Origin of the sequence: Sphingomonas trueperi (assembly GCF_040545965.1) — a bacterium.
Taxonomy (GTDB): domain Bacteria; phylum Pseudomonadota; class Alphaproteobacteria; order Sphingomonadales; family Sphingomonadaceae; genus Sphingomonas; species Sphingomonas trueperi_C.
In genome coordinates this window covers 607659-661973 of sequence record NZ_JBEPMV010000003.1, presented here as the reverse complement: position 1 = coordinate 661973, position 54315 = coordinate 607659, and the positions used below count along the sequence as shown (strand labels likewise).

The window sequence follows — 54315 nt, the reverse complement described above, 5'->3', positions numbered from 1 at the left end:
GCGCGCTCGCGCTCGGCAAAGTCCATCAGCAGCGAATCGAAGCTGACCACCTCGATCGTGCCGGGCAGCCCCTCCACCTCGCGGCGGACCATCGCCATGCGCTCCTCCACGGTGAACATCGGCGACTTGGACGGGTTGGTGGTCACGCCGATCACCAGCCGGTCGACCAGCTTCGCGCCGCGCCGGATGATGTCCATATGCCCGCGGGTGATCGGATCGAAGGTGCCGGGATAGACCCCGATACGGCTGTGCATGCGGTGTCTCCCCCAGGTCCGTTCAGCGGTCGCGTTCGAGTGTGAAGCGCGCCACGTCGCGCAGCAGATCGGCCTCGGGGCCGAAGGCGTGGAGATGGGCGATCGCCTGGTCGACCAGCATCCGCGCCTGTTCGCGCGCGCGATCGATGCCCAGTAGCGACAGGAAGGTTTCCTTGCCCGCCGCGCTGTCCTTGCCGACCTTCTTGCCGACCAGCGCTTCGTCACCCTCGGCGTCCAGAATGTCGTCGACGATCTGGAAGGCCAGGCCGATGTCGCGAGCATAGCCGCGCAGCCCGGTGCGGCCCTCGGGCGAGACGCGGCCGAGGATGGCGGCGCTTTCGACCGCGCAGGAGATCAGCGCGCCGGTCTTCATCGCCTGCAGCCGGGTAACGGTGGCGAGATCGAAGCTGGCCTTCTCCGCCTCCAGGTCCATCATCTGGCCGCCCGCCATGCCCGAGGGCCCCGATGCACGGGCGAGTTCGGCGATCAGCTCGACGCGGACATAGGGGTCCGGGTGGGTCGCCTCATGGCCGAGAATCTCGAAGGCGAGCGCATGGAGGCAGTCGCCCGCCAGGATTGCCGTCGCTTCGTCGAACGCCTTGTGCACGGTGGGCTTGCCGCGGCGCAGGTCGTCATTGTCCATCGCGGGCAGATCGTCATGGATCAGCGAATAGACATGGATGCATTCGAGCGCAGTCGCGACACGCGCGGCGCAGGTCTTGTCGACCGCGAACAGCTGCGCGGTGGCGAACACCAGCAGCGGCCGCAGCCGCTTGCCGCCGCCGATCGCGGCATGGCGCATCGCGCGATACAGGTCGGCGCGGGGATCGTCCGGGACTTCCAGCAACCGGTCGAACTGGGCGTCGATCTCGGCCGCGACCTGGCGCAGCGCCGATTCGAGCGCGAGCGATGCGTGCGTCACGCTCGCCACGCCTCAGCCGGCCGCGAAGGGCGTGGTGCCGGCGGCGCGGCCGTCGGCATCGGTGCGGATCGCTTCGATCCGGGCCTGTGCCGCGTCGAGCCGGGCGGCGCATTGCCGGCGCAACTGGTCGCCGCGCTCATAGAGGTCGATCGCCTCCTGCAGGGCCGCTTCGCCGCTCTCCAGCCGGCTCACGATCTTCTCCAGTTCCTTCAGCGCCTCTTCGAAGGAGAGCGCCGTGATGTCTGCTTGGGTAGCCATGCGCTCGCTATGCGGCAGGGCGGGGCCCGATGGCAACCGGGCCCCGCCATGTATTTACTGGCCAGCCGGCTTCGCACCGGTGCGGTAGCGATCGAACCAGGCGAGGATCGCCGCCGCCTTGGCCGCCGACTGGCTGGGCCGCGCGGCGATGCCGCCATGGCTGGCGCCGGGCACCTTCACCAAGGCGGTGGGCACGCCGCGGATCTGGAGCGCGGCGTAATATTGCTCCGATTCGCTCACCGGGGTGCGATAATCCTCGCTGCCGACGACGACGAGCGTCGGTGTCTTGACGTTGCCGACCAGGCTCAGCGGCGAGCGGTTCCAATAGCTCATCGGATCCTCCCAGGGCTGCTTGGCGAACCAGTAGCGCGAGGTGAAGCCGGTCGCGTCCATGGTCAGCGCCTCGCTGATCCAGTTGATCACCGGCTTCTGCGTGGCGGCGGCCTTGAACCGATCATTCTTGCCGACAATCCAGGCGGTGAGCACGCCGCCGCCCGAACCGCCGGTGACGAAGAGATTGTCGGGATCGGCTACGCCCGAGGCGATCGCTGCATCCACCGCGGCCATCAGGTCCCCGTAATCGTCGCCGGGATATTTCTTGTCGATCAGGTCGGCGAATTCCTCACCGTACGAGGTGCTGCCGCGCGGGTTGGCATAGACCACCGCATAGCCGTGCGCGGCGTAGAGCTGGTAATCGGTCGAGAAGCCGGGGCCATAAGCGGTGTGCGGGCCGCCATGGATCTCGAGGATCGTCGGCACGCGGGTGCCGGGCTTCACGCCCGGCGGGGTGACCAGCCAGGCATCGATCTTGCGGCCGTCCGGCGCGGTCACCGCCAGCGGGGTTACCGGGGCGAGCGTCTTGGCGGCCAGCACGGTATCGTTGAGATGGGTGAGACGCTTGCCGTTCACATAGATGTCGGCCGGATGCAGCGCGTCGCCGCCGGTATAGGCGATGGTGCCGCCCGCCGAGACGGTGAAGTCGCCGCCGGTATAGGGGCGGTCCAGCCCGCCGCCGGTGAGCCCGTTCGCCACGGTGCTCACCTTGCCGTCGAGCCCGATGCGGGCGACGAGCTTGCGGCCATGATCGTCATAGGAGACGAACAGGCTGCGCCCGTCCTTCGCCCAGATCGCCCCGTCGATGCTCTTGTCGAGCCCGGCGGTGAGCGACCGGCTGCCGCTGCCGTCGCGGTTCATCACATAAAGCTGGGTGTTCTGGAAGCTGCGATGCGTATCGTCGAAGCCGAGATAGGCGATGCGCGTCCCGTCGGGGGATAGTACCGGCGCGGCATCGGGGCCGTAGCGCTTGGTGACCTGGGTCAGGGTACCGGATGTCATGTCGACCGCGTAGATCTCGCTGTCGTTGGGCTCCCGCTCCCAATCCTTGCGGCGGTTGCTGCCGAAGAAGATGGTGCGGCCATCGTTCGACCAGGCGAGCGGGCCGGCATCGTCGAACTTGCCAAACGTCACCTGGCGCGGCGCGCCGCCGTCCGCCGACACGACGAAGATATGGTCCGAGCCGGGCTTGAGATAGCCGCCGCCATCGGCGCGGTAGGTGACGCGGTCGATCACCTCCAGCGGCTCGGCCCATTTGGCGCCTTCGGGCTTGGGCGGCTGGCTGCCGAGGGACATGCCCTCGCCCGGCACCGTCATGGTATAGGCGATCTGCTTGCCGTCGGGCGACCAGGCGATGCCCTGCGGGCTGTCTGGCAGGCCGGTGATCCGTGCGGTGGCGCCGGTGGCGATCCAGCGGACGAACAGCTGCGGCGCGCCGCCCTCGCCGGAGGAGACATAGGCGAGGCGGGTGCCGTCGGGCGACCAGCGCGGCTGGCTGTGCGATCCGGTGCTGGCGACCAGCGGCGTCTGCTGGCCGCTTTTCACGTCGACCAGCCAGATGCTCGCACGGCCGCGATCGGTCATGATGTCGGCCGACTGGCGGACATAGGCGACCTTGCTCCCGTCAGGACTGATCTGCGGATCGCTCGCCTGTTCGAGCGCGAACAGGTCGCTGCCGGTGAACAGGCGATTGGGCCCGTCCTGCGCGAGCGCGGCCGCGGGGATCGCGGTGCTGAGGAGAAGGGCGAGGGAGGCGAGGCGCATGAAGGTCTCCGGCAGGACAGATGCGGCATCGTGTTCGGGCGCCGCGCGCTTGGCAAGCCGTTCCGCACGCAATGGACGGCAGTATGATTGCCGCCCTTGGCACCCTGCGCCTAGGTCCGCGTTGGGAAGCGCGAAGGAGACTTGCAGATGTTCGAAATCATCAACCCGGCGACCGGCGAGACCGTCGATCGCATCGCCGAGCTCGACGATGCCGGGATCGAGGCGGCGCTGTCCCGCGCGGCGGCCGGGTACAAGCAGTGGCGCGAGACCTCGATCGAGACGCGCACCGCGCTGCTGTCCAAGATCGCCGATGCATGGGAAGCCAACAAGCAGCACCTCGCCGAGCTGGCGGTGCGCGAGATGGGCAAGACGATCACCGCCGGCCTGGCCGAAGTGGAGAAGTGCATCGCCGGCTTCCGCCATTATGCGGAGCATGGCCCCGCCTATCTGGAGCCCACGACCGTCAAGACGCCGACCGGCCATGCCGTCGCGCGCTGGCTGCCGCTGGGGCCCGTGCTGGCGGTGATGCCATGGAACTTCCCCTATTGGCAGGCGGTGCGCTTCCTCGCGCCGACGATCCTCGCGGGCAATGTGGCGCTTCTCAAGCATGCGTCCTCCGTGCAGGGCTGCGCGGCGGCGATGGAAGAGATGGCTCGCAAGGCGGGGGCGCCCGAGGGGCTGTTCCAGAACCTCGCGATCAAGTCCGGCAAGGTCGATGCGATCATCGCCGACAAGCGGGTGGTGGCGGTGACGCTCACCGGCTCGGAGGGCGCGGGCGCCAAGGTGGCCGAGGCCGCGGGCCGCGCGCTCAAGAAGGTGGTGCTGGAACTGGGCGGCTCCGATCCGTTCATCGTCATGCCCTCGGCCGATCTCGATGCGGCGGTGAAGACAGCCGTGACCGCGCGCGTGCAGAATGCCGGGCAGAGCTGCATCTGCTCGAAGCGGATGATCGTCCATGCCGAGGTATACGATGCCTTCCTGGAGAAGTTCGTCGCCGGCATGGAAGCGGTGAAGATCGGCGATCCGATGGACAAGGAGACAGTGATGGGGCCGCTCTCCAGCGTTCAGCAGCGCGACACCGTGCTGGAGCAGGTCGAGAAGGCAAAGGCGGCAGGCGCCAAGCTGCTGACCGGCGGCACCAAGATCGAGCGGGACGGCGCGTGGATGACGCCGGGGGTGCTGGTCGACCTCGATCCCGAGAGCGAGGTGGCGAAGGAGGAAATCTTCGGCCCGGTCGCTGCCGTCTACAAGGTGGCGAATATTGAGGAAGCAATCGCGCTGGCGAACGACGTGCCGTACGGGCTTGGCTCGTCGGTGTGGACGCAGGACGACGCGGAAGTGGAGCGGTTCGCGCGCGACATCGAAGCGGGGATGACGGCGGTGAACTCGCTGCTTGCCTCGGTGCCGGGTGCGCCGTTCGGCGGCATCAAGCTGTCCGGCCATGGCCGCGAGCTCGGGCCCTGGGGACTGCACGAGTTCATGAACCTGAAGGCTGTTATGTTTGGTGGGGGCAAGGCGGGGGACTGAGCTTTCGGTGGTCAAAGCCCCTCCCCTTCAGGGGAGGGGTTAGGGTGGGGCAGTGTCTCACCGAGACCAACAAGCGTTCTGGAATCCCTCCACCCCAACCCCTCCTCCAAGGAGGAGGGGCTTAAGCGTTGGAAATCACCGCCCCGCCTTCACCTCCGCCAGCAGATCCTTGCGGCTGAGCTTGCCGATCATCGTCTTCGGCAAAGCGTCGCGGATCACCACTTCGGCCACCCGCTCATGCTTGCCGAGCTGGGCGTTGAGCCAGCCGCACATTTCCTTGGCGTCCGCCGTCATGCCCTCGTTGAGCGCGACATAGGCGTGCGGCAGCTCGCCATGGTACGGATCGGGCAGCCCGAGCACGAGCGTCTCCTTCACCGCCGGATGGGTGTAGAGCACCGCCTCGATCTGGCTGGGGAACACCTTGAACCCGCCGACCGCGATCATGTCCTTTAGCCGGTCGACGATGTGGATATAGCCGTCCTCGTCAATGATGCCGACATCGCCGGTGCGCAGCCAGTGATCGTCGACGAAGGTGCCGACATCGGTCTCGGGCCGGTTCCAGTATCCCTGCATGATCTGCGGGCCCTTGACGACGATCTCGCCCGGCTCGCCCTCGGGGGCGGGCTTGCGCGGATCCTCCTTGTCGACCAGCCGCACCCTTGTACCGGCGATCGGCTGGCCGATCGTGCCGCTCTTGTTGAGCCCGACATAGGGGTTGGCCGAGACCACGCCCGAGCTCTCGGACAGGCCATAGCCTTCGATGATGTGCGCGCCGGTGACCGATTCCCAGTTGAGTTTGAGCTGCTCGGGGAGCGGCGCGCCGCCCGAGATGCAGAAGCGCAGCGAGGCGAAGTCGGATGGCTTCATCCCCGGCGCGTCGAGCAGCGCCTGATACATGGTCGGCACGCCGGGCAGCGAGCGCGGCTTGGTCCGGCGCAATTCGGTCAGCACCTGCTGCGCGTTGAAGCGCGGCAGCATCACGATCTTGCCGCCGGTGATCACGGTGCGGTTCAGCACGCAGGTATTGGCGAAGACGTGGAAGAAGGGGAGGACACCCAGCACCGAATCCTCGACCTTGCCGAGATCGGGATCGAGCTCCGCCACCTGGCGCGCATTGGCGGAGAGATTCTGGTGGGTGAGCACCGCGCCCTTGGGCGTGCCGGTTGTGCCGCCGGTATACTGGATCAGCGCGACATCGCGTTCGGGATCGATATCGGGACGCGCGCAGTCGCCCTTGTTGGCGATCAGCTTGGAGAAGGCGAGGATGCGCGGGTCATGCGGGCGGGCGGTCACCTCGCTGCCGCGGAACAGCTGATAGAAGAGCGATTTTGCGGTGGGCAGCGCGCCGGCGACCGATCCGACGACCAGACGCTCCAGATCGCTCTTCTCCAGAACCTTGAGCGCGGTGGGCAGCAGCGCGGTGGCGGAGAGGGTGAAGAGCAGCCTGGTGCCCGAGTCGGCGACCTGCGCCGCCAGTTCCTCGACCGAGTAGAGCGGCGAAAAGTTCACCACCGTCGCGCCCAGCTTGAGGATGCCGTAATAGGCGGCGACGTAATGCGGCACATTGGGCAGGAACAGCCCGATCCGGTCGCCCGGGCCATAGCCCAGCGCGCGCAGCCCGCAAGCGACGCGATTGGCGCCGTCCAGCACCTCGCCATAGCTGTAGATGCGACCCATGAAATCGAGGAGCGGGGCGTGCGGATGGGCCGCTGCGCTCTCCTCGAACAGGTCTACCATGGACCGCAACGCGTAGCTGCGATCCCACTCTCCTGGATGCCGATAGGCGGTCTTCCAGACCATTTCGGGCTTTGTCATTGACATCAGTGTAAGCAACCCGATTTTGCCATGCAAGCGCGGTTTTCACGCGCACGGAGACGTGTCGCGCCGCGTGCGCGTCGGGTCTCTACGGCAAGTTCCGACGTTGGTTCCCGCGCGTCAGCGGGCGAGACGGCCGCTCCAGGTGACCAGCACCGAAACCGCGAGCACGCCCAGATCGACCGCGGCATGGACCTGCTGGGGCGCGGTATCGCCGACGCGGTGCATCAGCAGCTCGAAATCGGCATGCGGGGGCGAGGGTCGCGTGATCGCAACGAGCAGCGCGACGGCTCCGGCTACCAACAACAGGCGCTTATGACGCTGCATTTTCCCCATTCTCCCTACCGTCAATCTACACGCGACGGGGGGAACAGGCAAGCTCAGGCCGCGTCGAGTCGCAGCGCCCGGGCGCGGTCACGGCCGGCCGCCTTGGCCTCGAACAAGGCCGAGTCGGCGCAGCGGTACAGCGCCTTCCAGTCGAGATCGGTGGCGAGGCTGCCGCTGCAGCTGCCGATGCTCGACGTGATCGTCATGTCGAACGGCATGCGGACCCGGCGCAGGCTGGCGAGCAGCGCCTCGGGCTCGATCCGCTGGGTGGCGGGGGTGAGCAGCGCGAACTCCTCGCCGCCCATTCGCGCGATCAGCACCGGATCGGGGGCGGTTTGGCGCAGCGCGGCGGCGAACAGGCGCAGCACCTCGTCGCCGCCGTCGTGGCCGAGCGTCTCGTTGACGCGCTTGAAATGGTCGATGTCGACGAGCAGCAGCTGCTGGTCCTCGACGCGGCCGATCGCGCGGTGGAGGAAGGCGCGGCGGTTGAGCAGGCCGGTGAGCGGATCGATGTCGGCCAGCTTGCGCGCGACCACCTCGCGGGTGATCGCCGCGTCGCGTTCGTCGCGGAGGAACTTGATCCGGTAGGCCACCGCCAGCGACGAGACCAGCGCCTCCAGCCCCATGGACAATATGGTCGAATTGTCGATCCAGAAGTTCCAGGGGACGAAGTGGAGCGCGGCGCCGATCCGTATCGCTGCCAGCAGGATCGGCGCGCTCCACGCAATCGCAAACAGCCAGAGGAAGTTGGAGCGCTGCCGCCACGCCCCCCATAGCGTCGGAATCACGATCGCGAGCAGCCCGGCAAAGGCGAGCGTATAGAGCAGGTCGGCGAGGCGTAGCTCGATCGCGCCAAGTGCTGCCACTGCCATCGCCGAAAGCGGCACGGCCATCGCCGCGATCCTGCTGGCGCGATCGAGCCAAGGCGGCAGAGGTTGATCCTCGAAGAAGCTGCGGGTGAACAGGGCCGCAGCGCCACCGGCCAGCCCGATGAACAGATAGTTGAGCCGCAACCGATCGTTGTTCGCCAGCATCGGCGCCACCCAGGCGAGCGCGCCCGAGGAAGTGAAGGTGTAGCCGAGCAATGCGCCAAGCAGCAGGCAGTAATGGAGCTGGAAGCGGTGCCCCATCGCGCACCATAGCGCGAGATTGTAGACGATCAGCGCCGCCGCCATCCCGGCAAAGGCGGCGTAGAGACCGGCGAGCACGAGATTGGCGCGTTCGCCCTCGTGATGGGTGGCGATGCGCAGCCCGGTGGCGACGCCGCGGAGATTGGCGGCGCCCTCGACATGGAACAGCACGCGGACCAGCGCGGGATCGCGCACCGGCACGGGCAGCTCCGCCACCGCGCCCAGCTGGATCAATGGGGTGATGCCGCGACCGTCGCTCTGCCAGCTGCGCACGGCGCCGTCGGCATAGAGGAAGTGGACGGCCAGCCGCGCCTGCCACAGGCTGGCGAAGCGCAGGGCAAGCGGCGTCACGAAGGTCGAGCGCCGGTCGATCGTCGTTGATATCGCCCAGAAATCGCCGGAACCGAATCGGTGCTGCGGCGTCGTACAGTCGAACCGTTCCGGGTGCCGGATCAGTTCGTCTTCCCGCTGCCCCTTGTCCGCCAGCAGGCACACGCCAAGTGGTTGACCGGCAACGCCCGCTTGGGCATGTGCCGGGGGCACGATGCACGCGAGCACCGCGACGAGCGCGATGCAGAGCAGCCGGCGGGATAGGGCGCTAACCATGATGGCGTGGCTACGCCTGTCGGACAAAGAAGACGTAAATGAGGCCGATGCCGGGCGCTGCTGACACTGCCGAAACGCATCGCAACCATTCCGCAGAACCAAGATCGGGCGGCCCGGGCGCCGCGCCTGCCAACAGACTGGACGTCGTCGACGTGCTACGCGGATTCGCGCTGATGGCGCTGTTCCTCGTCCATGTCATCGAAAGTTACGAGCTGTTCTGGGCAGTAGAGAAACCTGGCCGGATTACCGACATCGTCTTCGCGCTGTTCATGGGCAAGAGCTTCTCGCTGCTCGCATTGTGCTTCGGGTTCAGCTTCTTCATCCTGATGGATCGCGCCGCGCAGCGGGGGCAGGACTTCACTGCCCGTTTCGCCTGGCGCCTGCTCCTTCTCGAAGGCATCGGCTTCCTGCACTCGCTGATCTATCGCGGCGACATCATGCAGACGCTGGCGGCGATCGGCTTCCTGCTGCTGTTCTTCAACCGGATCCGCAGCAATGCGGTGCTGCTGGGCGGGGCGGTGTTCTGCCTGATCGGCCCCAGCCTGATCGTGCAGATGGTCGCCGGCGCGCTAGGGGCGGGCTGGGCCAATGCGCCGGCGCAATCCTCGGTCGATCCGGGCATGCCGGTCTATCTGGGCGGCGACCTGTGGCAGGTGCTGCGGGTGAACCTGTGGGCCGGGCAGCAATCCAAATACTGGTTCTTCCTCGAATATGGCCGGATGGTGCAGATCCTCGGCCTCTATCTGCTCGGGCTGGTGCTGGGGCGGACCGACTTCTTCGGCGATCTCGCCAAGAGCCGTGGCTGGCGACGACCCGCCTTGCTCGGCGCCTTGGTGGCCGCGGTGGTGCTCTTCCTCGCCCGCGAGCCGCTGCGTGCGTGGTTCTCAGGCCTGCACTTCGGGCTCGGCGCCGACCGCGCCTTCTGGGCGCTGCTCAACATGTGGCTCGACCTGGCCGGTACCGCCTTCTGGGCGCTGCTGGTGATCGCGCTGTACGACGGTCCCGCGCGCCGGCTGGTGCAGCCGCTCGCCGCGCCGGGGCGGCTGACGCTGACCTACTACATCCTGCAATCGGCGGTCTTCGTGCCGATCTTCTACCATTACGGCCTGGGCAAGTATGACGACTGGGATGCCGCGACGCGGCTATGGGTCGCGCTGGGTGCGATCGCGGTCCAGATCGTCGTCGCGCAGTGGTGGCTGGCGCGCTTCCAATATGGCCCGATCGAATGGGTGTGGCGCGCGCTTACCTATCTGCGGCGCGACGTACCCTTCCGCCGCGAGGCCCCGGCGCGCGGCTGACGCGCCGGAAAGCTCTGCTCAGATGTCCTGCACCAGCCGGCCGTACAGTTCCGGGCGGCGGTCGCGGAAGAAGCCGAACGCGGCGCGGTGGCGCTTCACCCGATCGAGATCGAGCGTCGCGGTGATCACGCCTTCTTCCGCGCGGTCCAGCTCGGCAAGAATGTCGCCGCGCTCGTCGGTGATGAAGCTGGTGCCGTAGAAGGTCTGGCCATGCTCGGTGCCGACGCGGTTGGCGGCGATCACCGGCACGACGTTGGAGACTGCATGGCCCACCATCGCGCGGCGCCACAGCCGGGCGGTATCGAGGCTGTCGTCATGCGGCTCGCTGCCGATCGCGGTGGGGTAGAAAAGCAGCTCGGCGCCCATCAGCATCATCGCGCGCGCGGTTTCCGGGTACCATTGGTCCCAGCACACCCCCACGCCCAGCTTGGCGCCGGGGCCGTCCCACACCTTGAACCCGGTGTTGCCGGGGCGGAAGTAGAACTTCTCCTCATAGCCCGGGCCATCGGGGATGTGGCTCTTGCGGTAGACGCCGGAGACCTTGCCGTCCGGGCCGATCATCGCGAGGCTGTTATAGTGATGCGGGCCATCGGCTTCGAAGAAGCTGGTGGGGATGTGGATCGAGAGCTCGGCGGCGAGCGCCTGCATCGCCAGCACCGCCTTGTGCTCGGTCACCGGCTTGGCGTTGGCGAACAGGCCCTCGTCCTCGACGCGGCAGAAATATTCGCCCTCGAACAATTCGGGCGGCAGCACGACCTGTGCGCCCCGGCCGGCGGCTTCGCGGACCAGCTCGGTCACGCGGGCGATGTTGGCGTCGATATCGTTCGAGAAGGCGAGCTGCAGCGCGCCGACGGTAATCTGGGTCATGACGGTCCTCAGAGCGTGATGCCGAACCGGGCGAGCGCCGCGGCGGTCAGGAAATACAGAAGGATCGTGAGCCCGACGCCCGCGAGCAGGGCGGGCGTGAAGCCGACCCCGGATCGCATGAGCGCCGGCACGAGCAGGAACATGGGGAGCGACGGCAGCACATACCAGAAGGTCGCCTGGAGATGGGCCGCCACCCGCACCGGATCCTGCGTGTCGCGCCACAGCCAAATGACCCCGAGCAGCGAGATCAGCGGCAGCGACGCGACCAAGGCGCCGAACGCGGGACTGCGCCGGGCCAGCATCGCCACGGCGGCGACGATCAGCCCGGAGAGCAGCGCGCGGACGGCGAAGGCGGTCACCCGAGCGTCGGGATCTGCTGCGAGATGCAGTGGAAGCTGCCGCCGCCGGTGAGGATATGGTCCGCCCGCTGGCCGATGATCGCACGGCCGGGGAAGATGCCCTGCAGCGTCTGAATCGCGGCGCCGTCGTTGGGCTGGCCGTAGAGCGGCACCACCACGGCGGCATTGCCGATGTAGAAGTTCATGTAGCTGGCCGGGATCACCTCGCCATCTTCGTCGAGCACCGCGCCGGGCGAGGGCATCCGCACCACCTCGACGCCGAACGCCTCGGCGCGGGCGACCGCATCGGCATAGATCGCCGCATTGGGATCGTCCTCGGCAGGCGTCGGGATCAGCAGCCGGTTGGGGCCGACGAAGCGGGCCAGGTTGTCGACATGGCCATCGGTATGGTCGTTGGCGAGGCCGTCGCCCAGCCACAGCACGCGGGTATAGCCCAGGTCGGCCGCCAGCTTCGCCTCTACGCCCGCGCGGTCCAGGTCCGGGTTGCGGTTGGGATTGAGCAGGCACTGCTCGGTGGTGACGCACAGCCCGGTGCCGTCGCCGTCGATTGCGCCGCCTTCGAGCACCCAGCCATGCTTGGCGGTGGCGAGCTGGCGACGCGCGGCGAGGCGGGCGCCGATCGTGTCGTCGCCTTCCAAGTCGTACTTGCCGCCCCAGCCGTTGAAGCCGAAATCCTGCGCGACCTTGTCGCTGGTGACGATGCCGGCGGTGTCGCGCAGCCAGATGTCGCCGAACAGTTCGGTCACCACCTCGGCGGCGTCGCCGGCCATCGCCTTGGCGGCCTCGGCGGCGGCCGCATCGGCGGCAACCAGGATCACGCGCTCGCCGCGGCCTTCGGCATGGACCGCGCGGGCAAAGGCGATCACTTCTTCGCGGGCGGGCTCCAGGTCTTCGACCCAGAGGTCAGCATGGCTGGGAAAGCCGATCCAGACCGCATCGTGCGGCGCCCATTCGGGGGGAGGGGTGCGAGTCATGGCGCGGCCTTTACCCCCGTACGGTTGCAGGGGAAAGGCCGCGCCATGGATCGGGCTTACTGCCCCGCGCGAGCCTTGTCCCGGATGCCGCGGAATTCGGCATCCTTGAACCAGTTGGGCCAGCTGCTGCCCTCGGCCAGTTCGCGGCCGAGGCTGTAATAGATCCGCAGGTCCGAAAGCGCGCCGTCCCAGTTCCAGTTGGGATCATATTCGTCCTGCGGCTTGTGGTAGCGCTGGTCGGTATAGTCCTCCGCCGCCTTGGCGCCGGCCGCCTTGCCGCCGACCACCAGATCGTCGCCGCTCTCGCCGTACAGCATCGGCACCCCCAGCTTGGCGAAGCTGAAATGGTCCGAGCGGTAATAGCTGCCCTTTTCGGGCGTGGACTCCACGCCGATCACCCGGCCCTCGGCGGCGACCAGCGGCTTGACCATCTCTTCCAGCTCGGACTTGCCCGCGCCGACCAGCACGAAGTCCTTCGCCAAGCCGTGGATGTTAAGCCCGTCCATGTTCACGCCGCCGACGGTCTTCGCCAGCGGGTAGACCGGATGCTCGGCATAATATTGCGAGCCGATCAGCCCCTGTTCCTCGGCGGTCACCGCGAGGAACACCATGCTGCGCTTGGCCGGGCCCGCCTTGGCATTCGCTTCGGCGAGCGCGACCAGCCCGGCGGTGCCGGTGGCGTTGTCGACCGCGCCGTTGCAGATGTCGTCGCCGTTCACCGGCTTGCAATGGCCGAGATGGTCCCAATGCGCCGAGAACAGCACCACTTCGTCGGGCTTCGCAGTGCCCGGCAGGATGCCGACGACGTTCTTCGAGGCCTGACGCTTGATGCCGACGCCGAAGCTGGCCGAGGCCTTCACGCCCAGCGGCACCGCCTTGAAGCCCTTGTGCTTGGCCGCCTTGACCAGCGCCGCATAATCCTTGCCCGCGCTGGCGAAGAGCGCCTTGGCCGCATCCTGCTGGATCCAGCCGATCAGCTGCGACTGGTCGGCATGGTCGCCAGGCGTATCCTGTTCGAGCTTGGGGCCGCCCCAACTGCTCTCCACCACGCCCCAGCCATAGGCGGCGGGTTCGGTATCATGGATGATGATCGCACCCGCGGCGCCCTGGCGGGCGGCTTCCTCGTATTTGTAGGTCCAGCGGCCATAATAGGTCATCGCCCGGCCGCCGAAGGGGCCGTCGAGCGTCATGGTCTGCCAGTCGGGATCGTTGATCAGGATGACGACCGTCTTCCCCTTCACGTCGAGCCCGGCATAGTCGTTCCAGCCGCGTTCGGGCGCGTTGATGCCATAGCCGACGAACACGACCTCGCTGTCCTTGAGGTCGATCTTCGGGGTGACGCGATAGGTGGAGAACACCGCCTCGCTGCCATAAGCGAGCGACACCGGGGTCTTGCCGCCGGTGAAGCTGAGCTTGCTTGGGCTCTGCACGCTGAGTTCGACCAGCGGCACGTCCTGCACCCACTGGCCCTTGTTGCCGGGCTTGAGCCCCGCCTTCTGGAAGCGCTCGATCAGATAGGCGATCGTCTTGTCCTCGCCCGCCGTCGTCGGCTTGCGCCCCTCGAACGCGTCCGAAGCAAGCGTTTCGGTGACGGTCTTCAACGTGTCGAGCGACAGGGCAGGGGCGGCGGTTTGCGCCTGGGCGGCGGTAGTAGAAAGCAGGGCTAAAGCAAGCAGCGAAAAGCGCATGAAGGGCTCCCTAAGTCGGATGTGCACAACCCTGTCAGGTCCCAGGCGACTTCGCAAATGTGACCGGCGGATTGCTAAAAGCCGCGCGCCTTTTAAGATCGGCAGGAACAAGTTGGGGGTAACAATGAACAACCTGGTGCGCGCGGTGCTGCTGGCTATCGCGATGCTTCCTGCTGCCGCGTGGGCGCAGAGCAAGGATGCGGTGAATTTCGGCATCCGCGAATTCATCCAGCAGATCAGCCTGTCGCCCGACGGCAGCCATGTCGCGATGCTGGAGCCGGTGCGCGGCCGCGGCAACGTGCTGCTGATTGCCGACATGGCGACGGGCACGACCAAGACCATTCTCGGATCGACCGGCAATCCCGAACGGCTGCGCAACTGCCACTGGGCGAGCGACACCCGCATCGTCTGCAATCTGTACATGATCCAGAAGCTGGCGGAGAAGCTGCCGTTCACGCGGATGGTGACGGTGAACAGCGACGGCACCGACCTGAAGGTACTCAGCTCGCACGAGAGCATGAATGCGCTCGACATCATGCAGTCGGGCGGCGCCATCGTCGACTGGGGTCCCGACGGTTCCAACGGCTCGGTGCTGATGACGCGGCAATTCGTGCCGGAGTTTTCGACCGGGACCCACATCGCGAGCAGCCAGGAGGGACTGGGCGTCGAGCTGGTCGACGCCACCACGCTTCGCCGCAAGACCGTCGAAAGCCCGCGGCCGGGCGCGCGCGAATATATCAGCGACGGGCACGGCACCGTTCGCATCATGGGCGTGGAGAATGTCGGCAGCACCGGCCTCAATTCCGGCCACTATCTCTACAGCTATCGCCTGCCGGGCAGCCGCGAATGGAAGCGGTTCGGCGAACTGGTTGCCACGCCCACCGGCGCGCAGGGGTTCGACCCCTATGCCGTCGATCGCGACGCCAACCTCGTCTACGGTTTTGCCAACGAAAGCGGCCGCAGCGCGCTGTACAGCGTCACGCTCGACGGCACGTTGACCCGCAAGCTGGTGCTCGCCAACCCGTTGGTGGATGTCGATGGCCTGGTCCGGATCGGCCGGTATCGCCGCGTCGTCGGCGCCAGCTACGCCACCGACCGGCGCGTCACCGAATTCTTCGATCCCGAACTCAAGAAATTGCAGGAATCGCTGGCCAAGGCGCTGCCGGGCAAGCCGCTGGTCACCTTCCTCGATTCGAGCGCGGACGAATCGAAGCTGCTGCTGTTCGCCGGCGGCGATAGCGATGCCGGCACCTATTATGTCTACGACAAGAAGACCCACCAGCTGGGCGAGGTGCTGGCGTCGCGGCCGCAGCTGGCCGGCATGAAACTGGCGAGCGTGCAACCGATCCGCTTTCCCGCCGCGGATGGCACGGAGATTCCCGGCTATCTGACGCTGCCGGCGGGCAGCGACGGCAAGAACCTGCCGGCGATCGTGATGCCGCATGGCGGCCCCGGCGCGCGCGACGAATGGGGCTTCGACTGGCTCGCCCAGTTCTTCGCGGCGCGCGGCTTCGCGGTGCTCCAGCCGAACTATCGCGGCTCGACCGGCTATGGCGACGCCTGGTACCAGAAGAACGGCTTCCAATCGTGGCGTACCGCGATCGGCGACGTCAACGATGGCGGGCGCTGGCTGCTGAAGCAGGGCATCGCCGCGCCGGGCAAGCTCGCGATCGTCGGCTGGTCCTATGGCGGCTATGCCGCGCTCCAGACGTCGGTGCTCGATCCGGATCTGTTCAAGGCGATCGTCGGAATCGCGCCCGTGACCGATCTCGAATCGGTGCGCACCGAAGCTGCGGGCTACACCAACTACGCGCTGGTCGACGCGTTCATCGGGCACGGCCCGCATGTCCGCGAAGGATCCCCCGCGCAGAATGTCGATCGGATCAAGGCGCCGGTGCTGCTGTTCCACGGCGACCAGGACCTGAACGTCGGCGTCGGCGAATCGCGGATGATGGCGTCGCGACTGCGCGGCGCGGGCAAGCAGGTTGAGTATGTCGAGTTCAAGGGGCTCGATCACCAGCTCGAGGACGACGTCGTCCGCGCCCAGATGCTCGACAAGAGCGACGGCTTCCTGCGTACCGCGCTGGGCCTGCCGGCCAAAGCCTGAGGGCACAACGAAAAAGGGCGGCCCCGAAGGACCGCCCTCTTTTCGTTTCCCGAAGGAAGCCGAAGCTTAGCGCGAGTAGAACTCGACGACCAGGTTCGGTTCCATCTTCACCGGGTACGGCACTTCGTCGAGCGTCGGCACGCGGGTGAAGGTGACCTTCGCCGCACCGTCGGGCGCGACATAGTCGGGGATGTCGCGCTCGGCGAGGCTCTGCGCTTCCATGACCAGCGCCATTTCCTGCGCCTTGCCGCTCAGGCTGATTTCCTGGCCCGGCTTGATGCGGCGCGAACCGATGTTGCACTTCTCGCCGTCGACGCGGACGTGACCGTGGTTGACCAGCTGGCGGGCCGCGAAGATCGTCGGCGCGAACTTGGCGCGGTAGACGATCATGTCGAGGCGCTGCTCGAGCAGGCCGATCAGGTTCTGACCGGTGTCGCCCTTCATGCGCGACGCATCTTCATACGAACGCTTGAACTGCTTCTCGGTGATGTCGCCGTAATAGCCCTTGAGCTTCTGCTTGGCGCGCAGCTGGATGCCGAAGTCCGACATCTTGCCCTTGCGGCGCTGGCCATGCTGGCCCGGGCCGTACTCACGCTTGTTCACCGGGGACTTCGGACGACCCCAGATGTTTTCGCCCATGCGGCGATCGAGCTTATGCTTGGCGCTGGAGCGCTTCGACATGTCAATTCCTTACCAATTGCTGTGACGTTGACCCGGGCGGCAAGCCGTCCTGATCGCGATCCCGGTTTCGCCTGTGCTTCTCTTGCGGGAAAAGCGCAGGGCCACCGCTTCACCGGGGGTGCGGGGCCAATTGCGAAGCGGCGCGCCTAGCGGGAGGCGCGCGCCGAGTCAAGCTGTCACCCTTTGTGGCCTTCAATCGCGAGCGAGCGATTCTGCAAGGCGCGGGCGGCGGCGGGATCTTCCCGCTTGTCCAGCGTGCGCCATTCCTCGCGGGTGTGGCATTCCCGCTTCCCCATGTTGGAACCGGTGATGGGCACGCGGCGGCAAACCGGCTTTTCGACCGCCGGAGCGGCTGCAGCAGGTGCCGACGCGGGTGCCGGCGCGGTCTGCGCGGCAAGCGCCGGCGACGCGATCAGGCAGCAGGCGATGGCATGGATCAAACGCATAACGAGTCTCTCCCAGTGGAGCGTGCGAAAAATCGCCATTTCGCACTTGCGAAAATAGAGAAAGTCGGGGGAAGCCACCATACGCAGGTCTAACCTCACCTCTTGAACGCCGCGGCGGTTGCGCCGTGCTACTGCCATTCCGCATGTGCGAGCGGATCTTGTTCCATGCTCGCCCGCGCAATGCGTTCGTCCGCCCAGCGCGCGGGTGCCAGTTGCGCCAGCGCCCAGATCGCCGCGCCTCGGACCACGGGATCGGGATCGTCGAGCAGCGTCGCAACGGGCGCCACCAGCCGCGCACTGCCACTGTTGCCGGCCGCGATCAGGCAGTTGCGCACCATCCGGTCGCGGCCGATGCGCTTGATCGGGGAGCCGGCGAAGACCTCGCGGAAGCCGGCATCGTCCAGCGCCAGCAGATCGGCGAGGTGGGGGACGGTCAGCTCGGCGCGCGGGTGGAAGGCGAGGTTCGCCTGGGCAGCAGCGGCGAACTTGTTCCACGGGCACACTGCCAGGCAATCGTCGCAGCCATAGATGCGGTTGCCGATGCCTTGGCGGAGGTCGCGCGGGATCGGCCCCTTGTTCTCGATCGTCAGGTAGGAGACGCAGCGGCGCGCGTCGATCCGATAGGGGGCCGGGAAGGCGCCGGTCGGGCAAGCGGTCTGGCAGGCGTCGCAACTGCCGCAGCCGCCGCCGCTCGGGCCGTCGGAGGCGAGGTCGAGCGTGGTGTAGATCGCGCCGAGGAACAGCCAGCTGCCATGGCTGCGGCTGACCAGATTGGTGTGCTTGCCCTGCCAGCCGAGCCCAGCGGCCTCGGACAGCGGCTTTTCCATCACCGGCGCAGTATCGACGAACACCTTCACGTCGGCGCCCGGCGCCTCGGCGACCAGCCAGCGGGCGAGTTCCTTCAGCCGGCGCTTGACCACGTCGTGATAGTCGGCGCCCTGCGCATAGACCGAAATGCGGCCGATCTCGCCCGCGTCCGCCAGCGCCAGCGGGTCGTTGGCCGGGGCGTAGCTCATGCCCAGCGCGATCACCGAGCGCACCTCGGGCCACAGGCCTTTGGGGCTGCCGCGCTGCTCGGCGCGCTCCTCCATCCACAGCATCTCGCCATGCGCGCCCTCGTCCAGCCATTGGCGCAGCCGCTCGGCGGTGCGCGGCGCGGCGTCAGCATGCGCGATGCCGCACGCCGCGAAGCCGATCTCCGCCGCCTTCGCCTTCAGCCGTTCCTCGATGGACTTGTCTTGCCGCACGCGCACCCGCTACCACGTTGCGATTGCTAGGGGGAGGCATCGTTGCAGCAACTCGCCGTCAGTGCCTCCGGGCTGGTCAAGCGTTTCGGAGACCGGCGCGCCGTCGACGGCGTCGGCATCGCGGTGCCCAAGGGCCTTATCTACGGGGTGCTCGGCCCCAATGGCGCGGGCAAGACCACGACGCTGCGCATGCTGCTCGGCATCATCGAACCCGACGAGGGCGAGCGGACCCTGCTCGGCAGCCGCCACCCGCGCGACATGAGCGACCAGGTCGGCTATCTGCCCGAGGAGCGCGGTCTCTATCCCAATATGAAGTGTCGCGAGGCCATCGCCTTCATGGGCGCGCTGCGCGGGCTGCCCTGGGCGACCGGGCGCAAGCGGGCAGGGGAGCTGCTCGAAAGCGCGGGGCTCGGCCATGCCGCCGACGACAAGATCCGCAAGCTCTCCAAGGGCATGGCGCAGCTGGTGCAGTTGCTCGGATCGGTGGTGCACGAACCCGATTTGCTGGTGCTCGACGAACCCTTTTCGGGGCTCGATCCGGTCAACCAGGAGCGGCTGGAGCTGCTTATCCGCGGCCAGCGCGATCGCGGGGCGACGATCCTCTTCTCCACCCATGTGATGGCGCATGCCGAGCGGCTGTGCGAGCGCATCTCGGTGATCGCCGGCGGCAAGGTGCGGTTCGAAGGCAGTGTGGACGAGGCGCGTGCCCTGCTGCCGCTCCGCGCCCGCTACACGCCGCACCACGATGCCGACGCGATCGGCGCGATGCTGCCCGCCGATGCGGTGCGCGAGGAGGGCAGCTGGCGCTTCACCGTGCCCGATGGCGGCATCGAGGCGCTGCTCGTCCGGCTGATCGATGCGGGGCATGGCATCTCCGGCCTGTCGATCGAGCGGCCGGGGCTGCACGACGCCTTTGTCCGCATCGTCGGCACCGAGGCGCTGGCCGACCAGCCGGAGACGATCGCATGATGCCGCGGTTCCTCCGCCAGGCGCTTACCATTGCGCGCCGCGACCTCACCGCAACGGTGATGACGCCGACCTTCCTGCTCTTCCTCTTGAGCCCGTTGCTGATGATCGGTTTCGGCATCATCGGCGGGCTGAGCGGCCAGGCTGCGGGCGCCGCCGGCGAGGCCCGGCAGATGCTCGTGGCGATCGTGCCCGTCGGCCAGCAGGATGGCCTGCGCGCCGCCGACCGCGAACTGCGCAGCGTGTTCACGCGGGACTCCGCCCGGCCGAAGCTGCAGCTGCAAGATCCGCAAGCGGATATGGCGCGGCAGGCGCGGGCGCTGTTCGATTCCGATGCGATCGAGGCGGCGGCGGTGCTCTATGGCCCGCTCGATCATCCCACGGTGGTGCGCCGCGCCGGTTCCGAGGCCGAGGGGCGCTATCTCGCCGCGCTTGCCGCCCAGACGCTGCGCGCCGAGCACGCGCCGGGCATCCGCAGCACCGCGCGCTTCAAGACCATCGCAGTGCAGGCGCCGACCGTCAGCGGGCGCGGGCAGGCGGCCTACTTCTCCACCTTCGCCATCTTCCTCGTCACGCTGATGCTGTCGGGCCAGGCGGTGGGGGCGATGGCCGAGGAGCGCTCGAACAAGGTGATCGAGATCCTCGCCGCCGCGGTGCCGCTGGAGAGCGTGTTCTTCGGCAAGCTGCTCGGCGCGTTCGGATCGGCGCTGCTGTTCGTCGCCTTCTGGGGCACGCTGGTCGCCAGCTTGCCGCGGCTGTTGCCGGGCGACGCGGCGGGGGTGCTGACCAGCCTGAGTGTCGCCGTTGGGCCGATCTTCCCGCTGCTGCTGATCGGCTATTTCGTGATGGCCTATCTGCTGCAGAGCGCGGTGTTCCTCGGCGTCGGCTCGCTCGCCTCCAGCCAGCGCGAGATCCAGATGCTGTCGCTGCCGATCACCATCTTCCAGTTCGCGATGTTCGGCATGTCGTCCTATGCGGCGGGCAATCCGGAGAGCTGGGTGGCGACCGTGGCGGAGGTCGTGCCGTTCAGCTCGCCCATGGCGATGGCCGCGCGGGCGGCGAATGCGCCGGAGCTCTGGCCGCACGCGCTCGCCTTTGCCTGGCAGGTGCTGTGGGTGGCGATCACGCTGACGATCGCGGCGCGGCTGTTCCGGCGCGGGGTGCTCAAGTCGGGAAGCCCGAAGCGCGGGAAGAAGGCGGCGGCGTAGCGAATCTTCTCCCGCTCGCGTTCCCCTCCCGCAAGCGGGAGGGGAGAAGAAGCATTAGTGCGCCGCGTCGTCGATCGCGTTGCCGGTGCGGTCCACGCCGTTCGCCAGCGCATCGCCGGTATCGTCCGCGCCCTCGCGGATCGCGCGACCGGCGGCGTCGGCGCGGTTCTCGATCCGATCGCCCAGCCGGTCGGCCGCATTGGCCAGCGAGTCGCCGGTACGATTCAGCGAATTGTCGACGCGGTCCTCGGTGCTCGGCGAGCAGGCGGCGAGGCCGAGTGCCAGCGCGGGAAGCAGAACGGACAGAGTCTTCGGCATATGGTCTCCTGGGTGTCTAGCCAGCGGGCGCACACGCGCGTAGAGGGCGCGCCATGCACCATCGCATCGCCCTCGCCTCGGATCACGCCGCCTACGTAATGAAGGCAGAACTCGCCGATTGGTTGCGTGGCCTCGGCCATGACGTGCTCGATCTGGGCACCAACGGGCCCGAGAGCGTCGACTATCCCGACTATGGCTACCGGCTCGGCAAGGCGATCGAGACCGGCGACGCGGCCTTCGGCATCGCGCTGTGCGGATCGGGCATCGGCATCTCGATCGCGGTCAACCGCAACCCCGCCGCCCGCTGCGCGCTCGTCTCCGAGCCGCTCTCCGCCGGCCTTGCGCGCGAGCATAACGATGCCAATGTCATCGCGCTCGGCGCGCGGATGATCGGCATCGAGATGGCCAAGGCGTGCGTCACCCAGTTTCTCGAAACGGCTTTCCTCGGCGACCGGCACGTCCGCCGCGTGGAGAAGCTGAGCAACCCCGAAAGGAGCCCCGCATGAGCACCAACCCCGTTACGGCAGGCCTTCAGCCGGATGGCTTCTTCACCAAAACCCTCAGCGAAGTCGATCCGGCGGTGTTTGCCGGCGTCGAGCATGAGCTCGCCCGCGAACAGCACCAGATCGAGCTGATCGCCTCCGAAAACATCGTCTCCAAGGCGGTGCTCGAGGCGCAGGGCTCGGTGTTCACCAACAAGTACGCCGAGGGCTATCCCGGCAAGCGCTATTACCAGGGCTGCCACCCGTCCGATGAGGTGGAGCAGCTGGCGATCGATCGCGCCAAGCAGCTGTTCGACTGCGGCTTCGCCAACGTCCAGCCGCACTCGGGCGCGCAGGCGAACGGCGCGGTGATGCTCGCGCTGACCAAGCCGGGCGACACCATCCTCGGCCTCAGCCTCGATGCCGGCGGCCACCTGACCCACGGCGCCCGCGCGGCGATGAGCGGCAAGTGGTTCAACGCGGTCCAGTACGGCGTGCGCCCGGACGATCACCTGATCGACTATGACCAGGTCGCCGCCCTCGCCCGCGAGCACAAGCCGAAGCTGATCATCACCGGCGGCTCGGCCTATCCGCGCCACATCGATTTCGCCCGCTTCCGCGCGATCGCGGATGAGGTCGGCGCGCTGTTCATGGTCGACATGGCGCACTTCGCCGGCCTGGTCGCCGGCGGCGTCCACCCGACCCCGTTCGGCCACGCCCATGTCGTCACCACCACCACGCACAAGACGCTGCGCGGGCCCCGTGGCGGCATGATCCTGACCAACGACGAGGCGATCGCCAAGAAGATCAACTCGGCGGTGTTCCCGGGCCTGCAGGGCGGCCCGCTGATGCACGTGATCGCCGCCAAGGCCGTCGCGTTCGGCGAGGCGCTGCGGCCCGAGTTCAAGAGCTATGCCGCGGCTGTGGTCGAGAACGCCAAGGTGCTGGCGGCGACGCTGAAGGAGCGCGGTGCGAACCTCGTCTCGGGCGGTACCGACACGCATCTCGCGCTGGTCGACCTCACCCCGCTGGGCGTGACCGGCAAGGACGCCGACGAGGCGCTGGAGCGCGCCGCGATCACCTGCAACAAGAACGGCATCCCCAACGATCCGCTGCCGCCGATGAAGACCAGCGGCATCCGCGTCGGCTCGCCGGCGGGCACCACCCGCGGCTTCGGCCCGGCCGAGTTCCGCGAGATCGGCAACATGGTCGCGGACGTGCTCGATGGCCTGCGGACCAAGGGCGAGGCAGGCGACGCCGCGGTCGAGGCCCATGTGAAGGCCCGCGTCCGCGCGCTGTGCGAACGCTTCCCGATCTACGGCGGCTAAGTGCGCTGCCCATTCTGTTCCAATGAAGCCAGCCAGGTAAAGGATAGCCGCCCCACCGACGACGGGGCGGCGATCCGCAGGCGGCGGCAATGCGAGGCGTGCGGTGCGCGCTTCACCACCTTCGAGCGCATCCAGCTGCGCGACCTCACCGTGGTGAAGAGCGGAGACCGCCGCGAGCCGTTCGAGCGCGAGAAGCTGATGCGCTCCGTCTCCACCGCCTGCCGCAAGCGCCCGATCCAGCCCGCGCAGATCGAGCGGCTGGTCTCCGGCATCCAGCGCCAGCTGGAGACGACAGGCGAGAGCGAAATCCCCTCCCAGCGCATCGGCGAGCTGGTGATGGAGGCGCTCAAGGGCCTGGATTCGGTGGCCTATATCCGCTTCGCCAGCGTGTATAAGGATTTCCGCGAGGCGAAGGATTTCGAGGAATTCGCCGGTAACGTCAGCGAGGTCGGCAAAAGTTGAATTCCCCCGTCATCGTGCTCGTCCGCCCGCAGCTGGGCGAGAATATCGGCAAGGCCGCGCGCGCCATGCTCAACTTCGGGCTGGTCGAGATGCGGCTGGTGAGCCCCCGCGACGGCTGGCCGAACCCCTCGGCCGGGCCGGCGGCGAGTGGCGCGGACATCGTGCTCGAAAAGGCGCAGGTGTTCGAGAGTGTCGCCGATGCGGTGGCGGATTGCACCCACGTCTATGCCACTACGGTGCGCAAGCGCGGGGTGACCAAGCCGGTGGTGACGCCCGAGGTCGCCGCGCGCGAGATCCACGGCGCGCCCACGCGCAGCGCGATCCTGTTCGGGCCCGAGCGTTCGGGGCTGGAAACCGACGACGTGGCGCTGGCCCGCACGATCATCACCGTGCCGATCAACCCGGAATTCGGTTCGCTGAATCTGGCACAGGCAGTGATCCTGGTCGCCTATGAATGGTCCAAGCATGTCGGGCTGGAGAGCCCGCCCGCGGTCGATCTCGATCCGCCGGCGCCGCAGGAGGAGCTGGACGGGATGATCGGGCAGCTCGATGCGATGCTCGACGATTCGGGCTATTATTTCCCGCCCGACCGGGTGCCGTCCACCAAGCGCACGCTGCGCACGCTGCTGACCAAGCCGCGCTGGTCCAGCCAGGAACTGCGCACGCTGCGCGGGGTCTTGTCGGCTCTCGATGGCCGCAAGCGGCACCGGGCGGAATAAGGACCCCAACGCGCCGCCGTCATTCCGGCGAAAGCCGGAATCCATTGGGGTCGCCCGTTTGGCTTTTGCTGCGGCGTAGTGGCGAATGGATCCCGGCTTTCGCCGGGATGACAGCTTAGAGTTGACCGAGCCGCTCCCCCTCCATCCCGGGAAGGGAGCGTCGTCAGTTTAGCGCCCGCGCGGCGGGCCCTTGCGGAAGCCGCCGGGCTTGCCGTTGGCGTTGCTGCGGTTCGGCGGACCACGCCGCACCGGACCATCCGAGCGCGCACCGGGCTGCGGCGCGTCCATCGCACGCTCGATCCGGATGCCGTCATCGTCATCACCCGCAGTGCGTGCAAACTTGTCGACCGCGCTAGCGAACTTCGCTGCCAGCTGCGCCGGGATCTGGAAGTGCGTTTCGTTCGCCGCGATGCGGATCGCGCCGACTTCGTTGCGCGTGATGTGCCCGCGGCGGCAGATCAGCGGCAGGATCCAGCGCGGATCGGCGTTCTGCCGCCGCCCGATATCCATGCGGAACCACACGGTATCGTCGAAGCCGGGGCGGTGACGCTCCTGCTGCGCGGCGCGGCGTGCTTCCGGGGTCGCCTCGATCAGCTCTTCCGGCTCGGGCAGCTGCGAGCGGTGCGCGCGGACCAGCGCGGCGGCGATCTCGGCCGGAGTCTTCTCGGCGAGCAGGCGCTCGGCGAGTGCGATGTCTTCCTCGTCCGTCTCGATCGGCTGGAGCAGCGCGGCGATCAGCCGCTCGCGATCGGCGGCGCGGATCTGTTCGACGGTCGGCGCTTCGATCCACACGGCCGGAATGCGTGCGCCGTGCAGCATCTGCTCGACGCGGCGGCGGCGCGGATAGGGGACGATGAGCACCGCGGTGCCCTTCTTGCCCGCACGGCCGGTACGGCCCGAGCGGTGCTGAAGCGTCTCGGCGTCGCGCGGCAGTTCGACATGGACCACCAGCGTCAGCGTCGGCAGATCGATGCCGCGCGCGGCAACGTCGGTGGCGACGCAGACGCGGGCGCGGCGATCACGCAGCGCCTGCAGCGCATGGTTGCGCTCGGACTGCGAATGCTCGCCGGATAGGGCGACGGCTGCGAAGCCGCGCTCCATCAAGCTGGCGTGGAGGTGGCGAACATTGTCGCGCGTCGCGCAGAACAGGATCGCCGTCTCCGCCTCATGGAGGCGCAGCAGGTTGATCACGACATGTTCGATATCGGCCGGCGCAACGGTCACCGCCTGGTAGCTGATGTCGCCATGCCCGCGATCGTCGCTCTTGGTGGTGATCTGGAAGGCGTTGCGCTGGTAGCGCTTGGCCAGCGCCACGATCGGGCGCGGCATCGTCGCCGAGAACAGCAGCGTGCGGCGGTCTTCGGGCGTCGCGTCGAGGATCGCTTCCAGCTCTTCGCGGAAGCCCATGTCGAGCATCTCGTCGGCCTCGTCGAGCACCGCGACGCGCAGGCTGGACAGGTCGAGCGCGCCGCGCTCGAGATGGTCGCGCAGACGGCCGGGCGTGCCGACGACGATGTGCGCACCGTGGTTGAGCGTGCGGCGCTCCTTCGAGGCGTCCATGCCGCCCACGCAGGTTGCGATGCGCGCGCCGGCCGGGCTGTACAGCCAGATCAGCTCGCGGCTGACCTGCAGTGCGAGTTCACGCGTCGGTGCGATGATGAGGGCGAGCGGCGCGCCGGCGGGCGGCAGCGTCTCTTCGCCGGCGAGCAACTCAGGCGCCATGGCGAGGCCGAAGGCGACCGTCTTGCCCGAACCCGTCTGGGCGGAGACGATGAGGTCGCGGCCCGCGGCCTGGTCTTCCAGGACGGCGGACTGGACCGGAGTCAGCGTGGAATAGCCACGCTGTTCCAGCGCCTCGGCGAGGCGCGTCGGTAGATTTTGAATAGACATTGAGACCCTAAAATTGGGGCTACGCGCGGCGCACCGCAAGCCCGATACAGTGTTGCAGGCGCGCCCCTCTAACCTCGCGCGCGATCGATCAGCCAGACGGCGAGCGTGAGGGCGAACCCCACTGCCAGCCCGGCCAGCAATCCCACCGTCGCTTCTCCGCGTAGGGCCCCGGCCACTGCGCCGACGAGAATACTCGCCGTCAACAGGAAGCCGCCGGCCATCGGCGTGCGCGAAGGGGTGGACTGCATGGTGCCCTTTGCCACGAATCTGCGCGAAGCGCCAGCCTTTGCCATGGTTTCCCGCTCGTTCACCAGCATCGTCCACCGGAGCGGAAGGGAAACCGGTGTATCAGGCCGGCACGGGCCGGGGGCTGCCCCAGTGTTGGAGTTGCAATGGACGTCTACCCCTATCTGAGCGATCGCGACGAAGTGCACGACGCGGCCGATCTGATTCGGCGCTTCGGCCACGCCGCCTGCGGCGAAGCCGCGGCGCGTGCCGAGGCGAGCCGGGATCTCGGCAACGTCGTTCATTTCTGCCGCTGGCGCCAGATCGAGCGGCTGGTGGTGCTGCTGTCCGTACCCAAGGTGCTGGGCACGGTGCACTGAGCGTCCGCTGACGCCGGCCGCCGCGGCTGACTTCTAGGCGCGGCGGAAGTGTTCAAGCCGTTTTGAGCGCAGAGACCGGGACGTGCCGGTTTCCCGGCAACGCTATGCCGCTCCCCAACCAAGGAGACGGTCATGGCATTTCGCGTTCTAGGCATCGATCCCGCATCGTTCGAGCATCTCGTCGGTCTTTCCGAGGAGGCGTTGGCCGCGCTGGGCATCCGTCGCTACACCGTCGACGCAAAGCCCGGCTTTCCCGACCGCATTGAAGTGCGGGACCTCGAGCCGGGGGAGACGGTGCTGCTGCTCAACTATGAACATCAGCCCGCCGACACGCCGTATCGCGCCACCCACGCGATCTTCATCGGCGAAGAATCGCGCACGCGGCTGGACATGATCGACTCGCTGCCGGAGGCGATCCGCATCCGACCGATTTCGCTGCGCGCCTTCGATGCCGCGGGCGAGATGGTCGACGCTGATCTCGCCGACGGCGCTGCGCTGGAGCCGCTGATCCTGCGCTTCCTCGCGCGTGCCGACGTGTCCTATCTCCACGCGCACTATGCCAAGCGCGGCTGCTACGCAGCGCGGATCGAGCGCGTGTAACGCCATCGCCGCCCGCAACCGGACCCAACCCCTCGCATCGGCGTTAGCTTCCTCGCACTCCTTCCGCGAGGTACGCTTGACCACACCCCAGATCCTGTCGCTCGTCGTGCTCGCGGGCATGATGCTGCTCTTCGTCTGGGGAAAGCTGCGCTACGACATGGTGGCGGTGCTGGCGCTGCTCGCGGCGCTGGCGGTGGGGGTGGTGAAGCCCAAGGAGGCGTTCACCGGCTTTTCGGACGACATCGTCATCATCGTCGCCTCGGCGCTGGTGCTTTCCGCGGCCGTCCAGCGGTCGGGGGTGATCGAACGCGCGATGCTGCTGCTCCAGCGGCGGGTGACGCGGGTGCGCTCGCAATTGCTGCTGCTCAGCGCCAGCGTCGGCTTCGCCTCGGCGCTGGTCAAGAATATCGGCGCGCTGGCGATGATGATGCCGGTCGCCTTCCAGATGGCCAAGCGCTCCAAGGCCTCGCCCGCCACCTTCCTGATGCCGATGTCGTTCGCCTCGCTGCTCGGCGGGCTGATCACGCTGATCGGCACCTCGCCCAACATCATCGTCAGCCGGGTGCGCGAGGAGATGACCGGCCAGCCCTTCGGCATGTTCGATTATGCGCCGGTGGGGCTGGGGCTGACGCTGGTCGGCCTGGTCTTCCTGCGCTTCGCCTATCGGCTGATCCCGCGCGACCGCCGCGCCGCGCCAACGCTGGGCGAGGCGATGGATATCGAGGATTATGTCACCGAGGCCGCGGTGCCGGAGGGATCGGAAGCGGTGGGCGAGACCGTCGCCGAATTCCGCGAGCGCCATGATCATGCGGTGGCGGTGACCACCATCCTGCGCGGCGGCATCCGCAGCACGCCGTTCCCGGACAACAAGCTACGCGCCGACGACGTACTGATCCTCGCTGGCGCGCCCGACGACCTCGAACGCGTGATCGCCACCGATGCGCTGGTGCTGGAAGGGCAGGACCGCGCACAGCCCGAGGGCAATACCAGCGAGGTCGGCGTGATCGAGGCGGTCATCGGCACCGACTCCACGCTAATCGGCCGCACCGCCGGGCGGCTGGGCTTGCACGAGCGCTTCGGGGTAAACCTGATCGCGGTGTCGCGGCAGGGCGAGCGCTTGTCCACGCGGCTCGGCGAGATCGAGCTGCGCGCGGGCGACGTGATCGTGCTGCAGGGCCCGCTCGACCTGTTGTTCGAGCGGCTGGGCGAGCTCGGCTGCCTGCCGCTCGCGCAGCGCGAGCTGCGGCTGGGCAGCGCGCGCAAAGGGCTGCTGCCGCTCGCCATCCTCGCGGTGGCGATGGCGGCGACGGCGACCGGCTATGTGCCGGTGGCGGTCGCGTTCTTCGCGGCGGCGGGGCTCACCATACTGCTTGGCGCGCTGCCGGTGCGCGAGGCCTATGAGCATATCGAATGGCCGATCCTGGTGATGCTCGGCGCGCTGATCCCGGTCAGCGATTCGCTGCGCACCACCGGCGCGAGCAAGATCATCGGCGACCAGCTCGGCCATATCGCCGCGACGCTGCCGCCCTGGGGCGCGGTCGCGATGATCCTGGCGGCGGCGATGGCGGTGACGCCCTTCCTCAACAATGCCGCGACGGTGCTGGTGATGGCGCCGATCGCCGCCACCTTCGCCGGCGAGCTCGGCTATCGGCCCGAGGCGTTCCTGATGGCGACCGCGGTGGGCGCGGGCTGCGACTTCCTCACGCCGATCGGCCACCAGTGCAACACGCTGGTGATGGGGCCGGGTGGCTACAGGTTCGGCGACTATGCGCGGCTGGGCGCACCCTTGTCGTTGCTGGTGCTGCTGATAGGCACGCCGCTGATCATGGCCGTATGGCCGGTGCATTGAGGATGGAGTTTCGATGGAACAGATGATTCGCTTCGAGCAGACCGGCGGTCCCGAAGTGCTGCAATGGATCGAGGTCGACCTGCCCGCGCCCGGCCCCGGCGAGGTGCGGCTGCGCACGGAAGCGGCGGGGCTCAACTTCATCGACGTGTACCACCGCACCGGCGTCTATCCGGCGCAGCTGCCCTCGGGCATCGGCGTCGAAGGCGCGGGCGTGATCGAAGCGGTGGGCGAGGCTGTCACCGGCTTCGCGGTCGGTGATCGGGCGGCGACCTTCGGGCCGGCGCTCGGCTCCTATGCGACGGCGCGCAACCTCAAGGCGGAGACCCTGTTCAAGCTGCCCGACGACATCAGCAGCGAGACCGCCGCGGCGGTGCTGCTCAAGGGCTGCACGGTCGAGTTCATGGTCGAACGCGCCGCCAAGGTGCAGGCGGGCTGGACCGTGCTGGTCCACAGCGCGGCCGGCGGGGTCGGGCAGATCGCGGTCCGCTGGCTGAAGGGCATCGGCGCGACGGTGATCGGTACCGTGGGCCATGAGGCCAAGGTGGAGAAGGCGAAGGCGGTCGGCTGCGACCATGTGCTGCTGTCGCGCGGGCAAGAGGATGTCGCCGCGCGGGTGCGCGAGATCACCGGCGGCGCGGGCGTGCCGGTGGTGTTCGACGGGATCGGCAAGGCGACCTGGGAAGCATCGCTGGGATCAGCGGCGCGGCGCGGGCTGATCCTCAGCTATGGCAACGCCAGCGGATCGGTGGAGGGGGTGAAGCTCGCCACGCTCAACCAGCATGGCTCGCTGTTCGTCACCCGGCCCAAGCTGTTCGATTACTATGTGACGCCCGAGGAGCGTGCGGCGGGTGCGGCGCGGCTGTTCGAGATGATCGAAAAGGGCGCGGTGAAGCCGGAGATCGGCCAGCGGTTTGCGATCCGCGATGCGGCGGAGGCGCACCGCGCGATCGAAGGCGGGCAGACGACCGGGTCGACGATCCTGCTGCCGTAAACGGAGCTGCGCCGCTGCAGTCTGCGCTCCCCTTCCGCTTGCGGGAGGGGAGTTACTTCCGCTTGCTCAGCGCCGCGACGCAGCTCGCCTGGTCGAGCGGGCTGCCGTTGCGTTGCCGCGCGTCCACCCAGGTCACCGCCGGCGCGCCGCCGCCATGCTCGGACGGATAGAGATAGGCATCGAGCACGCAGATCGGCCCGACGAACTGCAGCTTGCGGCCCTTGCCCTCGGTCACGTCGAGCCGCGGCTGGCCGAAGCGCGCGAGCAGCTGCGGCGCAGTGAGTCCGCGGATCGGCGCCAGGTTCGCGGGCTGCTCGGGCACGCGCCCCGGCACCGGCAGCGGCGCCGCGGGCCGTGCCGTCGGCACCGTGCCCGAACAGGCGGCGAGCAGCAGCGCCGAAAAGGGCACCGAGGACTTGGCAAGACGGATGGCGTTCAAACGGTTTTCCCTTGGTTGCACTTGCACCTGCCTCTCTCTAGGGCGACGCCCATTACAATTGGAGCCCTGAACCTTGACCAACCCCAGCTACGACGTGGTCGCGATCGGCAATGCCATCGTCGACATCCTCGCCCAGGCCGACGACGCCTTCATCGAATCGATCGGCGTGCCCAAGGGCTCGATGCAGCTGATGTTCTCGCCCGAAGAGGCCGACGCGCTCTACGCCAAGATGGGCCCGGGCCGCGAGGTTTCGGGTGGCTCGGCGGCGAATACCGTTGCCGGCATCGCCGCGCTCGGCGGCAAGGCGGCGTTCATCGGCCAGGTGGCCGACGACCAGCTCGGCACCGTCTTCGCGCACGACATCCGCGCGGCGGGCGTGCACTTCGATACCGCGGTGCGTCCCGGCCAGCCGACCACCGCGCGCTGCCTGATCTTCGTGACGCCGGACGGCCAGCGCACGATGAACACCTTCCTCGGTGCCTCGCAGTTCCTCCCCGCCAGCGCCCTCGACGAGCAGCTGATCGCCAATGGCGCGATCCTCTATCTCGAAGGCTATCTGTGGGATCCGGAAGAGCCGCGCGCCGCGATGCGCAAGGCGATCGACATCGCCCGCGCCGCCGGCGGCAAGGTCGCCTTCACCCTCTCCGACGTGTTCTGCATCTCGCGCCACGGCGACGATTTCCGCAAGCTGATCGAGGACGGGCTGATCGACATCCTGTTCGCCAACGAGGCCGAGCTGCTCGCCCTTTGCGCGCATGAGGATTTCGAAGCGGCGGTGCAGCACATCCATGGCAAGGTGCCGCTACTCGTCGTCACCCGCAGCGAGAAGGGGGCGATGGCGCTCCAAGGCGACGAGCGGATCGAAGTTCCCGCCGAACCGATCAGCGCGCTGGTCGACACCACCGGCGCGGGCGACATGTTCGCCGCCGGCTTCCTGCACGGCCAGGCGCAGGGCAAGGGGCTGAAGGAATCGCTCCAGCTCGGCGCGATCTGCGCGGCGGAGATCATCCAGCATTATGGCGCGCGTGCCGAGAAGGACCTGAAGGCGCTCGCCGCCGCCAAGATCGGCTGAGGCTACCAGCACTGCCCAAAGAAGAAGGGCCGGAGGATCGCTCCTCCGGCCCTTTCTTTTTGTGCATGCTGATCCGGGGATCAGCTGTCCTTGTAGCCGGGCGTATGCGCGCTGCCGATCGGCGGCACCGGCTGGGGCGGGGCGTCCGCATCGGCTTCCGGCACGTCGACCAGCCCGCGGCCGACATGGCTGCGCGAGCGGCTATAGGCGTAATAGACCACCAGGCCGACGGCCGCCCAGCCGAAGAACAGCATGATGGTGGGGCCCGAGAGGCTGACGAACAGATAGAGGCAGCCCGCGATCGCGATCGGCGCGGTCACCATGATCGCCGGCGTGCGGAACGGGCGGTGGCGATTCGGATCGGTCTTGCGCAGCACGATCACCGCGATCGAGACGGCCGCGAAGGCGAACAGCGTTCCCGAGTTCGACACGTCCGCCAGCAGGCCCACCGGGAAGAAGGCGGCGAACAGCGACACGAAGATGCCGGTGAGGATGGTGATGACGTGCGGGGTGTGCCACTTCGGATGCACCCGCGAGAAGAATTCGGGCAGCAGGCCGTCGCGGCTCATCACGAAGAAGATGCGGGTCTGACCGAACATCATCATCAGGATGACCGAGGGCAGCGCGATGATCGCGGCCGCACCGACGAGCCAGCCGAGGAACGGATGCCCGATCGAGCGCAGCGTCCAGGCCAGCGCTTCCTTCGAGCAGACCACGACCTGCTCGGTGAGCGCGGAACAGGCCTGCGACAGGGCAGGCGTACCCGGCGACAGCACTTCGCCCGCCGGGCCATGGACCGGCTGCGCGCCGACGGTGCCGATCACGCCGGCGGCGACGAGCATGTAGAAGATGGTGCAGATCGCGAGGCTGCCGATCAGGCCGATCGGCATGTTGCGCTGCGGGTTCTTGGTCTCTTCGGCGGCGGTCGAAACCGCGTCGAAGCCGACATAGGCAAAGAAGATCGAGGCGGCGGCACCCGAGATGCCGGCGAAGCCGAGCGGCGCGAACGGCGTGAACTGGCCGGTCTTGAGCACGGGCAGCGTGACGATCACGAACATCGCCAGCGCGAGGATCTTGATGCCGACCAGCACCGCGTTGACCGAGGCGCTCTCCTTGGTGCCCTTCACCAGCAGCGCGGTGACGATCGCGGCGACTGCCATCGCCGGCAGGTTGATCATGCCGCCGTCGAACGGCCCGCGGATCAGCGCCAGCGGCACCTCGATGCCGAAATTATTCTGGATGAAGCCCATCATATAGCCGGACCAGCCGACCGATACGGCCCCCGCCGCAATCGCATATTCGAGGATCAGCGCCCAGCCGACCATCCAGGCGACCAGCTCGCCCATCACCGCATAGCTGTAGGTGTAAGCAGAGCCGGAGACCGGCACCATCGCCGCCATTTCGGCATAGCAGAGCGCCGCGACGGCGCAGACGAAACCGGCGATGACGAACGAGACCATCATGCCCGGCCCGGCCTTCTGCGCGGCCTCGGCGGTGAGCACGAAGATGCCGGTGCCGATCACCGCGCCGATGCCGAGCATGGTCAGCTGGAAGGCGCCCAGCGAGCGGTGGAGCGATTTCTTTTCGGCTGTGGCTAGAATGGCATCGAGAGGCTTTACGCGCCCGAATATCATTGCGTGATCCCCATATGCGGCGAGCGTTGCGCCGCCCCCAATTGGTAAAGGCGCGAGCCTAGCCCCAAACGCGGCCCGCGCAATCCCTTACGATGTGCCGACGCGAAACAATGTTGCGTCTCGGCGCAATTACCGCGCGAGCATCGGGCCGAGCGGCTGGCCCGCGAAGATGTGGACGTGGAGGTGCGGCACCTCCTGGCCGGCATGGATGCCGGTATTGGCGAGCAGGCGGTAACCGGGCTCGACGAATCCCGCGTCGCGGGCGACCTTGCCGACCGCACGGATGAACCCGGCGATCTCGGCTTCGGAGGCGCGGGCCGAGAAATCGTCCCAGCTGACATAGGCACCCTTGGGAATCACCAGGATATGATGCGGCGCCTGGGGGGCGATGTCGTGGAAGGCGAGGGCGTGGTCGTCCTCATACACCTTCTTCGCCGGGATCTCGCCGCGCAGGATCCTGGCGAAGATGTTCTGGTCGTCATAGGGCTTGGTGGCGTCGATCGGCATTGGTGGCTCCCTGTATCCTCCCCTGCAAGGGGAGGTGGCGCGCGCAGCGCGACGGAGGGGGGTAACCGGTCGAGCCCGAAGTCCCCGCTCTCAGCGGGGACACCCCTCCGTCAGGCCTGCGGCCTGCCACCTCCCCTTACAGGGGAGGATCGAGGGGAGGGAAGTGCCTAGGCCCCCCGCGCCGCCTTTTCGGCAATCCCGGACACGCCCTCGCGCCGCGCCAGCTCGGCGCGGACATCGTCGAGGCCCAGCCCCATGTCTGCCAGCAGCACGAGCAGGTGGAAGAGCAGGTCCGCCGATTCCTTCACCAGCTCGTCGCGATCGTCCTGGATCGCGGCGATCACCGCCTCGGTGGCTTCCTCGCCCAGCTTCTGCGCGATCTTGGCGCGGCCGCGGGCGGTGAGCTTGGCGACATAGCTGGTCGCGGGATCGCCGGTGCGGCGGTCGCGGATGGTCTGTTCGAGCGTGTCGAGAAGGTCGGCCATGGTCTCCGGCTGCGGGAGGCGCGCGGCGCTGTCAATCCTGGGGCGCGGGATTGCGGTGCTTCCCTTATGGTCACTGCGAGCGATTCGCGGCAGCAGGGCAGGATGACGATGGTGCAGGAACGCGAATCGGGGGCAGGGCAGGGGCGGCTGTCGCGACCCTTGTGGCTGGTGCTGGGCTTCGTGTTCGTGGGCCTCGGCTTCATCGGCGCGCTGCTGCCGCTGATGCCGACGACGATCTTCCTGATCCTCGCCGCCGGCTGCTTCGCCCGCTCCTCGCCGCGGCTGGAGGCCTGGCTGCTCGACCATCCGCGATTCGGGCCGACGCTGGTGGCGTGGCGCGAACAGGGCGCGATCCCGCGCAAGGGCAAGGCGATGGCGTGCGCGGGCATGGCGCTCGGCTACGGCCTGTTCGCCTGGGGCGCCCGGCCGGGACCTTGGCTCGCGGTGGGGGTGGCGGCGGCGATGCTGGGGTGTGCGTGGTATGTGCTGAGCCGGCCGACCGCGGTGTAACAGGGTATGTCAGGGATTGGTGGAAAGCCGCCGTTCAGGCACGGATGCTATCCTCTTGCGTTAACCGTCGACCATGCTCCCGACCATTGATCTCTTGATTACACCTCGTCTGTCCAATTCGAACACGACTACCACATCGGTCTCGTTCAAGAAGTCGTAGACGAGATAGTACTGACGCGACGGGCTCACCCTCGCCCCTACGAAGCGCATATACTGTAGGTCCTCCCTGAAATCCTCATGCGCTTTCTGCGGGTAACAAATTGCGACTACCTCTCTCGCTTTACGAACTTCTGGGTCGTCAGGTCGAGCGTCGGAGTAGGTGATCTTCCGCTGCGGTTCACCAGAAAACTGGGGTGGATAAAGCATCAATACAGAGAACTTACCGCCGGGGTCCGGGAACCCAGAACATCGGTCGGCCTGCTGCTTGCAGCCGCTTGAGCCAACCAGCGCAAGTGCCAACATCCATAGGGAAACAGTTGATCTCATCACCGAGACATGCCCGAAGCTGCCAGAGTCCGGAAGTGGGCGCAAGCGGAGGTGTTGCCTACCCCCGAACCGGAATCCCCGCCGCCGCCAGCGCGGCATGCGCTTCGGCGATCGTCGCCTGGCCGAAGTGGAAGATCGACGCGGCCAGCACCGCCGAGGCATGGCCGTCGCGGATTCCCGCCACGAGATCGTCCAGCCCGCCGACGCCGCCCGAGGCGACCACCGGCACCGTCACCTGGTCGGCGATGGTGCGGATCAGCTCAAGGTCATAGCCGTCGCGGGTGCCGTCGCGGTCCATCGAGGTGACGAGCAGCTCGCCCGCGCCCAGTTCGGCGAGGCGCAGTGCGTGCTCCACCGCGTCGATGCCGGTTTCGCGGCGGCCGCCATGGGTGAACACCTCCCAGCGGCCGTCGCCGGTCCGCCGCGCGTCGACCGAGGCGACGACGCACTGGCTGCCCATGCGGTCGGCGATCTCGGCGACCACTTCCGGCCGCGACACCGCCGCGCTGTTCACCGCGACCTTGTCCGCGCCCGCCAGCAGCAGCGCGCGGGCATCCTCAACGCTGCGCACGCCGCCGCCGACGGTGAGCGGCATGAAGCACACCTCGGCGGTGCGGCGCACCACGTCGAGGATCGTGCCGCGCGCTTCGTGGCTGGCGGTGATGTCGAGGAAGCAGAGCTCGTCGGCGCCCGCCGCGTCATAGGCGCGGGCCTGCTCGACCGGATCGCCGGCGTCGCGCAGCTCGACGAAGTTGACGCCCTTGACGACGCGGCCGTTCGCCACGTCGAGGCAGGGGATGACGCGGGCGCGGACGGTCATCGCCCGGCCTCGATCGCCTCGGCGAGGTCGAGCCGGCCGTCATAGAGCGCGCGGCCCGAGATCACGCCTTCGATGCCGTCCGTCACATGCTGGCGGAGCGCATGGATGTCGTGGATGTCGGTGACGCCGCCGCTGGCGATCACCGGGATCGACACGGCGCGGGCGAGCGCCACGGTCGCCTCGACGTTACACCCCTTGAGCAGGCCGTCGCGGCCGACATCGGTGAAGAGGAGCGCGGCGACCCCGGCATCCTCGAAGCGGCGGGCGAGATCGACCACGCTCACGTCCGACACATCGGCCCAGCCATGCGTCGCGACCATGCCGTCGCGCGCGTCGACGGCGACGACGATCTGGCCGGGATGCGCGCGGGCGGCTTCGCGGACGAGGTCCGGGTTCTCGAGCGCGGCGGTGCCGATCACGACGCGGGTAACGCCCATGTCGAGCCAGCGCGCAATCGATTCGCGGTTCCGGATGCCGCCGCCGAGCTGCACCTTGGCAGGCGTCTTCGCCAGGATGTTGGCGACCGCAAGGCCGTTGACCGATTCGCCCGCAAAGGCGCCGTCGAGGTCGACGACGTGCAGCCACTCGGCACCGGCCTCGGCGAACAGCGCGGCCTGGGCGGCGGGGTCGTCGCCGTACACCGTGGCGCGCGCCATGTCGCCTTCGGCCAGGCGAACGACCTGGCCGGCCTTGAGATCGATGGCGGGGAAGATGTGCAGGGTCATGGGGATCTCAGGGCTTCCAGGCGAGGAATCGTTCGAGCAGCGCGATGCCGTAGCGCTGGCTCTTTTCCGGGTGGAACTGCAGGCCGACGATATTGTCGCGGCCGATCGCGGCGGTCACCGGGCCGCCATGCTCGGTGGTGGCGAGCACCGCGTCGCCGTCAAAGGCGAAGCTATGGAGGAAATAGGCCTCGCCGCGCTCGATCAGCGGGTGGTCGACCGTCGGCACCACATCGTTCCAGCCCATGTGCGGCACGCGCAGCTCGGGGCCGGCGGGGAGCTGGCGGACGGTTCCGGGAATCCAGCCGAGCCCGGCATGGCTGCCGAGCTCTTCGCCCGTGGTCGCCAGCAACTGCATGCCGACGCATACGCCGAGGAACGGCACCGCGTCGCGCAGCACGCGAGTCTCCAGTGCCTCGATCATGCCGGGCAGGGCGCGCAGACCCGCCGCGCAGGCGCCGAACGCGCCGACGCCGGGCAGCACGACCCGGTCGGCGCCCAGCACCACCGCCGGGTCCGCCGTCACCGCGATGTCGGCGGCACCCGCCGCCTTCAGCGCATTGTGCACCGAGTGGAGGTTGCCTGCGCCGTAATCGATCAGCGCGACGGTCACTGGCCGAGCGCTTCCAGCCCCGGCGCGAGGATGCTCGGGGCGACTTCGATGAACGCGTATTCCGCAGCGCCAGCGGTGGCGAAGGGATCGGTAGCCGCCCAGGCCTGCACTTCTTCCAGCGAGCCGCGCGCCATGAAGAAGCCGCCGGTCACCGGCACCTTGCGGCCGGCGACCAGCAGGCGGCCGTCCGCCACGCCCTGCTTGAGCCAGTCGACATGCGCGGGGCGCAGTTCGTCGATCTGGGCAATATCCACCTTGTAGGTCAGCAGCACGAGGATCATCACAGCACTCCCTTGGTCGAGGGGATGGCATCCGCCTTGCGCGGATCGATCTCCACCGCCTCGCGCAGCGCGCGGGCGAGGCCCTTGAACGCGGCTTCGGCGATATGGTGGTTGTTGCTGCCGTAGAGCGTCTCGACGTGCAGCGTCAGCCCCGCGGTCTGGGCGAAGCTGTGGAACCAGTGTTCGAACATCTCGGTGTCCATCTCGCCGAGCTTCTTCTGGCTGAATTCGGTCTTCCACACGAGATAGGGGCGCCCGGAAATGTCGATCGCGACGCGGGTCAGCGTCTCGTCCATCGGCGACAGCGCATCGGCGTAGCGGCGGATGCCCTTCTTGTCGCCCAGCGCTTTCGCAATGGCCTCGCCGATCGCGAGCCCGGTATCCTCCACCGTGTGGTGCTGGTCGATATGGAGGTCGCCCACCGTCTTCACGTCCATGTCGATCAGCGAGTGTCGGCTCAGCTGCTCGAGCATGTGATCGAAGAATCCGATGCCCGTGCTGATGGTATAGACGCCGGTGCCGTCGAGGTTGACGGTGACGTCGATCGAGGTTTCGCTGGTCTTGCGGCTGATGGTCGCGGTGCGCATGGCCGTGCACATAACGCCGATAGCGACGCATGCAATCTTGACCCCAACATTTCAGCCGCTACCCAAGGGAGCATGAACGGCACCGTGCCCGATAGTTTGATTCCGTATGACGAGATCGTGCAGGAAGCCCTGCGCGCCGTGGTGGGCCGTGTGCTCGGATCGGTGGCGCAGTCGGGCGGCCTGCCGGGCGCGCATCATTTCTACATCACCTTCAAGACGCAGGCGCCCGGGGTCGACATCCCGCAGCGGCTGATGGAGCGGTTCCCGGATGAGATGACCATCGTCCTCCAGCACCGCTACTGGGACCTGACGGTGGACGACCGGAAATTCTCGGTGGGGCTCAGCTTCAACCAGATCCCGTCGATCCTGACGATCCCGTTCGCGGCGATCACCGGCTTCCACGATCCGGCGGTGAATTTCGAGCTGCGCTTCCAGGCGACCGAAGGCCCCGACGGCCCCGAGCCGCACGAGCATGACGACGCCGAGAATGACGGCGACGGCCCGGTGGCCAAGCCCGCCGAGGACGGCTCGAACGTCGTGTCGGTGGACTTCAAGCGGAAGAAGTAAGGGGCTGAAGCCCATAGCGTTTCCTCCCCCGCCAGGGGGAGGTGGCGCCGAAGGCGACGGAGGGGGAGGATGCCAGAACCTCTCAAACCGTCGTGCTTCCTCCCCCTCCGAGCCGCTGCGCGGCCCACCTCCCCCTGGCGGGGGAGGAAACGCTCCTGCTCTGAGCGCGTCCGAACGTCCTAGATCAGCCCCTTCGCCCTTAAACTCGCATGGCCTTCGCTGCCGATGATGATGTGGTCGTGCACCACGATGCCGAGCGGCTTGCCCGCCTCGGCGACCTTGCGGGTCACGTCGATATCGGCGCGGCTCGGGCTGGGGTCGCCCGAGGGGTGGTTGTGGACCAGGATCAGCGCAGCTGAGCCCAGATGCAGCGCACGGGCGATCACCTGGCGGACGTAGAGCGGCGCCTCGTCGATCGAGCCCTCGTTCATCAGCTCGTCGCGGATCAGCATGTTGCGGGTGTTGAGGTGGAGCACGCGCACCCGCTCGATCGCGTGCGGGGCCATGTCGGCCCGGAGATAGTCGAGCAGCGCCTGCCAGTTGGCCAGTACCGGCTGTTCGCGCACCCGCGCCTGGAGCAGCCGCAGCGCGGCGGCATGCACCGCCTTGAGGGCGGCGATCTGGGTGTCCTTGATGCCCTCGATCCGCAGCATGGCCTCGGCATCGGCGGCGAGCAGGCCGGGCAGGCCGCCGAATTCCTTGAGCAGCGTCTTGGCGAGTGGCTTGGTGTCCTTGCGCGGGATGGTCAGCGCCAGCAGATATTCGACCAGTTCGTGGTCTAGCAGCGCCTCCGGCCCGCCTTCGAACAGGCGTTTGCGCAGGCGCGCGCGGTGGCCGCTGTTGTCGGGAGCCTCGTCGGACATCCCTGCGACTATGCAGGTGCGACGGATGCCCTGCAATCCGCCGGAACGAATAGGTCGCGCGCAGCCCCCTCGAACGCCAGCCTGTTGCACCGCAACGGACGTAATTGGCGGATTTCTGCGGATGCGAAGGCCGAGGCCGCTGCATGAATCGGCAATGAAGCGCAGGATGCTGCAACGGTTGACTCGGTCGTTTGGTCTTCCTAAAGCGCCATAACGTCGCGGCCATCGGCTTGCGATGCTGTTTGTCGCCCGCCCGATGCGTGGCGGCTTTTTCATATCTGGATCGCCGTGCTCGCTTTGTCTGACGACCCTATCCGTTCCGACCTCGACCGTCGCATCGCCAATGCGAAGGCGGCGGTGCGCGAGGGTCAGACGCCGGTGCGCAAGCCCGAAAAGGGCTATAAGCAGGGCTCGCGGGTGCTCGCCGAACTGATCGGCGCACCGCTGGGCGGCGGGGTGATCGGCTTCGCGCTGGATCGCTGGCTGGGAACGAGCCCCTGGGGGCTCTTGATCCTGCTGGTGCTCAGCGTGATCGTGGCGTTTCGCAACATCTACAAGATTTCGAAGGAGCGCGCAGAGTGAGCGCCGGCAAAATCGATCCGATGGAGCAGTTCAAGGTCGAGCCCGTACTGGGCCGGCATATCGACCTGTTCGGCTATGACATCTCCTTCACCAACTCGGCGCTGTTCATGTTCGTGGTCGCCGCGCTGCTGTTCGTCTTCATGGTGGGCGGCCTGCAGCGCAAGCTGATCCCGGGCAAGTGGCAGCTGATGGTGGAAGGCGCGGTCGGGTTCATCGACTCGATGGTGAATGTGAACATCGGCAAGGGCGGCAAGAAGTTCGCGCCGTACATCTTCTCGCTGTTCTTCTTCATCCTGTTCGCCAACCTGGTCGGCGTGCTGCCGCTGGCGATCCTGCCGGGGCTGCACACCTTCGCGGTCACCAGCCACATCACCGTCACCGCGGTGCTCGCCTTCTTCTCGTTCGGCATCGTCCTCGCGGTCGGGCTGATCAAGCACGGCTTCAAGTTCTTCTCGCTGTTCGTGCCGCACGGCGCGCCGGTGTGGCTGATGCCGGTGATCGTGCCCGTCGAGCTGATCTCGTTCCTGGTGCGCCCGTTCTCGCTGGGCCTGCGACTGTTCGTCGCGATGACCGCGGGGCACATCCTGCTCGAGGTGTTCGGCAGCTTCGTCGTCCAGGGCTTCGGCAGCCACACGCCGCTGGGCGGCCTGGTCGGGGTGCTGAGCTTCCTCATGATTGTCGGCGTCAGCGCGCTCGAGCTGCTGGTCTGCGCGATCCAGGCCTATGTGTTCGCGCTGCTGACCTCGCTGTATCTCCACGACGCGGTGCACCTGCACTAAGTCGATCCGTTTCGAATTATCGTTTTTACCGAATTATCTAGGGAGCTAGAAATGACTGATCTGGGTGCAATGTACATCGGTGCCGGCCTGGCTGCGATCGGTATCGGCCTCGCCGCGCTGGGCGTGGGCAACGTGTTCGGTTCGTTCCTCGAAGGCGCGCTGCGCAACCCGGGTGCGGCTGACGGTCAGCAGGGCCGCCTGTTCATCGGTTTCGCCGCGTCGGAACTGCTGGGCCTGATCGCGTTCGTCGTCGCGATCCTGATCCTCTTCGTCGTCAAGTAAGCAGAACGGAGGCCTCGGCCGATGCCCCAGTTAGATCAGATTTCGGAGATCTACGCTTCGCAGGTCTTCTGGCTCGCGATCGTATTTGCCCTGATCTACTTCGGGATCGGCAAGGCGATGGTCCCGAAGATCGAGCGGACGATGGAAGATCGCTCCGCCCGCATCAGCGGCGACCTCGCGGCAGCCGAGGCGGCGCGCGACGCCGCGAAGGCTGCGGACGAGGCCTACCAGGCGGGGCTGGACGCTGCCCGTGCCGAGGCGCTGCGGGTGACCGCCGGCGCCAAGGCGCAGGCGGCAACCGCTGCCGAAGCCAAGCTCAAGGCCGCGCATGCAGCCGATGAAGCGCGGCTGGCCGACGCGACCCGCTCGATCGCCGAGCGCGAGCAGGCGGCAATCGGTGAGATCGAAGCGGCGACCGTCGAGGCCGTCGAGGCGATCGTCGCCCGCGTGTCGGGCGTCGCGGTCGACCGCGCCAGCGTCGAACAGAAGGTGAAGGCGGCGCTTGCCCATGGCTGAACAAGCTCATTCCCTGAACGCCGAGGTCGGTACCGTGGAACTCCATCATGAGCCGGCCGTGTTCGGCATCACCGCGCCGGGTTTCGTCGCGCTGTCGATGCTGGCGGTGGTCCTGATCATCCTCGTCAAGAAGGTGCCGAGCATGATCGGCGCCATGCTCGACAAGCAGATTTCCAAGATCCGCACCCAGCTCGACGAAGCGTCGAAGCTGCGCGCGGAGGCCGAGGCGATGCTCGCCGAAGCCAAGGCCCGCACCGCGTCTGCGGATGCGGATGCCAAGGCGGTGGTCGCCAACGCCCAGGCCGAGGCGGCTGCGATGCAGGCGAAGGCAGAGGCCGATGCGGCCGAGCTGATCGCCCGCCGCACCCGGATGGCCGAGGACAAGATCGCCGCTGCCGAGCGCAGCGCGATCCAGGCGATCCGCACCAAGGCCGCCGATGCCGCTACGACCGCCGCTGCCGCGGTGATCGCGGAGAAGCACGGCGCCGAGGCCGACAAGGCGCTGGTCGACAAGACCATTGCCGGGCTGGGCCGGCTCAACTGAGCTGGCCTGCCACGCCGCCCATGCTATGGGGCGGGGATGGCGGAACAAAAATCCTATCGCTGGCTGAGCGCCGGTGCCCTGGTGGCACTGGCGCTCGCTGCGTTTGTGGCGGTGGTGGCAGTGCGCCACGCGGCGGATGACCACACCCGCGCGACCGATGTGAAAACACGCGCGGAAGAGACGATGCGGCAAATCGAGGCGCAGGTGGATCAGCTGGAGAACGAGGCGGGGGCGAAGTAGGCTTCCCTCTCGGCCTGCGTTCCCCTCCCGCTTGCGAGAGGGGCCAGGGGAGGGGATCGCGCGGCCGCTTGCCGTGGCGTTCCAGATAGAACCTCCACGTCAGTCCCTCCCCCGACCCCTCCCGCAAGCGGGAGGGGAGATTTAGTGGCAAGGTGAGCGCCACATCCCTACATCGGCGGCAATGAACGACCCCAATTCCCCCGATCGATTCAACGAGGAAAAGGCCACCTTCGCGGTCCGCGGTGCGGAGACACCGGACCTGGAGGCCGGCGTCGCCGCGATCCGCAACGTGTTGCAGACGCTGCCGATTCGGCCGGGCGTCTATCGCATGCAAGATGCCCGCGGCGACGTGCTCTATGTCGGCAAGGCGCGCGCGCTGAAGAACCGGGTGACCAACTACACCCAGGTCAACCGCCTGTCGAAGCGGCTCCAGCGCATGGTCGCGCAGACCCGTTCGATGACGATCGTCACGACCAACAACGAGGCCGAGGCGCTGCTGCTCGAGGCGCAGCTGATCAAGCGCTACCGGCCGCCCTACAATGTGCTGCTGCGCGACGATAAGTCGTTCCCGTTCATCCTGCTGCGGCAGGATCACGACTTCGCCCGCGTCCAGCTGCATCGCGGCGCGCGGCGGGCAAAGGGCGATTATTTCGGGCCGTTCGCGGGCGCCGGGCAGGTGCGCAAGACGCTCAACGCGCTGCAGAAGCTGTTCCTGCTGCGCAGCTGCACCGACGGCTTCTTCGCCAGCCGCGACCGGCCGTGCCTGCTCTATCAGATCCGCCGCTGCTCGGCGCCCTGCGTCGGCCGCATTGACCAAGAGGGCTATGCCGAGCTGGTCAACGACGCGAGGGACTTCCTCCAGGGCAAGTCGACCAAGGTCCAGGCCAAGCTGGGCGAGCAGATGCAGGCCGCCGCCGAGAACCTCGATTTTGAGCTGGCCGCGATCCTGCGTGACCGCCTGAAGGCGCTCACCTTCATCCAGGGCAGCCAGGCGATCAACGCGGAAGGCGTCGGCGATGCCGATATCTTCGCCCAGGCGTGCAAGTCGGGCGTGATCGGCATCGAGGCGTTCTTCATCCGCGGCGGCCAGAATTGGGGCCATCGCAGCTTCTTCCCGAGCCACACCCAGGACGTGCCCGAGGACGAGGTGCTCGCCGCCTTTCTGATGCAGTTCTACGAGGAGGTGCCGCCCGCGAGGAACGTGTTCGTCGACCGCGAGCTGCCCGAGGCCGAATTGCTTGCGGAAGCCATGAGCGAGCGCGCCGGGCACAAGGTAGCGCTGTCGGTCCCCCAGCGCGGCACCCGCCGCCGCCTGCTCGATCAGGCCAAGCGCAACGCCGAGGAAGCGCTCGACCGCCGCCTCGCCGAAAGCACCACCCAGGCCAAGCTGCTGCGCGAAATGGCCGACCTGTTCGACCTGCCCGAGCCGCCGAACCGGATCGAGGTCTACGACAACAGCCACATCCAGGGCACCAATGCGGTAGGCGCGATGATCGTCGCGGGGCCCGAGGGCTTCCGCAAGAGCCAGTATCGCAAGTTCAACATCAAGCGCCCGGAGACGATCGCCGGCGACGATTACGGGATGATGCGCGAGGTGCTGAGCCGCCGCTTCGCCCGCGCGCAGGACGAGGACCCCGATCGCAGCCAGGGCGACTGGCCGGACCTGGTGCTGCTCGACGGCGGCCGCGGCCAGCTCAACGCGGCCAAGGCGGTGCTGGAGGAGATGGGGATCGAGGATGTCTGCATGGTCGGCGTCGCCAAGGGGCCGCATCATGGCCGCGACGGCCGCGAGGTGTTCCACCTGATGGACGGCAGCGAGCGGATGCTGCCGGTCAACGCGCCCTTGCTCTTCTACCTCCAGCGGCTGCGCGACGAGGTCCACCGCTTCGTCATCGGCGCGCATCGCGACAAGCGCGCCAAGGCAATCGGCGCGAGCCCGCTCGACGAGGTGCCCGGCATCGGCCCGGCGCGGAAGAAGGCGCTGCTGATGCACTTCGGCACCGGCCGGGCGGTGCGCAACGCCAGCCTGGAGGATCTGAAGAAGGCCCCCGGCGTCTCGGCGGGCGTGGCGCAGCAGGTGTACGACTTCTACCACAGCCGCTGAGACGCAAGATGACGACAAGATGAAGCGCTAAGGTCACGTGACTTCATCTTGTTTTTCTTCGCTTTTCGATTGTCGCGTAGCCGGATCCGGCTAGACTGGTCACAGGAACCCGGGGGAATGTCGATGTCGTCGCGTGCTGCGTTGCTGGTGCTGCTGCTGTCGAGCGCGGGTGTCGCGCATGCGGGGGACAAGCCCTTGCAGCAGCCGGTTCCCGATTGGGTGAAGCCGGCGCCGACGCCGGACACCCGCGCGCTTACCGACGAATCACCGCTGTTGTTGGTCAGCGACGTTCAGGCGCGGCTCGGCGACGGCAGCAGCTGGACCTATGTCGAACGGGCGACGCGACTGGCGACGATCCAGGCGGTGTCGCAGGCGGGCACGATCAAGATCGAGTGGCAGCCGGCGCATGGCGACCTTATCGTCCACGGCGTCGATATCCTGCGCGACGGCCAGCGGATCGATGCGCTGAAGGGGCACAGCTTCACCGTCCTCCAGCGCGAGGCGGGGCTCGAGAAGATGATGATCGACGGCCAGCTCACCGCCACCTTGGCGGTGGAGGGGCTGCGGCCGGGCGACGTGCTCGACCTGCGCTATTCGGTGACCAACAAGGACCCGGCGCTCGCGGGCAACAGCAGCGCAGGCGGCCCGATCCTGTCGGAACCGATGAAGATCGGTTTCGCACGCACCCGCTTCCTCTGGCCGAGCACCGCCAGGCTGCAGTGGAAGGCCTATCCGGTGGGCGCAACGCCTAGAGAAAGCGATGCCGGCGGCTGGCACGAGCTCGTCTTCGCCCAGCCGCTGCCGCGCCAGCCCGATTCCGCGCCGGGGGCGCCCGGCCGTTTTGCGCGCCCGCCCTTCGCCGAAGCCTCGACGTTCGCCGATTGGGCGAGCGTGTCGCGGGTGTTCGCGCCACTCTACCGCACCGAGGGGCTGATCGCACCCGGCAGCCCGCTCGCTGCCGAGGTCGCGCGGATCGCCGCGGCGGAGAAGGACCCGCGCCGCCGTGTCGCCGCCGCGCTGGCGCTGGTGCAGGGCAAGGTGCGCTATCTGTATCGCGGCATGGAGAACGGCAATCTCGTGCCGCAGAGCCCGGCGCAGACGCTGGCGCTAGGCTATGGCGACTGCAAGGCGAAGACGCTGCTGCTGCTCGCGCTGCTGCACGAGCTGGGAATCGAAGCGGAGCCGGCGCTCGCCAACCTCTCCGCGGGCGATCTGGTCGCGGCGCGGCTGCCCTCGGCGGCGGCGTTCAACCACATCTTCGTGCTGGCCAGGCTCGGCGACGAGACGCTGTGGCTGGACGGCACCGCAACCGGCACACGGCTGGAAGATCTGGGCGACGTGCTGCCCTTCCACTGGGTGCTGCCGGTCCGGGCAGCGGGGAGCGGGCTGCTGCAGGCGCCGGACCGCGCGCCCAACCGGCCCAACAGCATCGCGGTGCTCGACATGGACCTACGCGGCGGCATCAACCTGCCGAGCCCGTTCGGGGCCGAGGTGACGCTGCGCGGCGGCATGGCGATCTCGCTGCGCACCGTCTTGGCGGCGATGCCGAAGACCGAGCAGCGCCGCCTGCTGCAGGGCTTCACTCCCGGCGGCGCCAGCGACGTGCTGGTGACCGACGTGGACGTCAAGTTCGACGACACCGCCGGCACCGCGCTGGTCAAGCTGCGCGGGGTCGCATCCCAGCGCTGGAGCTATGGCGACCTGCGCTATCGCACCCAGTTCCCCGCCGCCCGGTTGCGCGATCTGCCCGATCGCAGTCGAGGGATCTGGAAGGACGTGCCGGTCGACACCGGCGAGCCGATGCGCACGCAGACCGTCGCGCGGTTCCGCCTGCCCGATGGCGGCAAGGACATGATGGTGGACGGCCCCGCCAGCTTCGACCAGCAGCTGCCCGGCGGGCAGCGGGTCAGCGGCACGGTGGCGATCGCCGGCGATCTGCTCACGCTGGAGGCGCAGCACGCCCAGACCGGCGCGGAGATCGCCCCCGCCGAGCTGCCGGCTGCCCGCGCCGCACTGGCCGCGTTCCGCAACCGACGCATCGGCGCACGCACCGCGCCGCGCTATCCGGCACCTTGGCACGGCGTTGTCGCCGCCAAGCGCGCGCATGTCTATGACGAGGTGCTCGCGCGCTATGCCGCGCATATCGCCGAACGCCCCGACGAGGCCGATCGCTATTTGCTCCGCGCGCGCTTCCTGACCATGATCTTCGAGCGGCGCCAGGCGCTGGCCGATCTCGACAAGGCCGTAGCACTCGCTGCCAAGCCGGAGACGCTCGCCCAGCGCGCGAGCCTGCGCCAGGCGCTGGGCGACCGGGCCGGGGCAATCGAGGATCTGCGCACCGCCCAGTCGCTCGCCCCCGGCAATGCCGGCCTGCTCGCGCGCCTCACCCGGTTGCTGGCGGAGACGGGCAAGAAGGACGAAGCGCTCACGCTGCTCGATCCGCGGATAGACGAGGGCGGCGAAAACCTCACCGAGATGCTCGCCGCCAAGGCAACCGCGCTCGCCCAGGCCGACGACAAGGACGGTGCCCTGGCGGCGATCGACCGGGCGATCGGCGAGAAGCCGGGCAATGGTAGGCTGCTCAACGCGCGCTGCTGGCTCGCGGGCACGCTGAACGTGCAGCTGGAGGCGGCGCTGAAGGATTGCACCCGGGCGATCGAATTGAGCGACCAGATCGCCGCCGCGGCGCTGGACAGCCGCGCGCTCGTCTATCTGCGGCAGGCACGGCTCGACGAGGCCCTCGCCGACGTGAACGCGGCGCTGGAGCAGCGCCCCGGCGCCGCGGGCACGCTATTCCTGCGCGGCGTGATCGAGACGCGGCAGGGGAAGCCGGGCGCTGCGGCCGACCTTGCCGATGCGCGGCTGCTCGATCCGCAGATCGACGTCGAATATGCCCGCTACGGGATCAAGCCCTGACGCGCTTTGCCATTTGTTCACGCGGGCGGGGGTAGGACGGGGACGATGGTCCCCGTCTCCGGGACGCTTGCGAGACGCGCCTGCATGCCCACCCAGGTCTTCCTGACGATCGATACCGAGCTGATGTGGCGCCACCACGTCGCCGGCCTCGATCTGGCGGAGATGGTCGCGCGCTCGTTCGAGCCGGCCGGGGTCGGCGTGGGCTGGCAGCTGGAGCGGCTGGCGGCGCATGGGCTGAAGGCGTGCTTCTTCGTCGATCCGATGCCCGCGCTGGTCCACGGGCTCGCGCCGATCGCGGCGGTGGTGCGGGCGATCCGCGCCGCGGGGCAGGAGGTGCAGCTGCATCTCCATCCCAACTGGACCGGGGCGAGCGCGTCGGATCGCGCCAAGATGCCGGCGCGGTTCGACCTCGTCGACTATGGCGCCGAGGAGCAGCGCGCGCTGATCCGCCGGGCGCGGGCGCTGCTGATCGATGCGGGGGCGCCGCCGCCGATGGCGTTTCGCGGGGGCAGCTATTCGGCCAACGACGCGACGCTCGCCGCGCTCGCGGCCGAGGGCTTCGCCTATGATTCGAGCCACAACGGCTCCGAGCATCCCTGGCCGAGCGGCATCGGCCTGTCGCCGCGCCGGATCGCGCCGGTGCTGCACCAGGGGCTGATCGAAGTGCCGGTAACGCTGATCGATGCGGGCACCCAGCTGCGCCATTTCCAGATCTGCGCGCTGTCCCAGCGCGAGATGCGGGCGGCGCTCGACCATGCGGTGGCGCAGCGCCATGCCGCGGTAACGATCGTCAGCCATGGCTTCGAACTGGCCAACCGCGCGGGTACGCGGCCCAATGCGGTGCATGTCCGCCGCTTCGAGGCGCTCTGTGCCATGCTCGCGGCCCGGCGCGACGTGCTGCCGACCGCGCATTTCGCCGATCGGCCTGCGCTCGCGCTCGACCAGGACGACGCGCCGCTCGCCCCCAGCCTGCTGCGCACGCGGCTGCGCCAGGCCGAGCAGCTCTGGTCCAACCTCATAGAGGAGCGGGCGGGGTGAGCGCAGCGCAGGCGGTGGCGCTGCGCTTCATGGTCGGCGCGCGGACGCTGGCGTCGGTGCGCCGACGGCTGGCGCGCGTGCCGCTGACGCTCGCGGAGGCGCGGGCGGGGGACTGCCCTGCGCTCCCGCCGCTTCCGGCCGAGGCAGAGGGCTATCTGGTGACCTCGCTGCCCGAGGCGCAGTGCAAGGCGCTGCTTGGTGGCGGGATGCTGGGGTTCGTGCGGCAGCGCTACACGCGCTTCTACGTCGACCTGTCGCTGGGGGTCGACGCGTGGTTCGCCGGGCTATCGGCGAACACCCGGCAGGGGCTCAAGCGCAAGGCCAAGCGGCTCGGCGGCGAGGTGCGCTGCTACCGGACGCCGGCGGAGATGGCGGTCTTCCACCCGCTCGCCCGCGCGCTCTCGGCGCGGACCTATCAGGAGCGGCTGCTGGCGGCCGGATTGCCGGAGGACCTGACGGCGCTGCAGCGGCTGGCCGCAGCGGATGCGGTGCGCGCGTGGCTGCTGCTGCTGGCAGGGCGGCCGATCGCCTATCTCTGCTGCCCGGCGGTGGGGGACACGTTGGTCTACGCCCATGTCGGGCACGACCCAGCGTTCGCGGCGATGTCACCGGGCGCGGTGCTGCAGCTGGCGGCCCTACGCGACCTGTTTGCCGAGGGCCGCTTCGCCTCGTTCGACTTCACCGAGGGCGAGGGGCAGCACAAGCGGCAGATGGCGAGCGGCGGCGTGGCGTGCGTCGACCTGCTGCTGCTGCGGCGCACGATGGCCAACCGGGCGCTGGTCGCGGCGCTGGCGGGGTTCGACGGCAGCGTGGCGCTGGCGAAGCGCGCGGTGCGGCGGCTGGGCGCGGAGGGGATCGGCAAACGGCTGCGGCGCGGGTGAGGGCGCACGCCAGGCAGTTTTCTAGTGTTTCCTTCCCCGCCAGGGGGAGGTGGCAGGCCGAAGGCCTGACGGAGGGGGAGGAAGCACGCAGGTCCGAGAGGTTCTGGCATCCTCCCCCTCCGTCACGCATCGCGCGCCACCTCCCCCTGGCGGGGGAGGAAACGCTCTCTTCATCTGCGGCCGGTTAGGCGATCAATCCAGCGGCACGCGGTCCACGCGTGCGGCGGAGAGGCCGTAATAGTTGGACACGCGATCGGCATAGGCCTGGGTGAACTCCGGCGCGTTGCTCGCCCAGCTCGGGCCGCCCTCGAGCACGCGGCGGTCGATCGTGACGACATAGTCGTCGCCGGTCGCGTCATAGGAGATCAGCTCGAAGGGCAGGGGGTAATAGCTCTTGCCCATGCCGAGGAACCCGCCGAGGCTGAGCACCGCATAGAGCGTGCGGCCGCTGCCCTTCTCGACCATGAACGCCTGGACCTGCCCCAGCGAATCGCCGTCACGGCTGCGCACCTTGAGCCCGTCGACGCGGGCGGTGACGAGCAGGCTGGTGGTTTCGGGCGTATCGGACATCGTCGGACTTCCTTCTGGAAACATGCGCCCTTCGGAATGCACGAGGCGGGGATGTCGTTCCGCAGACGGGATGAGCGGGGAAGGCCTCAGGCCGCGGCGACGCGCTCGACGATGATGCGGATCGCTTCCCTGTCGAGCGGCGCCCGGTCGATCGAATTGTGGATGCCGATGCCCTCGACCAGCGCGTCGAGCGCGCGTGCTGTCAGGGGATCGAAAAAGCGCTCCAGCGCAGCGCGGCTGTTATCCATCCATTGCTGCATCACCGCGCTCACTGCCGGGTGCCGCGCCGCGAAGGCGTAGAGCTCGTAGCTGAGCAGCAAGGTGCGTGGCTCGGCCCAGATCGTGCCTGCGATGATGTCGACGACCGCATCGATCGCTGCGGGACGACCATCGGCCGCACGCAGGCGCGCACCGAACAGGTCGGAGGACTGCGCCGCCAATTGCAGAAAGGCAGCGGTTATCAGCGCTTCGAGCGTTTCGAAATAATAGGTCACCGATCCCAGCGGCACGCCCGCCTCGTCGGCGATCCGGCGATGGGTCGTTGCCGCGACACCGTGGGCGGCGATCACCTCCAAGGTCGCGTCGACGATACGCTGCCGCCGTGTCGGATCGTTCCGCCTGCCGCTTGCCATATCCTCCATTCCATCCACTTGCAAAGCTTGTGTACGTTTGTACATACAGCTCGTCACATTGGTAAGGTCTGTCGCACAAGAGGGAGGATGTCGTGAACCGCAGAACGATATTGGGAGGCGCGGCAGCACTGGCGGTTGCCGGGCCAACCGGGGCGGCGCAGGCGCAAGCCACGGGCAAATCGGTGCTCGGACGTAGGGACGGCCGCTGGCTCAACGAGCCGCGAAACTGGTCGGTCGATTCCGCAGGCGACCTGTCGCTGGTCACCGACAAGGGCAGCGATTTCTGGCAGGAAACGCATTACGGCTTCAAGCGGGACAGCGGGCATTTCCTCGGCTTCACCGCGCCCGCGGCGTTCACCGCGCAATTGCGCGTTCGGGGACAGTATCAGAAGCTCTACGATCAGGCCGGTATCATGGTTCGCGTCGACGAGCGGCGCTGGGTCAAGGCCGGTATCGAGTTGTCGGACGGTCGCGCGATGCTGAGTAGCGTCCTGACGAATGGCCAGTCGGACTGGGCGACCGGCCCCTATGAACATGACGCACAGGACTTCTGGATGCGTGCCACCGTAGAAAAGGGCGTGCTGCGCCTGCAGGTATCTGCGGACGGCAAGCACTGGCCGCTGGTGCGGCTTGCCCCCTTCCCGGTAGCCGCGTCGTATCAGGTAGGGCCGATGGCCTGCACCCCGGAGCGGGAGGGGCTGGCGATCCGCTTCTCCGATCTGCGGATCACCCCGCCGCTCGGCAAGGACCTGCACGATCTCAGCTGATGCCAAAAAGCGAGAAGCAGAAGATGCTCGCCGGCGAGCTGTACACCGCGGACGACCCCGAGTTGGCCGCCGACGCCGCGCGCGCGCAGGATTGGATGGCGCGATACAATGCGGCACCGGCGCAATCGTCCGAGGACAGGCATGCGCTGCTGGTAGCAGGGCTGGGCCAGGTCGGCGCCGGCGTCACCGTGCGGGCGCCGTTCCACTGCGACTATGGCTACAACATCCACCTGGACGACGGCGTGTTCCTCAACTTCGGATGCGTCATCCTGGATGTGGTGGCGGTGCGCATCGGCGCCGGCACGCAGATCGGCCCGGGCGTGCAGATCCTGACGGCCGACCATCCGCGCGAGGCAGCGGTTCGGGCCCAAATGCTCGAATTCGGTCGGCCCGTGGTCATCGGGTGCAACGTCTGGATCGGTGGCGGCGCCATCATCCTCCCCGGCGTGACGATCGGCGATGATGCGATCGTCGGGGCGGGCAGCGTGGTGACCAGAGACGTTCCGGCCGGCACCACGGTCGTTGGCAACCCCGCGCGCGCCTCGGCTGTTACCGCGGACCCGATCTGACGCGTCGCCGCTGCGCATCTCGCCGCGCTTGCCTCAGCGGCGCCGGCCGAACCAGATGACGTGGCGCGGGCCCTTCCCGTTCTGGCGGGCGCGGACGGCGACTTCCTCCACCTGGAACCCACTGTCGCGCATCCGGCGGGCGAAGGGCGCGTCAGGCGCCGCCGACCATACTGCGAGAATGCCGCCGGGGCGGAGCGCCTGACGGGCGGAATCGAGGCCGCGCATCGAGTAGAGGCTGTCGTTGCCCACCCGGGTCAGTCCGTCGGGGCCGTTGTCGACGTCGAGCAGGATCGCGTCATAGGCGTTCTGGCCGTCGGCGATCACCCGGCCGACATCGTCGAACACGACCTTCACGCGCGGATCGTCGAGACAGCCATTGGTCAGCGCCGCCATCGGACCGCGCGCCCAGTCGACGATCTTGGGGACCAGTTCGGCCACCGTCACCTTGGCATTGCTGCCGAGAACGCCAAGCGCCGCGCGCAGGGTGAAGCCCATGCCGTAGCCGCCGATCAGCACCCGCGCCTCGCGCTTGCCGAGCCGCTCGAGCGTCATCACCGCCAGCGCTTCTTCCGAACCGCTCATCCGGCTGTTCATCAGCTCGTTGCGTTCGAGCACGATCATGTGGTCGTCGCCCCGGCGGAACAGCCGCAGCGGTTCGCCGCCGGGGACGTCGGCAGTGTCGAGCAGTTCGCGCGGGGTCATGCGAGGAAGGCGCCCGGCATCAACCGAGCGCCGCCTTCAGCTTGGCGAAGAAGCCGCTCGACTGCGGGCATTCCTCGCCCGTCTCGGTCTTGCGGAATTCCTCGAGCAACTCGCGCTGCTTGGCCGTGAGCTTGGTCGGCGTTTCCACCTCCAGCCGCACGACCAGATCGCCGCGGCCGCGGCCCTGCAGCACCGGCATGCCGGCGCCGCGATGGCGCATCTCGCGGCCGGACTGGGTGCCGGCATGGATCTTGATCACATGCTCCTCGCCGTCGAGCCCCGGGATGCGGATCTCGCCGCCCAGCGCCGCCGTCGTGAAGCTGATCGGCGCGTTGGCGTACAGCGTCGTGCCCTGCCGCTCGTAGAGCGAATGGCGCGTCACGTGGAGGAAGATGTAGAGATCGCCCGCGGGTGCTCCGCGCGCGCCGGCCTCGCCCTCGCCGGTCAGGCGGATGCGGGTGCCTTCGTCGACGCCGGGCGGAATCTCGATCTTGAGCGTCTTGGTCTTGTCGGTCCGGCCCTCGCCGCGGCAGGTGCGGCAGGGCTCGGCGATCACCTCGCCGGCGCCGTGGCAGGCGGGGCAGGTGCGCTCGACCATGAAGAAGCCCTGCTGCGCGCGCACCTTGCCGTGGCCGGCGCAGGTGGTGCAGGTCTTGGCCTTGGTGCCGGGCGTGGCGCCCGAGCCCTGGCAGCTGTCGCAGGGGCCCGAGACGTCGATGGTGATGTCGGTCGAATGGCCGTGGAACGCCTGTTCGAGCGAGATTTCCATGTCGTAGCGCAGGTCCGCACCGCGCCGCTGGGGCCGGCCGCCGCCACGCGCGCCGCCGCCCATGAATTCGCCGAACACGCTTTCGAAAATGTCGCTGAACGCGCCGAAATCGCCTTGGCCGCCATGATGGCCGCCGCCGCCGTTCTGAAACGCGGCATGGCCGAAGCGGTCGTACGCCGCGCGCTTCTGGGGATCCTTCAGGCAGTCATAGGCTTCGCTGATCGCCTTGAACTTCGCCTCGGAATCCTTGCACCCGGCATTCTTGTCCGGGTGATATTTCATCGCGAGCTTGCGATAGGACGATTTGATCGTCGCGTCGTCCGCGCTGCGCTCGACTTCGAGCAGTTCGTAATAATCGACTTCGGTGGTCATCCAGCAAGCCCTCTCCCCATCAGGGGACGGGGAGAGGAACTATGCCGATGCCGGATCGCATCGATCATGCCCGCTCCCCCCAATCCCCGGCCCTCTCCCCGGCGGGGAGAGGGAGGGGCATCCGTTACGCCTTGTTGTCGTCCACTTCCGAGAACTCGGCGTCGACCACTTCCTCGCCACCGGCGTCGCCGCCGGCCGCGGCACCCGCGTTCGGCGAGGCGTTTTCGGCAGCCTGCTTCTCGTAGATCGCCTGGCCGAGCTTCATCGCCACCTGGGCGAGCTCCTGCGCCTTGGCGGTCATCGCATCGGCATCGCCGCTCTCGATCGCCGACTTGGTCTCGGCAATCGCCGCCTCGATCTCGCCCTTCAGCGACGCGTCGACCTTGTCGCCATTCTCCTGGAGCTGACGCTCCGTGGTGTGGACGAGGCTCTCGGCGTTGTTCTT

60 protein-coding genes (2 of these 60 running past the window's edge) are annotated in these 54315 nt (G+C 68.0%); 28 read left to right on the top strand and 32 right to left on the bottom strand.

Annotation, left to right across the window (positions count from 1 at the left end; all coding sequences use genetic code 11):
• The 4 genes in view from coaD to ABIC35_RS10970 are tightly spaced (at most 54 nt apart) and all read right to left on the bottom strand, a layout consistent with a single transcriptional unit that may run on beyond the window.
• Positions 1-254, bottom strand: the 5' end (the start) of a protein-coding gene (gene coaD / locus ABIC35_RS10985) for a pantetheine-phosphate adenylyltransferase (protein ID WP_121074064.1). Its footprint begins 256 nt before the window's first position; the window shows 254 of its 510 coding nt (coding positions 1-254); the start codon lies at positions 252-254; its stop codon lies off the left edge, out of view.
• 22 nt (positions 255-276) lie between these two features.
• The gene (locus tag ABIC35_RS10980; RefSeq protein ID WP_121074067.1) at positions 277-1185 is read right to left on the bottom strand and encodes a polyprenyl synthetase family protein; all 909 of its coding nucleotides are present in this window, start codon (positions 1183-1185) and stop codon (positions 277-279) included.
• A 3-nt stretch (positions 1186-1188) separates the two neighbouring features.
• Positions 1189-1434 (bottom strand): exodeoxyribonuclease VII small subunit, encoded by a 246-nt coding sequence (locus ABIC35_RS10975; RefSeq protein ID WP_121074070.1) that lies wholly within the window; start codon positions 1432-1434, stop codon positions 1189-1191.
• Positions 1435-1488: 54 nt separating this feature from the next.
• Positions 1489-3531: a prolyl oligopeptidase family serine peptidase gene (locus ABIC35_RS10970; RefSeq protein ID WP_121079148.1), complete on the bottom strand. Its 2043-nt coding sequence runs from the start codon at positions 3529-3531 to the stop codon at positions 1489-1491.
• 147 nt (positions 3532-3678) lie between these two features.
• On the opposite strand from ABIC35_RS10970, the gene ABIC35_RS10965 reads away from it, so the two are divergent.
• A complete protein-coding gene (locus tag ABIC35_RS10965; protein WP_121074073.1) occupies positions 3679-5058 on the top strand; it encodes an NAD-dependent succinate-semialdehyde dehydrogenase in 1380 nt (459 codons plus the stop codon).
• Positions 5059-5193: 135 nt separating this feature from the next.
• On the opposite strand, the gene ABIC35_RS10960 is transcribed toward ABIC35_RS10965, so the two are convergent.
• The 3 genes from ABIC35_RS10960 to ABIC35_RS10950 form a co-directional block, all read right to left on the bottom strand.
• Positions 5194-6873, bottom strand: coding sequence for a long-chain-fatty-acid--CoA ligase (locus ABIC35_RS10960; protein ID WP_121074076.1), 1680 nt, complete (start codon positions 6871-6873; stop codon positions 5194-5196).
• Positions 6874-6993: 120 nt separating this feature from the next.
• Entirely contained in the window at positions 6994-7200 is a 207-nt protein-coding gene (locus tag ABIC35_RS10955) for a hypothetical protein (protein WP_121074081.1), read from the bottom strand.
• A gap of 53 nt (positions 7201-7253) precedes the next feature.
• The gene (locus ABIC35_RS10950) at positions 7254-8936 is read right to left on the bottom strand and encodes a GGDEF domain-containing protein (protein WP_183049311.1); all 1683 of its coding nucleotides are present in this window, start codon (positions 8934-8936) and stop codon (positions 7254-7256) included.
• A 38-nt stretch (positions 8937-8974) separates the two neighbouring features.
• Between ABIC35_RS10950 and ABIC35_RS10945 the strand changes: the two genes are divergently transcribed.
• Complete coding sequence (locus ABIC35_RS10945; RefSeq protein WP_354278433.1) at positions 8975-10234, top strand: DUF418 domain-containing protein; 1260 nt, start codon at positions 8975-8977, stop codon at positions 10232-10234.
• Positions 10235-10252: 18 nt separating this feature from the next.
• On the opposite strand, the gene aguB is transcribed toward ABIC35_RS10945, so the two are convergent.
• The 4 genes from aguB to ABIC35_RS10925 are packed head-to-tail and all read right to left on the bottom strand — an operon-like array spanning position 10253 to position 14122.
• Positions 10253-11101 (bottom strand): N-carbamoylputrescine amidase, encoded by an 849-nt coding sequence (gene aguB / locus ABIC35_RS10940; RefSeq protein ID WP_121074087.1) that lies wholly within the window; start codon positions 11099-11101, stop codon positions 10253-10255.
• Positions 11102-11109: 8 nt separating this feature from the next.
• Positions 11110-11460 carry a DUF3147 family protein gene (locus tag ABIC35_RS10935; RefSeq protein ID WP_121074088.1) on the bottom strand — a complete coding sequence of 117 codons (351 nt, stop codon included), beginning with the start codon at positions 11458-11460 and terminating at the stop codon, positions 11110-11112.
• Entirely contained in the window at positions 11457-12434 is a 978-nt protein-coding gene (locus tag ABIC35_RS10930; protein ID WP_121074091.1) for an agmatine deiminase family protein, read from the bottom strand. Before ABIC35_RS10930 ends, ABIC35_RS10935 begins: the two co-directional genes overlap by 4 nt.
• A gap of 56 nt (positions 12435-12490) precedes the next feature.
• The gene (locus tag ABIC35_RS10925; RefSeq protein ID WP_121074094.1) at positions 12491-14122 is read right to left on the bottom strand and encodes a M28 family metallopeptidase; all 1632 of its coding nucleotides are present in this window, start codon (positions 14120-14122) and stop codon (positions 12491-12493) included.
• Between the two features lie 124 nt (positions 14123-14246).
• On the opposite strand from ABIC35_RS10925, the gene ABIC35_RS10920 reads away from it, so the two are divergent.
• Positions 14247-16229: an alpha/beta hydrolase family protein gene (locus ABIC35_RS10920; RefSeq protein ID WP_121074097.1), complete on the top strand. Its 1983-nt coding sequence runs from the start codon at positions 14247-14249 to the stop codon at positions 16227-16229.
• A 66-nt stretch (positions 16230-16295) separates the two neighbouring features.
• Here the strand turns inward: ABIC35_RS10920 and rpsD are convergent, their stop codons facing one another.
• The 3 genes from rpsD to queG all read right to left on the bottom strand — a co-directional run bounded on the left by rpsD (position 16296) and on the right by queG (position 18609).
• Positions 16296-16910 carry a 30S ribosomal protein S4 gene (gene rpsD, locus ABIC35_RS10915; RefSeq protein ID WP_064312571.1) on the bottom strand — a complete coding sequence of 205 codons (615 nt, stop codon included), beginning with the start codon at positions 16908-16910 and terminating at the stop codon, positions 16296-16298.
• Between the two features lie 176 nt (positions 16911-17086).
• On the bottom strand, positions 17087-17356 hold the full coding sequence (locus ABIC35_RS10910; RefSeq protein WP_121074100.1) for a hypothetical protein: 270 nt from the start codon (positions 17354-17356) through the stop codon (positions 17087-17089).
• 128 nt (positions 17357-17484) lie between these two features.
• Positions 17485-18609, bottom strand: a complete 1125-nt coding sequence (queG, locus tag ABIC35_RS10905; RefSeq protein WP_354278432.1) for a tRNA epoxyqueuosine(34) reductase QueG — start codon at positions 18607-18609, stop codon at positions 17485-17487.
• A gap of 36 nt (positions 18610-18645) precedes the next feature.
• Between queG and ABIC35_RS10900 the strand changes: the two genes are divergently transcribed.
• Positions 18646-19572, top strand: coding sequence for an ABC transporter ATP-binding protein (locus tag ABIC35_RS10900; protein ID WP_121074103.1), 927 nt, complete (start codon positions 18646-18648; stop codon positions 19570-19572).
• Entirely contained in the window at positions 19569-20777 is a 1209-nt protein-coding gene (locus tag ABIC35_RS10895; RefSeq protein WP_121074106.1) for an ABC transporter permease, read from the top strand. Before ABIC35_RS10900 ends, ABIC35_RS10895 begins: the two co-directional genes overlap by 4 nt.
• Positions 20778-20831: 54 nt before the next feature.
• Here the strand turns inward: ABIC35_RS10895 and ABIC35_RS10890 are convergent, their stop codons facing one another.
• Positions 20832-21095: a hypothetical protein gene (locus tag ABIC35_RS10890; protein WP_121074109.1), complete on the bottom strand. Its 264-nt coding sequence runs from the start codon at positions 21093-21095 to the stop codon at positions 20832-20834.
• Positions 21096-21148: 53 nt separating this feature from the next.
• Here ABIC35_RS10890 and rpiB point away from each other — a divergent pair, with 53 nt between their 5' ends.
• From rpiB to ABIC35_RS10870, 4 genes are read left to right on the top strand one after another with little or no spacing between them, the layout of a single operon-like run.
• Complete coding sequence (rpiB, locus tag ABIC35_RS10885) at positions 21149-21601, top strand: ribose 5-phosphate isomerase B (protein ID WP_121074112.1); 453 nt, start codon at positions 21149-21151, stop codon at positions 21599-21601.
• Entirely contained in the window at positions 21598-22905 is a 1308-nt protein-coding gene (gene glyA / locus ABIC35_RS10880; protein ID WP_121074115.1) for a serine hydroxymethyltransferase, read from the top strand. The genes rpiB and glyA overlap by 4 nt, the downstream gene beginning before the upstream one ends.
• Entirely contained in the window at positions 22906-23367 is a 462-nt protein-coding gene (gene nrdR, locus ABIC35_RS10875) for a transcriptional regulator NrdR (protein WP_064311935.1), read from the top strand.
• A complete protein-coding gene (locus ABIC35_RS10870; RefSeq protein ID WP_121074118.1) occupies positions 23364-24086 on the top strand; it encodes an RNA methyltransferase in 723 nt (240 codons plus the stop codon). Before nrdR ends, ABIC35_RS10870 begins: the two co-directional genes overlap by 4 nt.
• Before the next feature lie 168 nt (positions 24087-24254).
• Here ABIC35_RS10870 and ABIC35_RS10865 read toward each other — a convergent pair whose 3' ends face one another.
• Together ABIC35_RS10865 and ABIC35_RS10860 are read right to left on the bottom strand one after the other, a co-directional pair.
• Positions 24255-25976, bottom strand: a complete 1722-nt coding sequence (locus ABIC35_RS10865; protein ID WP_121074122.1) for a DEAD/DEAH box helicase — start codon at positions 25974-25976, stop codon at positions 24255-24257.
• 68 nt (positions 25977-26044) lie between these two features.
• The gene (locus ABIC35_RS10860; RefSeq protein ID WP_354278431.1) at positions 26045-26287 is read right to left on the bottom strand and encodes a hypothetical protein; all 243 of its coding nucleotides are present in this window, start codon (positions 26285-26287) and stop codon (positions 26045-26047) included.
• 81 nt (positions 26288-26368) lie between these two features.
• Here ABIC35_RS10860 and ABIC35_RS10855 point away from each other — a divergent pair, with 81 nt between their 5' ends.
• The 4 genes from ABIC35_RS10855 to ABIC35_RS10840 all read left to right on the top strand — a co-directional run bounded on the left by ABIC35_RS10855 (position 26369) and on the right by ABIC35_RS10840 (position 30021).
• Positions 26369-26581 carry a hypothetical protein gene (locus tag ABIC35_RS10855; RefSeq protein ID WP_066720093.1) on the top strand — a complete coding sequence of 71 codons (213 nt, stop codon included), beginning with the start codon at positions 26369-26371 and terminating at the stop codon, positions 26579-26581.
• Between the two features lie 132 nt (positions 26582-26713).
• Positions 26714-27181 (top strand): DUF1203 domain-containing protein, encoded by a 468-nt coding sequence (locus tag ABIC35_RS10850; RefSeq protein ID WP_121074128.1) that lies wholly within the window; start codon positions 26714-26716, stop codon positions 27179-27181.
• A gap of 76 nt (positions 27182-27257) precedes the next feature.
• Positions 27258-29030 carry an SLC13 family permease gene (locus ABIC35_RS10845; RefSeq protein WP_121074131.1) on the top strand — a complete coding sequence of 591 codons (1773 nt, stop codon included), beginning with the start codon at positions 27258-27260 and terminating at the stop codon, positions 29028-29030.
• Between the two features lie 13 nt (positions 29031-29043).
• Positions 29044-30021: a quinone oxidoreductase family protein gene (locus tag ABIC35_RS10840; RefSeq protein WP_121074134.1), complete on the top strand. Its 978-nt coding sequence runs from the start codon at positions 29044-29046 to the stop codon at positions 30019-30021.
• Positions 30022-30073: 52 nt separating this feature from the next.
• Here the strand turns inward: ABIC35_RS10840 and ABIC35_RS10835 are convergent, their stop codons facing one another.
• Positions 30074-30460, bottom strand: coding sequence for a hypothetical protein (locus ABIC35_RS10835; protein ID WP_121074137.1), 387 nt, complete (start codon positions 30458-30460; stop codon positions 30074-30076).
• Between the two features lie 73 nt (positions 30461-30533).
• Between ABIC35_RS10835 and ABIC35_RS10830 the strand changes: the two genes are divergently transcribed.
• On the top strand, positions 30534-31532 hold the full coding sequence (locus ABIC35_RS10830; protein WP_121074140.1) for an adenosine kinase: 999 nt from the start codon (positions 30534-30536) through the stop codon (positions 31530-31532).
• Positions 31533-31612: 80 nt separating this feature from the next.
• On the opposite strand, the gene ABIC35_RS10825 is transcribed toward ABIC35_RS10830, so the two are convergent.
• The 3 genes from ABIC35_RS10825 to ABIC35_RS10815 form a co-directional block, all read right to left on the bottom strand.
• Positions 31613-33166 carry an amino acid permease gene (locus ABIC35_RS10825; RefSeq protein WP_121074143.1) on the bottom strand — a complete coding sequence of 518 codons (1554 nt, stop codon included), beginning with the start codon at positions 33164-33166 and terminating at the stop codon, positions 31613-31615.
• Between the two features lie 129 nt (positions 33167-33295).
• Positions 33296-33673 (bottom strand): histidine triad nucleotide-binding protein, encoded by a 378-nt coding sequence (locus ABIC35_RS10820; RefSeq protein ID WP_121074146.1) that lies wholly within the window; start codon positions 33671-33673, stop codon positions 33296-33298.
• A 167-nt stretch (positions 33674-33840) separates the two neighbouring features.
• Positions 33841-34158 carry a phosphoribosyl-ATP diphosphatase gene (locus tag ABIC35_RS10815; protein WP_121074149.1) on the bottom strand — a complete coding sequence of 106 codons (318 nt, stop codon included), beginning with the start codon at positions 34156-34158 and terminating at the stop codon, positions 33841-33843.
• A 108-nt stretch (positions 34159-34266) separates the two neighbouring features.
• On the opposite strand from ABIC35_RS10815, the gene ABIC35_RS10810 reads away from it, so the two are divergent.
• The gene (locus tag ABIC35_RS10810) at positions 34267-34668 is read left to right on the top strand and encodes a YbaN family protein (RefSeq protein WP_121079154.1); all 402 of its coding nucleotides are present in this window, start codon (positions 34267-34269) and stop codon (positions 34666-34668) included.
• A gap of 544 nt (positions 34669-35212) precedes the next feature.
• Here ABIC35_RS10810 and hisF read toward each other — a convergent pair.
• From hisF to hisB, 5 genes are read right to left on the bottom strand one after another with little or no spacing between them, the layout of a single operon-like run.
• Positions 35213-35974, bottom strand: a complete 762-nt coding sequence (gene hisF, locus ABIC35_RS10805; RefSeq protein WP_121074154.1) for an imidazole glycerol phosphate synthase subunit HisF — start codon at positions 35972-35974, stop codon at positions 35213-35215.
• Positions 35971-36699 (bottom strand): 1-(5-phosphoribosyl)-5-[(5-phosphoribosylamino)methylideneamino]imidazole-4-carboxamide isomerase, encoded by a 729-nt coding sequence (gene hisA / locus ABIC35_RS10800; RefSeq protein WP_121074157.1) that lies wholly within the window; start codon positions 36697-36699, stop codon positions 35971-35973. The genes hisF and hisA overlap by 4 nt, the downstream gene beginning before the upstream one ends.
• Before the next feature lie 7 nt (positions 36700-36706).
• Positions 36707-37309 (bottom strand): imidazole glycerol phosphate synthase subunit HisH, encoded by a 603-nt coding sequence (gene hisH, locus ABIC35_RS10795; RefSeq protein WP_121074160.1) that lies wholly within the window; start codon positions 37307-37309, stop codon positions 36707-36709.
• Positions 37306-37590 carry a YciI family protein gene (locus ABIC35_RS10790; RefSeq protein ID WP_121074163.1) on the bottom strand — a complete coding sequence of 95 codons (285 nt, stop codon included), beginning with the start codon at positions 37588-37590 and terminating at the stop codon, positions 37306-37308. Before ABIC35_RS10790 ends, hisH begins: the two co-directional genes overlap by 4 nt.
• Positions 37590-38177: an imidazoleglycerol-phosphate dehydratase HisB gene (gene hisB, locus ABIC35_RS10785; RefSeq protein WP_121074166.1), complete on the bottom strand. Its 588-nt coding sequence runs from the start codon at positions 38175-38177 to the stop codon at positions 37590-37592. The genes ABIC35_RS10790 and hisB overlap by 1 nt, the downstream gene beginning before the upstream one ends.
• A gap of 72 nt (positions 38178-38249) precedes the next feature.
• Here hisB and ABIC35_RS10780 point away from each other — a divergent pair, with 72 nt between their 5' ends.
• On the top strand, positions 38250-38744 hold the full coding sequence (locus tag ABIC35_RS10780; RefSeq protein WP_121074169.1) for an SspB family protein: 495 nt from the start codon (positions 38250-38252) through the stop codon (positions 38742-38744).
• Positions 38745-38923: 179 nt separating this feature from the next.
• Here the strand turns inward: ABIC35_RS10780 and radC are convergent, their stop codons facing one another.
• Entirely contained in the window at positions 38924-39607 is a 684-nt protein-coding gene (gene radC, locus ABIC35_RS10775) for a RadC family protein (RefSeq protein WP_121074172.1), read from the bottom strand.
• Between the two features lie 297 nt (positions 39608-39904).
• Between radC and ABIC35_RS10770 the strand changes: the two genes are divergently transcribed.
• The 10 genes from ABIC35_RS10770 to ABIC35_RS10725 all read left to right on the top strand — a co-directional run bounded on the left by ABIC35_RS10770 (position 39905) and on the right by ABIC35_RS10725 (position 49489).
• Complete coding sequence (locus ABIC35_RS10770) at positions 39905-40189, top strand: AtpZ/AtpI family protein (RefSeq protein WP_121074174.1); 285 nt, start codon at positions 39905-39907, stop codon at positions 40187-40189.
• Complete coding sequence (locus ABIC35_RS10765) at positions 40186-40968, top strand: F0F1 ATP synthase subunit A (RefSeq protein WP_121074177.1); 783 nt, start codon at positions 40186-40188, stop codon at positions 40966-40968. The genes ABIC35_RS10770 and ABIC35_RS10765 overlap by 4 nt, the downstream gene beginning before the upstream one ends.
• 69 nt (positions 40969-41037) lie before the next feature.
• Entirely contained in the window at positions 41038-41250 is a 213-nt protein-coding gene (locus ABIC35_RS10760) for a F0F1 ATP synthase subunit C (protein ID WP_010544368.1), read from the top strand.
• Between the two features lie 21 nt (positions 41251-41271).
• The gene (locus tag ABIC35_RS10755; protein ID WP_121074180.1) at positions 41272-41766 is read left to right on the top strand and encodes a F0F1 ATP synthase subunit B family protein; all 495 of its coding nucleotides are present in this window, start codon (positions 41272-41274) and stop codon (positions 41764-41766) included.
• The gene (locus tag ABIC35_RS10750) at positions 41759-42310 is read left to right on the top strand and encodes a F0F1 ATP synthase subunit B family protein (protein ID WP_121074183.1); all 552 of its coding nucleotides are present in this window, start codon (positions 41759-41761) and stop codon (positions 42308-42310) included. The genes ABIC35_RS10755 and ABIC35_RS10750 overlap by 8 nt, the downstream gene beginning before the upstream one ends.
• Positions 42311-42346: 36 nt before the next feature.
• Complete coding sequence (locus ABIC35_RS10745) at positions 42347-42550, top strand: hypothetical protein (protein WP_121074186.1); 204 nt, start codon at positions 42347-42349, stop codon at positions 42548-42550.
• A 181-nt stretch (positions 42551-42731) separates the two neighbouring features.
• Positions 42732-44654 carry an excinuclease ABC subunit UvrC gene (gene uvrC / locus ABIC35_RS10740; RefSeq protein WP_121074189.1) on the top strand — a complete coding sequence of 641 codons (1923 nt, stop codon included), beginning with the start codon at positions 42732-42734 and terminating at the stop codon, positions 44652-44654.
• A gap of 123 nt (positions 44655-44777) precedes the next feature.
• Positions 44778-47570 (top strand): DUF3857 domain-containing protein, encoded by a 2793-nt coding sequence (locus tag ABIC35_RS10735; RefSeq protein ID WP_183049312.1) that lies wholly within the window; start codon positions 44778-44780, stop codon positions 47568-47570.
• Between the two features lie 84 nt (positions 47571-47654).
• On the top strand, positions 47655-48608 hold the full coding sequence (locus tag ABIC35_RS10730) for a polysaccharide deacetylase (protein WP_121074195.1): 954 nt from the start codon (positions 47655-47657) through the stop codon (positions 48606-48608).
• Entirely contained in the window at positions 48605-49489 is an 885-nt protein-coding gene (locus tag ABIC35_RS10725) for a GNAT family N-acetyltransferase (RefSeq protein ID WP_354278430.1), read from the top strand. Before ABIC35_RS10730 ends, ABIC35_RS10725 begins: the two co-directional genes overlap by 4 nt.
• 192 nt (positions 49490-49681) lie before the next feature.
• Here the strand turns inward: ABIC35_RS10725 and ABIC35_RS10720 are convergent, their stop codons facing one another.
• Both ABIC35_RS10720 and ABIC35_RS10715 read right to left on the bottom strand, forming a co-directional pair.
• Positions 49682-50059 carry a PRC-barrel domain-containing protein gene (locus ABIC35_RS10720; RefSeq protein ID WP_121074198.1) on the bottom strand — a complete coding sequence of 126 codons (378 nt, stop codon included), beginning with the start codon at positions 50057-50059 and terminating at the stop codon, positions 49682-49684.
• Between the two features lie 86 nt (positions 50060-50145).
• On the bottom strand, positions 50146-50691 hold the full coding sequence (locus ABIC35_RS10715) for a TetR/AcrR family transcriptional regulator (RefSeq protein WP_121079158.1): 546 nt from the start codon (positions 50689-50691) through the stop codon (positions 50146-50148).
• A 92-nt stretch (positions 50692-50783) separates the two neighbouring features.
• Between ABIC35_RS10715 and ABIC35_RS10710 the strand changes: the two genes are divergently transcribed.
• Together ABIC35_RS10710 and ABIC35_RS10705 are read left to right on the top strand one after the other, a co-directional pair.
• Positions 50784-51458, top strand: a complete 675-nt coding sequence (locus ABIC35_RS10710; RefSeq protein WP_220667333.1) for a DUF1349 domain-containing protein — start codon at positions 50784-50786, stop codon at positions 51456-51458.
• Complete coding sequence (locus ABIC35_RS10705; RefSeq protein ID WP_121074203.1) at positions 51458-52027, top strand: sugar O-acetyltransferase; 570 nt, start codon at positions 51458-51460, stop codon at positions 52025-52027. The genes ABIC35_RS10710 and ABIC35_RS10705 overlap by 1 nt, the downstream gene beginning before the upstream one ends.
• A gap of 33 nt (positions 52028-52060) precedes the next feature.
• Here ABIC35_RS10705 and ABIC35_RS10700 read toward each other — a convergent pair whose 3' ends face one another.
• The 3 genes from ABIC35_RS10700 to dnaK form a co-directional block, all read right to left on the bottom strand.
• Complete coding sequence (locus ABIC35_RS10700) at positions 52061-52729, bottom strand: spermidine synthase (RefSeq protein ID WP_121074206.1); 669 nt, start codon at positions 52727-52729, stop codon at positions 52061-52063.
• Positions 52730-52748: 19 nt separating this feature from the next.
• Positions 52749-53870 carry a molecular chaperone DnaJ gene (gene dnaJ / locus ABIC35_RS10695; protein WP_121074209.1) on the bottom strand — a complete coding sequence of 374 codons (1122 nt, stop codon included), beginning with the start codon at positions 53868-53870 and terminating at the stop codon, positions 52749-52751.
• Between the two features lie 124 nt (positions 53871-53994).
• Positions 53995-54315 carry the 3' end of a molecular chaperone DnaK gene (gene dnaK, locus ABIC35_RS10690; RefSeq protein WP_121074212.1) on the bottom strand. It continues 1602 nt past the right edge of the window, so 321 of the gene's 1923 nt are visible here — the last part of the coding sequence; the start codon falls outside the window, past its right edge; its stop codon occupies positions 53995-53997.

Coding starts and splice junctions, on each gene's coding strand:
- ABIC35_RS10840 (WP_121074134.1), top strand. CDS start 29,044: ATGGAACAGATGATTCGCTTCGAGCAGACCGGCGGTCCCGAAGTGCTG.
- dnaJ (WP_121074209.1), bottom strand. CDS start 53,870: ATGACCACCGAAGTCGATTATTACGAACTGCTCGAAGTCGAGCGCAGC.
- ABIC35_RS10850 (WP_121074128.1), top strand. CDS start 26,714: ATGGCATTTCGCGTTCTAGGCATCGATCCCGCATCGTTCGAGCATCTC.
- ABIC35_RS10955 (WP_121074081.1), bottom strand. CDS start 7,200: ATGCAGCGTCATAAGCGCCTGTTGTTGGTAGCCGGAGCCGTCGCGCTG.
- aguB (WP_121074087.1), bottom strand. CDS start 11,101: ATGACCCAGATTACCGTCGGCGCGCTGCAGCTCGCCTTCTCGAACGAT.
- ABIC35_RS10920 (WP_121074097.1), top strand. CDS start 14,247: ATGAACAACCTGGTGCGCGCGGTGCTGCTGGCTATCGCGATGCTTCCT.
- ABIC35_RS10975 (WP_121074070.1), bottom strand. CDS start 1,434: ATGGCTACCCAAGCAGACATCACGGCGCTCTCCTTCGAAGAGGCGCTG.
- ABIC35_RS10735 (WP_183049312.1), top strand. CDS start 44,778: ATGTCGTCGCGTGCTGCGTTGCTGGTGCTGCTGCTGTCGAGCGCGGGT.
- hisA (WP_121074157.1), bottom strand. CDS start 36,699: ATGACCCTGCACATCTTCCCCGCCATCGATCTCAAGGCCGGCCAGGTC.
- rpsD (WP_064312571.1), bottom strand. CDS start 16,910: ATGTCGAAGCGCTCCAGCGCCAAGCATAAGCTCGATCGCCGCATGGGC.
- ABIC35_RS10750 (WP_121074183.1), top strand. CDS start 41,759: ATGGCTGAACAAGCTCATTCCCTGAACGCCGAGGTCGGTACCGTGGAA.
- ABIC35_RS10755 (WP_121074180.1), top strand. CDS start 41,272: ATGCCCCAGTTAGATCAGATTTCGGAGATCTACGCTTCGCAGGTCTTC.
- ABIC35_RS10745 (WP_121074186.1), top strand. CDS start 42,347: ATGGCGGAACAAAAATCCTATCGCTGGCTGAGCGCCGGTGCCCTGGTG.
- ABIC35_RS10925 (WP_121074094.1), bottom strand. CDS start 14,122: ATGCGCTTTTCGCTGCTTGCTTTAGCCCTGCTTTCTACTACCGCCGCC.
- ABIC35_RS10865 (WP_121074122.1), bottom strand. CDS start 25,976: ATGTCTATTCAAAATCTACCGACGCGCCTCGCCGAGGCGCTGGAACAG.
- ABIC35_RS10820 (WP_121074146.1), bottom strand. CDS start 33,673: ATGCCGATCGACGCCACCAAGCCCTATGACGACCAGAACATCTTCGCC.
- hisF (WP_121074154.1), bottom strand. CDS start 35,974: ATGACCGTCCGCGCCCGCGTCATCCCCTGCCTCGACGTGGCGAACGGC.
- ABIC35_RS10760 (WP_010544368.1), top strand. CDS start 41,038: ATGTACATCGGTGCCGGCCTGGCTGCGATCGGTATCGGCCTCGCCGCG.
- ABIC35_RS10825 (WP_121074143.1), bottom strand. CDS start 33,166: ATGATATTCGGGCGCGTAAAGCCTCTCGATGCCATTCTAGCCACAGCC.
- ABIC35_RS10810 (WP_121079154.1), top strand. CDS start 34,267: ATGGTGCAGGAACGCGAATCGGGGGCAGGGCAGGGGCGGCTGTCGCGA.
- ABIC35_RS10945 (WP_354278433.1), top strand. CDS start 8,975: ATGAGGCCGATGCCGGGCGCTGCTGACACTGCCGAAACGCATCGCAAC.
- hisB (WP_121074166.1), bottom strand. CDS start 38,177: ATGCGCACCGCGACCATCAGCCGCAAGACCAGCGAAACCTCGATCGAC.
- ABIC35_RS10730 (WP_121074195.1), top strand. CDS start 47,655: ATGCCCACCCAGGTCTTCCTGACGATCGATACCGAGCTGATGTGGCGC.
- ABIC35_RS10950 (WP_183049311.1), bottom strand. CDS start 8,936: ATGGTTAGCGCCCTATCCCGCCGGCTGCTCTGCATCGCGCTCGTCGCG.
- ABIC35_RS10815 (WP_121074149.1), bottom strand. CDS start 34,158: ATGGCCGACCTTCTCGACACGCTCGAACAGACCATCCGCGACCGCCGC.
- rpiB (WP_121074112.1), top strand. CDS start 21,149: ATGCACCATCGCATCGCCCTCGCCTCGGATCACGCCGCCTACGTAATG.
- glyA (WP_121074115.1), top strand. CDS start 21,598: ATGAGCACCAACCCCGTTACGGCAGGCCTTCAGCCGGATGGCTTCTTC.
- ABIC35_RS10700 (WP_121074206.1), bottom strand. CDS start 52,729: ATGACCCCGCGCGAACTGCTCGACACTGCCGACGTCCCCGGCGGCGAA.
- ABIC35_RS10890 (WP_121074109.1), bottom strand. CDS start 21,095: ATGCCGAAGACTCTGTCCGTTCTGCTTCCCGCGCTGGCACTCGGCCTC.
- ABIC35_RS10970 (WP_121079148.1), bottom strand. CDS start 3,531: ATGCGCCTCGCCTCCCTCGCCCTTCTCCTCAGCACCGCGATCCCCGCG.
- ABIC35_RS10960 (WP_121074076.1), bottom strand. CDS start 6,873: ATGACAAAGCCCGAAATGGTCTGGAAGACCGCCTATCGGCATCCAGGA.
- ABIC35_RS10930 (WP_121074091.1), bottom strand. CDS start 12,434: ATGACTCGCACCCCTCCCCCCGAATGGGCGCCGCACGATGCGGTCTGG.
- ABIC35_RS10910 (WP_121074100.1), bottom strand. CDS start 17,356: ATGCGTTTGATCCATGCCATCGCCTGCTGCCTGATCGCGTCGCCGGCG.
- ABIC35_RS10855 (WP_066720093.1), top strand. CDS start 26,369: ATGGACGTCTACCCCTATCTGAGCGATCGCGACGAAGTGCACGACGCG.
- ABIC35_RS10790 (WP_121074163.1), bottom strand. CDS start 37,590: ATGATCCTCGTGCTGCTGACCTACAAGGTGGATATTGCCCAGATCGAC.
- ABIC35_RS10705 (WP_121074203.1), top strand. CDS start 51,458: ATGCCAAAAAGCGAGAAGCAGAAGATGCTCGCCGGCGAGCTGTACACC.
- uvrC (WP_121074189.1), top strand. CDS start 42,732: ATGAACGACCCCAATTCCCCCGATCGATTCAACGAGGAAAAGGCCACC.
- ABIC35_RS10715 (WP_121079158.1), bottom strand. CDS start 50,691: ATGGCAAGCGGCAGGCGGAACGATCCGACACGGCGGCAGCGTATCGTC.
- radC (WP_121074172.1), bottom strand. CDS start 39,607: ATGTCCGACGAGGCTCCCGACAACAGCGGCCACCGCGCGCGCCTGCGC.
- ABIC35_RS10895 (WP_121074106.1), top strand. CDS start 19,569: ATGATGCCGCGGTTCCTCCGCCAGGCGCTTACCATTGCGCGCCGCGAC.
- ABIC35_RS10720 (WP_121074198.1), bottom strand. CDS start 50,059: ATGTCCGATACGCCCGAAACCACCAGCCTGCTCGTCACCGCCCGCGTC.
- ABIC35_RS10965 (WP_121074073.1), top strand. CDS start 3,679: ATGTTCGAAATCATCAACCCGGCGACCGGCGAGACCGTCGATCGCATC.
- ABIC35_RS10780 (WP_121074169.1), top strand. CDS start 38,250: ATGAACGGCACCGTGCCCGATAGTTTGATTCCGTATGACGAGATCGTG.